At 64.0% G+C, this 45,242-nt stretch carries 42 protein-coding genes (1 of these 42 running past the window's edge); 26 read left to right on the top strand and 16 right to left on the bottom strand.

Going from position 1 to position 45,242, the window contains the following annotated elements; all coding sequences use genetic code 11:
- The first annotated feature begins 229 nt into the window (after positions 1 to 229).
- Positions 230 to 496, top strand: coding sequence for a PAAR domain-containing protein (locus ACTJK4_RS21070; RefSeq protein ID WP_322018239.1), 267 nt, complete (start codon positions 230 to 232; stop codon positions 494 to 496).
- A 403-nt stretch (positions 497 to 899) separates the two neighbouring features.
- On the opposite strand, the gene ACTJK4_RS21065 is transcribed toward ACTJK4_RS21070, so the two are convergent.
- Entirely contained in the window at positions 900 to 1,805 is a 906-nt protein-coding gene (locus ACTJK4_RS21065; RefSeq protein ID WP_414563269.1) for a LysR substrate-binding domain-containing protein, read from the bottom strand.
- A 165-nt stretch (positions 1,806 to 1,970) separates the two neighbouring features.
- On the opposite strand from ACTJK4_RS21065, the gene mdcA reads away from it, so the two are divergent.
- The 9 genes from mdcA (at position 1,971) to mdcH (ending at position 9,680) form a co-directional block, all read left to right on the top strand.
- A complete protein-coding gene (mdcA, locus tag ACTJK4_RS21060) occupies positions 1,971 to 3,659 on the top strand; it encodes a malonate decarboxylase subunit alpha (protein WP_232038840.1) in 1,689 nt (562 codons plus the stop codon).
- On the top strand, positions 3,659 to 4,588 hold the full coding sequence (locus ACTJK4_RS21055) for a triphosphoribosyl-dephospho-CoA synthase (protein ID WP_440818842.1): 930 nt from the start codon (positions 3,659 to 3,661) through the stop codon (positions 4,586 to 4,588). Before mdcA ends, ACTJK4_RS21055 begins: the two co-directional genes overlap by 1 nt.
- Complete coding sequence (locus tag ACTJK4_RS21050) at positions 4,575 to 4,880, top strand: malonate decarboxylase subunit delta (RefSeq protein WP_012430898.1); 306 nt, start codon at positions 4,575 to 4,577, stop codon at positions 4,878 to 4,880. Before ACTJK4_RS21055 ends, ACTJK4_RS21050 begins: the two co-directional genes overlap by 14 nt.
- 9 nt (positions 4,881 to 4,889) lie before the next feature.
- Positions 4,890 to 5,735 carry a biotin-independent malonate decarboxylase subunit beta gene (locus ACTJK4_RS21045; protein WP_440818841.1) on the top strand — a complete coding sequence of 282 codons (846 nt, stop codon included), beginning with the start codon at positions 4,890 to 4,892 and terminating at the stop codon, positions 5,733 to 5,735.
- Complete coding sequence (gene mdcE / locus ACTJK4_RS21040) at positions 5,732 to 6,562, top strand: biotin-independent malonate decarboxylase subunit gamma (RefSeq protein WP_414563274.1); 831 nt, start codon at positions 5,732 to 5,734, stop codon at positions 6,560 to 6,562. Before ACTJK4_RS21045 ends, mdcE begins: the two co-directional genes overlap by 4 nt.
- A 370-nt stretch (positions 6,563 to 6,932) precedes the next feature.
- Complete coding sequence (gene madL / locus ACTJK4_RS21035; RefSeq protein WP_232038836.1) at positions 6,933 to 7,340, top strand: malonate transporter subunit MadL; 408 nt, start codon at positions 6,933 to 6,935, stop codon at positions 7,338 to 7,340.
- Between the two features lie 11 nt (positions 7,341 to 7,351).
- Positions 7,352 to 8,116 carry a malonate transporter subunit MadM gene (gene madM / locus ACTJK4_RS21030; RefSeq protein WP_232038835.1) on the top strand — a complete coding sequence of 255 codons (765 nt, stop codon included), beginning with the start codon at positions 7,352 to 7,354 and terminating at the stop codon, positions 8,114 to 8,116.
- Entirely contained in the window at positions 8,113 to 8,748 is a 636-nt protein-coding gene (locus ACTJK4_RS21025) for a malonate decarboxylase holo-ACP synthase (protein WP_440818840.1), read from the top strand. Before madM ends, ACTJK4_RS21025 begins: the two co-directional genes overlap by 4 nt.
- Positions 8,745 to 9,680: a malonate decarboxylase subunit epsilon gene (mdcH, locus tag ACTJK4_RS21020; protein WP_440818839.1), complete on the top strand. Its 936-nt coding sequence runs from the start codon at positions 8,745 to 8,747 to the stop codon at positions 9,678 to 9,680. The genes ACTJK4_RS21025 and mdcH overlap by 4 nt, the downstream gene beginning before the upstream one ends.
- A gap of 51 nt (positions 9,681 to 9,731) precedes the next feature.
- Here the strand turns inward: mdcH and ACTJK4_RS21015 are convergent, their stop codons facing one another.
- Positions 9,732 to 11,327, bottom strand: a complete 1,596-nt coding sequence (locus ACTJK4_RS21015) for a peptide chain release factor 3 (protein ID WP_004632461.1) — start codon at positions 11,325 to 11,327, stop codon at positions 9,732 to 9,734.
- A gap of 361 nt (positions 11,328 to 11,688) precedes the next feature.
- On the opposite strand from ACTJK4_RS21015, the gene ACTJK4_RS21010 reads away from it, so the two are divergent.
- Positions 11,689 to 11,916, top strand: coding sequence for a hypothetical protein (locus tag ACTJK4_RS21010; RefSeq protein ID WP_232038831.1), 228 nt, complete (start codon positions 11,689 to 11,691; stop codon positions 11,914 to 11,916).
- Positions 11,917 to 12,053: 137 nt separating this feature from the next.
- Entirely contained in the window at positions 12,054 to 12,380 is a 327-nt protein-coding gene (locus ACTJK4_RS21005) for a hypothetical protein (protein ID WP_232038830.1), read from the top strand.
- Positions 12,381 to 12,396: 16 nt separating this feature from the next.
- Here ACTJK4_RS21005 and ACTJK4_RS21000 read toward each other — a convergent pair whose 3' ends face one another.
- From ACTJK4_RS21000 to ACTJK4_RS20985, 4 genes are all read right to left on the bottom strand, one after another.
- Positions 12,397 to 13,404, bottom strand: a complete 1,008-nt coding sequence (locus ACTJK4_RS21000) for a YihY/virulence factor BrkB family protein (RefSeq protein ID WP_440077700.1) — start codon at positions 13,402 to 13,404, stop codon at positions 12,397 to 12,399.
- Positions 13,405 to 13,524: 120 nt separating this feature from the next.
- Complete coding sequence (locus ACTJK4_RS20995) at positions 13,525 to 13,830, bottom strand: hypothetical protein (RefSeq protein WP_045205628.1); 306 nt, start codon at positions 13,828 to 13,830, stop codon at positions 13,525 to 13,527.
- A gap of 69 nt (positions 13,831 to 13,899) precedes the next feature.
- Positions 13,900 to 14,067, bottom strand: a complete 168-nt coding sequence (locus tag ACTJK4_RS20990; RefSeq protein ID WP_004632450.1) for a DUF1328 domain-containing protein — start codon at positions 14,065 to 14,067, stop codon at positions 13,900 to 13,902.
- Positions 14,068 to 14,157: 90 nt separating this feature from the next.
- Positions 14,158 to 15,564 carry a sigma-54-dependent transcriptional regulator gene (locus tag ACTJK4_RS20985; RefSeq protein ID WP_045205627.1) on the bottom strand — a complete coding sequence of 469 codons (1,407 nt, stop codon included), beginning with the start codon at positions 15,562 to 15,564 and terminating at the stop codon, positions 14,158 to 14,160.
- Between the two features lie 539 nt (positions 15,565 to 16,103).
- Here ACTJK4_RS20985 and ACTJK4_RS20980 point away from each other — a divergent pair.
- Positions 16,104 to 17,207 carry a sigma-54 interaction domain-containing protein gene (locus ACTJK4_RS20980; protein ID WP_260801100.1) on the top strand — a complete coding sequence of 368 codons (1,104 nt, stop codon included), beginning with the start codon at positions 16,104 to 16,106 and terminating at the stop codon, positions 17,205 to 17,207.
- Positions 17,208 to 17,437: 230 nt separating this feature from the next.
- Here ACTJK4_RS20980 and ACTJK4_RS20975 read toward each other — a convergent pair whose 3' ends face one another.
- Complete coding sequence (locus ACTJK4_RS20975) at positions 17,438 to 17,845, bottom strand: hypothetical protein (RefSeq protein ID WP_316879714.1); 408 nt, start codon at positions 17,843 to 17,845, stop codon at positions 17,438 to 17,440.
- A gap of 323 nt (positions 17,846 to 18,168) precedes the next feature.
- Here ACTJK4_RS20975 and ACTJK4_RS20970 point away from each other — a divergent pair, with 323 nt between their 5' ends.
- Genes ACTJK4_RS20970 through ACTJK4_RS20960 form a run of 3 tightly spaced genes read left to right on the top strand, consistent with a single transcriptional unit; the run spans position 18,169 to position 21,730 of the window.
- A complete protein-coding gene (locus ACTJK4_RS20970; RefSeq protein ID WP_260801102.1) occupies positions 18,169 to 19,671 on the top strand; it encodes an RNA polymerase factor sigma-54 in 1,503 nt (500 codons plus the stop codon).
- A gap of 25 nt (positions 19,672 to 19,696) precedes the next feature.
- On the top strand, positions 19,697 to 20,914 hold the full coding sequence (locus ACTJK4_RS20965) for a glycosyltransferase (protein ID WP_440818838.1): 1,218 nt from the start codon (positions 19,697 to 19,699) through the stop codon (positions 20,912 to 20,914).
- A gap of 21 nt (positions 20,915 to 20,935) precedes the next feature.
- Positions 20,936 to 21,730 carry a DUF2334 domain-containing protein gene (locus tag ACTJK4_RS20960; RefSeq protein WP_316879711.1) on the top strand — a complete coding sequence of 265 codons (795 nt, stop codon included), beginning with the start codon at positions 20,936 to 20,938 and terminating at the stop codon, positions 21,728 to 21,730.
- A gap of 9 nt (positions 21,731 to 21,739) precedes the next feature.
- Here ACTJK4_RS20960 and ACTJK4_RS20955 read toward each other — a convergent pair whose 3' ends face one another.
- From ACTJK4_RS20955 to ACTJK4_RS20930, 6 genes are all read right to left on the bottom strand, one after another.
- Positions 21,740 to 22,276 (bottom strand): phosphatase PAP2 family protein, encoded by a 537-nt coding sequence (locus ACTJK4_RS20955; RefSeq protein WP_260801105.1) that lies wholly within the window; start codon positions 22,274 to 22,276, stop codon positions 21,740 to 21,742.
- Positions 22,254 to 23,426 carry a glycosyltransferase family 4 protein gene (locus tag ACTJK4_RS20950; protein ID WP_440078082.1) on the bottom strand — a complete coding sequence of 391 codons (1,173 nt, stop codon included), beginning with the start codon at positions 23,424 to 23,426 and terminating at the stop codon, positions 22,254 to 22,256. The genes ACTJK4_RS20955 and ACTJK4_RS20950 overlap by 23 nt, the downstream gene beginning before the upstream one ends.
- 7 nt (positions 23,427 to 23,433) lie before the next feature.
- Positions 23,434 to 23,865, bottom strand: coding sequence for a hypothetical protein (locus ACTJK4_RS20945; protein WP_440077698.1), 432 nt, complete (start codon positions 23,863 to 23,865; stop codon positions 23,434 to 23,436).
- A gap of 225 nt (positions 23,866 to 24,090) precedes the next feature.
- Complete coding sequence (locus ACTJK4_RS20940; RefSeq protein WP_232038821.1) at positions 24,091 to 25,317, bottom strand: AI-2E family transporter; 1,227 nt, start codon at positions 25,315 to 25,317, stop codon at positions 24,091 to 24,093.
- Positions 25,318 to 25,411: 94 nt separating this feature from the next.
- Positions 25,412 to 27,829 (bottom strand): PAS domain-containing protein, encoded by a 2,418-nt coding sequence (locus ACTJK4_RS20935; RefSeq protein ID WP_440818837.1) that lies wholly within the window; start codon positions 27,827 to 27,829, stop codon positions 25,412 to 25,414.
- Positions 27,830 to 27,919: 90 nt separating this feature from the next.
- The gene (locus ACTJK4_RS20930; RefSeq protein ID WP_260801110.1) at positions 27,920 to 28,702 is read right to left on the bottom strand and encodes a DUF4397 domain-containing protein; all 783 of its coding nucleotides are present in this window, start codon (positions 28,700 to 28,702) and stop codon (positions 27,920 to 27,922) included.
- Between the two features lie 298 nt (positions 28,703 to 29,000).
- Here ACTJK4_RS20930 and ACTJK4_RS20925 point away from each other — a divergent pair, with 298 nt between their 5' ends.
- Positions 29,001 to 30,263: an integrase gene (locus ACTJK4_RS20925; RefSeq protein ID WP_260801111.1), complete on the top strand. Its 1,263-nt coding sequence runs from the start codon at positions 29,001 to 29,003 to the stop codon at positions 30,261 to 30,263.
- A 288-nt stretch (positions 30,264 to 30,551) separates the two neighbouring features.
- Here ACTJK4_RS20925 and ACTJK4_RS20920 read toward each other — a convergent pair whose 3' ends face one another.
- Positions 30,552 to 31,856, bottom strand: a complete 1,305-nt coding sequence (locus ACTJK4_RS20920; protein ID WP_316869273.1) for an NCS2 family permease — start codon at positions 31,854 to 31,856, stop codon at positions 30,552 to 30,554.
- Positions 31,857 to 33,293: 1,437 nt separating this feature from the next.
- Here ACTJK4_RS20920 and ACTJK4_RS20915 point away from each other — a divergent pair.
- The gene (locus tag ACTJK4_RS20915; RefSeq protein WP_045205615.1) at positions 33,294 to 34,370 is read left to right on the top strand and encodes a replication protein RepA; all 1,077 of its coding nucleotides are present in this window, start codon (positions 33,294 to 33,296) and stop codon (positions 34,368 to 34,370) included.
- A gap of 76 nt (positions 34,371 to 34,446) precedes the next feature.
- Here the strand turns inward: ACTJK4_RS20915 and ACTJK4_RS20910 are convergent, their stop codons facing one another.
- The gene (locus tag ACTJK4_RS20910; RefSeq protein ID WP_004632415.1) at positions 34,447 to 34,650 is read right to left on the bottom strand and encodes a cold-shock protein; all 204 of its coding nucleotides are present in this window, start codon (positions 34,648 to 34,650) and stop codon (positions 34,447 to 34,449) included.
- A gap of 416 nt (positions 34,651 to 35,066) precedes the next feature.
- Between ACTJK4_RS20910 and ACTJK4_RS20905 the strand changes: the two genes are divergently transcribed.
- The 7 genes from ACTJK4_RS20905 to ACTJK4_RS20875 all read left to right on the top strand — a co-directional run bounded on the left by ACTJK4_RS20905 (position 35,067) and on the right by ACTJK4_RS20875 (position 43,995).
- Entirely contained in the window at positions 35,067 to 35,735 is a 669-nt protein-coding gene (locus ACTJK4_RS20905) for a ParA family protein (protein ID WP_316668838.1), read from the top strand.
- A complete protein-coding gene (locus ACTJK4_RS20900; RefSeq protein ID WP_433867613.1) occupies positions 35,732 to 36,742 on the top strand; it encodes a ParB/RepB/Spo0J family partition protein in 1,011 nt (336 codons plus the stop codon). Before ACTJK4_RS20905 ends, ACTJK4_RS20900 begins: the two co-directional genes overlap by 4 nt.
- 318 nt (positions 36,743 to 37,060) lie before the next feature.
- Positions 37,061 to 37,879 (top strand): DNA-binding protein, encoded by an 819-nt coding sequence (locus ACTJK4_RS20895; protein ID WP_440077695.1) that lies wholly within the window; start codon positions 37,061 to 37,063, stop codon positions 37,877 to 37,879.
- A 266-nt stretch (positions 37,880 to 38,145) separates the two neighbouring features.
- The gene (gene galU / locus ACTJK4_RS20890) at positions 38,146 to 39,096 is read left to right on the top strand and encodes a UTP--glucose-1-phosphate uridylyltransferase GalU (protein ID WP_260801114.1); all 951 of its coding nucleotides are present in this window, start codon (positions 38,146 to 38,148) and stop codon (positions 39,094 to 39,096) included.
- Positions 39,097 to 39,378: 282 nt separating this feature from the next.
- A complete protein-coding gene (locus ACTJK4_RS20885; protein WP_232038813.1) occupies positions 39,379 to 40,719 on the top strand; it encodes an MFS transporter in 1,341 nt (446 codons plus the stop codon).
- Positions 40,720 to 40,723: 4 nt separating this feature from the next.
- Positions 40,724 to 42,640: a sensor histidine kinase gene (locus ACTJK4_RS20880; protein ID WP_316869277.1), complete on the top strand. Its 1,917-nt coding sequence runs from the start codon at positions 40,724 to 40,726 to the stop codon at positions 42,638 to 42,640.
- Positions 42,637 to 43,995 carry a sigma-54-dependent transcriptional regulator gene (locus ACTJK4_RS20875; protein ID WP_232038811.1) on the top strand — a complete coding sequence of 453 codons (1,359 nt, stop codon included), beginning with the start codon at positions 42,637 to 42,639 and terminating at the stop codon, positions 43,993 to 43,995. Before ACTJK4_RS20880 ends, ACTJK4_RS20875 begins: the two co-directional genes overlap by 4 nt.
- Here ACTJK4_RS20875 and ACTJK4_RS20870 read toward each other — a convergent pair.
- Positions 43,992 to 44,792 (bottom strand): YhfC family intramembrane metalloprotease, encoded by an 801-nt coding sequence (locus ACTJK4_RS20870; protein ID WP_260801117.1) that lies wholly within the window; start codon positions 44,790 to 44,792, stop codon positions 43,992 to 43,994. The two genes, ACTJK4_RS20875 and ACTJK4_RS20870, sit on opposite strands and share 4 nt — an antisense overlap.
- Before the next feature lie 125 nt (positions 44,793 to 44,917).
- Between ACTJK4_RS20870 and ACTJK4_RS20865 the strand changes: the two genes are divergently transcribed.
- Positions 44,918 to 45,242: the 5' portion of a surface-adhesin E family protein gene (locus ACTJK4_RS20865; protein ID WP_232038809.1), read on the top strand. The gene runs 116 nt beyond the window's last position; only the first 325 of its 441 coding nucleotides appear in the window; its start codon is at positions 44,918 to 44,920; its stop codon lies beyond the right edge, outside the window.

Here is a 45,242-nt window from a genome sequence, read left to right as displayed (position 1 = left end):
ATGAAGCATGAGGCCAACTGTTGCGTGAACTTTGAGTGCAGCGGAGAAAGTGATTGAAAATAAAAAATAAATTCAGAAAGGCAAATATCTATATTTTTTTGACCTTCGTTGGAATGATTCCGTATTGGACTCTCAAAGAATCGCTTGGGACGGTTGCGTTCATTTCTGTCTATCTCGTGTATGCATTAATAATAAAGGTTGTTGCGGAGAAATTCGGAAGGGGGGTGATGTGAGCGCTGAAATTATCCGCGTAGGCGATTCCACGGACCATGGCGGCATCGTACTTAATGGCATTCCTAGCACTGACTTGGATGGCCGCCCGATGGCCGGGGTTGGCAACATGGTCTCGTGCCCAAAGTGCAGTGGTTCGTTCGCGATCGTGGAGGGGGCCGCGCACTATACCGTCAACGGCGTGCAGATCGCCTTGAGCGGCATGAAAACCGCCTGTGGTGCGGTACTGCTCGCCGGTAACCATCGTGCACAGGTTAATGGCTAACCCATGACCGCAACGCCCCAACTCGTTCTCTGATTATCAGCAGATGCCATTCACATCGAAGGCGGCTGGCCCACAGACGAAACAGCCAGCGTCCAATCCCGAGACGCAGAGGCGGTCTACCACGAGCGCCTCTCGCTGCCAGCATCTACATCACAACGAGCGCGCCACGGGCCAACAAGGAGCTCGGCCGCCTTCACGCTCTACACCTGGAACGGCGAGACGCTTACCTGGGAGGTCGTGATTCCAAGCCGCAATGCACTAGCAGACGCGCCAGCGCCCGCATGATTGCAATGCCGTCGGCACGCAACCGTTCACACCAAGGAATGCGGAGTCTGGTGAGATTTCGCGCCACTTCGTCGCGCCATCCGCCGAGGGACGCTTTCATGGGATACACCACACATGATCACCGTGCCCCCAACAACCGACACTCTGCCGACAATGCCAGCAGGTTCGGATCGCGCTCGCGATTGCGCTGCATCACCAGCACGATGTGCTGGCTGATCGCATAACGCGCGGCCAGCGGAATCAGTTGCACCTTGGGGCTGAAATCAGCCACGCGGCGCGGCAGCAACGCGTAGCCGATGCCGCCGCTCACGAGGTTCATGAGCGAGAAGATGTCGCCCACGCGCAGGGCAATCTGCGGCGCAAAGCCAGCCTTGTCGAAGGCTGCCATGAAATCGTGATACGTCGCAAAGTCGTCGCCGAGCGCGACGAACTTTTCGCTGCGCACGGATTGCAGGTCGATCTCCGCTGACGACGCATACGGCGAGCCGAGCGGCGCGGCAAACAGGATCTCGTCGTCGAACATCGGCACGGTCAGCAGGTCTGGATTGCGCAGCGGCTCTCCCAGTGCGATGACGATGGCGTCGAGCTGGCCGTCTTCCAGCTTGGCGAGCAGGCTGCGGTTCGAGCCCAGCGTGAGTTCGATGTCGAGTGCGGAGCGGCGCGTCTTCAGGCCCGCAAAGATGCGCGGCAACGTGCCGACCGTCATCGAATAGAGCCCGCCGATCTTCAGCGTCGTTGACGAGAACCCCGCCGCTTCGCGCGTGCGGCGCACACCGGCTTCGCACTCGGCAAGGATGCGCTCCACGTGTTCTGCGAACACATAGGCGGTCGACAGCGGAATCAGCTTGCGGCCATCGCGCTTGAACAGCGGGCAGCGCAAACCTTCCTCCAGCGAATGCAGCGCGCGATGCACGCTCACCGTGCTCTGCCCGAGCGCTTCCGACACGCGTGCCATGTTGCCCAGCGTCATGAACGACTGGAACACCTCGAGCTTCTTCAGGGTGATGTCTTCATCGATTGCCATGGCAGGGTCTCCTCCGGGCGCGTTCTGTCTGCGCGCTGCTATCAGAATCGGCCATTGTTTCATTAACTTCAAGTTAATGAAACCGCGCCTAGGTTGATTGAAGTGCACCTTTTTACAGCCTACGGTATAGGGCATCAAATCCATCAAGGCTGGAGACGCCACCCAATGCAACCGATGCCCAACCAATCGGCAAACGGGATCAACGCACCCATCCCGCCGCAATGGCGCCGGCGGCGCGACGAGAAGGAACGCCGCCTGACTGCAGCGCGCCGCATTGCCAACGGCAAGGTCATTCCCACTGGCGACATCGTCGCCGCGCTCGAAGCGCTGCTCGCCCCGCGCGACCGCGTCGTGCTGGAAGGCAACAACCAGAAGCAGGCGGATTTCCTCTCTCGCTCGCTGGCCAAGGTGAACCCCGAGCGCCTGCACGATCTGCACATGATCATGCCCAGCGTGAGCCGCGCAGAGCATCTCGACATTTTTGAAGCCGGCATCGCGCACAAGCTCGACTTCTCGTTTGCCGGGCCGCAAAGCCTGCGCATCAGCCAGTTGCTGGCCGACGGGCTGCTGGAAGTCGGCGCCATCCACACCTACATCGAGCTGTATGCACGGCTGGTGGTGGACCTGATCCCCAACGTGTCGCTGGTGGCCGGTTTCAAGGCCGACCGCGACGGCAACATCTACACCGGCCCGAGCACCGAAGACACGCCCGCGCTGGTCGAGCCCACTGCGTTTTCCGACGGCATCGTCATCGTGCAGGTCAACGAGATCGTCGATGACCCGGCCGACCTGCCGCGCGTCGACATTCCCGGCTCGTGGGTCGACTTCATCGTGCAGGCCGACAAGCCGTTCTACATCGAGCCGCTGTTCACGCGCGACCCGCGCCTCATCAAACCCGTGCACGTGCTGATGGCGATGATGGCCATTCGCGGCATCTACCAGCGGCACAACGTGCAGTCGCTCAACCACGGCATCGGCTTCAACACCGCTGCCATCGAGCTGATCCTGCCAACGTACGGCGAACGCCTGGGCCTCAAGGGCAAGATCTGCCGCAACTGGACGCTGAACCCGCATCCGACGTTGATTCCCGCCATTGAATCCGGCTGGGTGGAAAGCGTGCACTGCTTCGGCACCGAGCTGGGCATGGAGCGCTACGTGGCCGCGCGCCCCGATGTGTTCTTCACCGGCCGCGACGGCTCGCTGCGCTCGAACCGCATGCTGTGCCAGCTCGCCGGCCAATATGCGGTGGACCTCTTCATTGGCGCGACGCTGCAGGTGGATGGCGACGGGCATTCGTCCACCGTCACGCGCGGTCGGCTGGCCGGTTTTGGCGGCGCGCCCAACATGGGCCACGACCCGCGCGGCCGCCGCCACGCGACGCCTGCGTGGCTCGACATGACCGAACCCGTGACGATGCTCGAGCGCGGCAGGAAGCTCGTCGTGCAGATGGTCGAGACGTTCCAGGAAGGCGGCAAGCCGACCTTCGTCGACACGCTGGATGCAGTGGCCGTCGCCAAGCAAAGCGGCATGCCGCTGGCGCCCATCATGATCTACGGCGACGACGTCACCCACCTGCTGACCGAAGACGGTATCGCCTATCTCTACAAGGCACGTTCGCTGGAAGAGCGGCGCGCGATGATTGCAGCGGTGGCGGGCGTCACATCCATCGGCCTGCGGCATGACCCATCCAAGACCGAACAGATGCGCCGTGACGGCCTGATCGCCCTGCCGGAAGACCTTGACGTGCGCCGCAGCGATGCCAGCCGCGAGCTGCTCGCCGCCAAGAGCATCGCCGACTTGGTCGAATGGTCCGGCGGCCTGTACGACCCGCCTGCACGCTTCCGGAGCTGGTAATGGAGAAGACATTGCAACGGCCCCTGCCGGCCAGCCCGAGAGCACGCGCGAAGCGATTGGCCGCGCTGGTCGAGTCTGCCCTCATCGACGAGGTAACGCTGTCGCCCAAACCCGGTCTGGTGGATGTGCGTGGCAACGGCGCACATCACGATCTGGACTGGACGCTGATGGTGCATTCCGCCCAGACCCTGCGCCCCGCGTTTGAAGCCATGGCATTGGCTGGCGCGCAGATCGAAATGCAGGCCGGTACACAACTCGCGCTACGCGAGCGCATCGGCCGCCTCGGCCGCGAAGGCGAAGCGGCCATGCTTGATGCCACCGGCGGCATCAACACACACCGTGGTGCCATCTGGGCGCTCGGCCTGCTGGTCACGGCTGCAAGCCAAGCGCCGCATGCATTGGGCGCGGCCGCTGTTGCAAGCCGCGCGGCACGCCTGGCCAACATCCCGGATCGCTTTGCGCCTGTCTCCACTGGCCACAAGGGCGAGCGCGCCTGCAATGACTACGGCGTGGGCGGTGCGAAGGGCCAGGCCTGTGCCGGCTTTCCGCACGTGATCAAGGTCGCCCTGCCGGCGTTGCACCATGCGCGCGCTGCAGGCATTCGCGAAGACCATGCGCGCGTGGATGCATTGCTTGCCGTCATGGCTGCGCTGGACGACACCTGCGTGCTCGCACGCGGCGGCGCCAAGGCACTGCACATCGTGCAGACCGGCGCAACCACCGTACGCGCAGAAGGCGGCTTGGCCACAGCGCAAGGCCGCCTCGCTTTCCGTACGCTTGAACAAGACATGCTGGCGCTGCACGTGTCGCCCGGCGGCGCGGCCGACCTGCTGGCTGCAGCCCTCTTCCTCGACCGCCTGCCGACAGACGCGCGCGTAGCGTCCGACATCGAATCCGCTCATCAGGAAAACGAACATGGAGCAGCTTGATTTTCAGTTCACCGGCGGCGCACCCGCCGCGCGCCGTGCATATGCCGGCGTGGTCGGCTCGGGCGACCTTGAAGTGTTGCTGACGCCGGGCAACGCCGGCCAGATCGACGTGGCCATCACCACGTCCGTCAATGGCATGAGCGCGACGTGGCAGGCGCAACTTGCGCGTGTGTTCGGCTCGCACGCGTGGCCGGCGGCCAAGATCATCATCAACGACTTCGGCGCGACACCGGCCGTGGTGCGGTTGCGGCTTGAGCAGGCGCTTGAATCGCTTAACACGCTCGGGTCATAAGGAGAAGCCATGTCACGCAACCCGATTGAACGCGACAGCTTTATCGAACGCGACGCGCGCCGACGCGCCATTGCCCTGCTCGACCCCGACACCTTCCGTGAGCTGCTGGACCCGTTCGAGCAATTGACCTCGCCGTGGCTGCCGCGGCAGGGCATCGTCACGCAGGCCGACGATGGCGTGGTGGTGGCCCGCGGGACGCTGGGCGGGCAACCTGCGGTGGTGCTCGCCATTGAAGGCGCCTTCCAGGGCGGCAGCATGGGCGAGGTGTCCGGCGCCAAGATTGCCGGCGCGCTGGAGCTGGCGGCAGAAGACAACCGCAATGGCATTCCCACACGCGCCGTCATCGTCTTCGAAACCGGCGGCGTGCGACTGCAGGAAGCCAACCTGGGCCTTGCCGCCATTGCCGAGATCCACTCAGGCATCCGTGCGCTGCGCGAGTACGGACCGGTGATCGGCATCACCGCAGGCGTGGTCGGCTGCTTTGGCGGCATGAGCATCGCCGCGGGCCTGTGCAGCTACCTGCTGATGACGCGTGAGGCACGCCTCGGTCTCAACGGCCCGCAGGTCATCGAGCAGGAAGCCGGCATTGAAGAATACGACTCGCGCGATCGCCCCTTCATCTGGAGCCTGACCGGCGGCGAGCAACGCGCCGCCACCGGGCTGGCCGATGTCTGCATCGAAGACGATTCCGTCACGATCCGCGCGCAGGTGATCGAGTGGCTGCGCGCCGGCGCGCCAAAGCACCAGCGCAGCGAGCAGATCGATCACTACCTCGAACGCCTCAACGCCGTCGACACATCGCGCCAAGCCACGGCAGAAGATGTGCGCGCGCACTATGCAAAGGACGTCGCATGAGCCAGAACGATCTTTCCACGCGCGGCGCGACCTGGATGCGCGCGCTCGCCAACGGTACGCCGGTGCCGGGTTACGGCAGCACGCTGCAAGTCGTCGATGCCGCACTCGCGGGTCAGCCGGCGCGCTACATCGCTGTCGTGCCCGATGCCGAAAACCGCTTTCCTCGCGCACGCAACGGTGAAGTGGGCCTCATCGAAGGCTGGCAGCTTGCGCGTGCCGTGCGCGATGTGATGACAGCAGATGCCGCGCAGGAAAAGAAGCGCGCCATCGTCGCCGTCATTGATGTGGCAAGCCAAGCCTACGGGCGCCGCGAGGAGGCCTACGGCATCCACCTCGCCCTGGCTGCAGCGGCGGATGCCTACGCTGCCGCCCGCCTGGCCGGTCACCCCGTCATCGGCCTCATCGTCGGTCGCGCCATGTCGGGCGCCTTGCTGGCGCACGGCTACCAAGCCAATCGCCTGCTCGCCCTGGACGATGCCGACGTGATGGTGCACGCGATGGGCAAGGCCGCAGCGGCGCGCGTGACGCTGCGCTCGGTCGCCGACCTGGAACGCCTCGCGCAAGAGATTCCGCCCATGGCATACGACATCGCCAGCTTCGCGTCGCTCGGCTTGCTGTGGAAACTGCTGAAGGTCAAATCCGCCGACGCACCCGACGCCGGAGACGTCGACACCGTGCAGACCGCACTCGCCGCAGCACTGGCCAACATCGCGGCTGATCCATCGCGCGGCCTGGAAAGCCGCCTGGGCGCACCGCTGCGCAGCGCATCGTCAGAAGTCCGCAAACGCCTGCGCGAGCAATGGAACGCGCAGCCGGAAAGCGCATAACGAATAGGAAGCACATCACGGCGCGAACCTAAAGCACCAGATGGTGTGGCCGTGCCCTGCCCTACGCGGCGCCTTGAATTTCTGTAAGCGGGCGGAAAAAAGAAGGGGAACTGTTTGAGCGAAGCGAGTTTTCCCCTTCTCCGCCCGGTTATGGAAATTCAAGGAGGGGTTCGCCGCATCGGGCGCGCCTTTCTTTGCTTACTTTCTTTGGCAAGACAAAGAAAGTGAGTCAGCCCCGGCAGGGGATGAAACAAGGGATGCACCACCAACGCAATCAACGCAGGCAACGCAAAAAACCAGTCCTCACCCCTCGATCACCAAAACACCACACAACAGGCGACCCATCGCCGTTCCTTCAGGAGACAAAGACGTGATCATTTACGGTACAACCCTGCTGGCGCTATGTCATCTCGCCGGCCTCTTCCTGGGCGATCTGCTCGGCCAGGCCATCGGCGTGAAGGCCAATGTCGGCGGCGTGGGCATTGCCATGCTGCTGCTCATCTTCGCGCGGCTCTACCTGCACAGGCACGGGCTCATGCCCGCCGCCACCGAAGCGGGCGTCTCGTTCTGGGGCGCCATGTACATCCCGGTGGTAGTGGCCATGGCGGCCACGCAGAACGTGGTGACGGCACTGCGCGGCGGCCCCGTTGCGTTGCTCGGTGCCATCGGCGCGGTGATCGTGTGCGGTGTGTGCATCGCGGTCATCAACCGCACAGGCAACGCGGAAGACCGGCGCCCCCTGCCTCCGCTGCCTGAAACCGAACAAGCCCGCGCTTAAGGAGCCGCACCATGCTGTCAATGCTAGAGAAAGTTCTGCAGCACAACGGGCTGGTCGCGGCGTTCGCGCTGGTCGGCATCGTCATGGGCCTGTCGATGTGGGTGTCCAAGAAGCTGACGTTTGGGCGCGTGCACGGCTCAGCCATCGCCATCATGATCGGGCTCGTGCTCGCCTACTGGGGCGGCATGCAGACCGGTGGCGAACGCGGCCTGGCTGACCTGAAGCTGTTCGGCGGGATCGGCCTGATGGGCGGGGCCATGCTGCGCGACTTCGCCATCGTGGCCACGGCCTTTGAAGTGCAGGTGACTGAGGCACGCAAGGCGGGCATGATCGGCGCTATCTCGCTGCTGCTGGGCACGGTGCTGCCGTTCATCGTCGGCGCGTGTGTTGCCTACGCCTTCGGTTACACCGATCCGGTGAGCGTCACCACCATCGGCGCAGGTGCCGTCACGTACATCGTCGGGCCGGTGACCGGTGCAGCGCTGGGTGCCACCTCCGATGTGATGGCGCTGTCGATTGCCACGGGGCTCGTCAAGGCGATCCTGGTGATGGTCGGCACGCCATTCGCTGCCAAGGCGCTGGGCTTGAACAACCCGCGCGCGGCCATGGTGTTCGGCGGATTGGCGGGTACGGTCAGCGGGGTGTCGGCGGGTCTGGCGGCCACGGATCGGCGCCTGGTGCCTTACGGCTCGCTGGTGGCGACGTTCCATACGGGTATCGGCTGCCTGCTCGGGCCGTCGATCCTGTTCCTGGCTACGCAGGCATTGCTGCGATGACACCCACGCCGCTGCGCGCGCACGATCTGCTGTGGGTGTCGGAGATGCCAACAGCGACGGATGGCACTCCCCTGCCGGACTGGGCCATCACGGCATGCCGGCAAGGCGCGCCAGTCGTTGTGCGCCGGGCCCCGCGCGGCAGCGATGGTGCAGTGCCCGTCGGCCTGCGCGGCGGTGCGCGGCATGAACGCTGCGCAGCGACGGTGTTTGCCAGCAGCATCACGCGTGTGGTCTCGCCCGAGGCGCTGGCCGCCACAACGGCCTCCATCGCACCCGACGCGCCGTTTGCGGCGCTGCGCACCTTGCGTGCGCTTGCAACAAAATTCGACGCGCTGGGCTGGGCGTGGGGCCCGACCGGCGGTGCGGGCTTCGCGCTCGCCAGTGGCTTGCCGGTGCTGCATGCGGATAGCGATCTCGATCTCGTGCTGCGCATGCCGCATGCACCGTCGGCCGCGCAGCGCGATCAGCTCGTGCACGTGCTGACCGAAACCGAATGCCGCGTCGACCTGCAGATCGACACCGGGCGCGGTGGATTCGCGTGGCGCGACTGGTTGAACTCGCCCCGCCAGGCCTTGCTCAAGACCGATCACGGCCCACACTTGGTTGCGGACCCGTGGAGCGATCTCGTATGAGCGTGCTCTTCATGTTTCCTGGCCAGGGGAGCCAACGCGTGGGCATGCTGCATACGCTACCTGACGACCCGGCCGTGGCACAAACATTGAGCGAGGCGGGCGACGTGCTGAGCGTCGATCCGCTCACGCTCGACACCGCAGAGGCATTGCGGTCGACGGTGGCCGTGCAGCTCTGCCTGTTGATTGCCGGTGTGGCTGTGGCACGCACGTTGGCTCGGCAGGATGCGGGGCCGGACATGGTGGCGGGCCTATCGATTGGCGCGTGGCCTGCAGCCGTCATTGCAGGCGTGCTGGAATTCAGCGATGCGCTGTGTCTTGTACGCCTGCGCGGGCAACTCATGGAAGACGCGTACCCCAGCGGCTACGGCATGGCCGTCACGGCCGGACTGACTGAACCCGAGGTCGCCGCCATCGTGGCGCAGGTCAACTCGGCCGCAACGCCAGCCTATGTCGCCAACCTGAATGCGGAACGGCAGATTGTCGTGGCGGGCAGCGATGCGGCGCTCACGCAAGTCATGACGCGCGCGCATGCGGCGGGCGCATCGACGGCAACGCGGCTGTGCATGGCAGTGCCGTCGCACTGTCCTCTACTTGACGCACAGGCTGCCGAGCTGGCTACCGCCGCCGCAAAGGTCACGGCCCACACGCCGCAACTCACCTACGTCAGCAGCAGCCGCGCGCGAGCGCTATTCCGCGCAAACCTCATCGTTGAAGACCTGGCTTGGAACATGGCCCGGCCAGTGCTGTGGCATGACACGCTGCGGCATGCGCTTGAGCGTGGCGCACGGATGGCCGTGGAGATTGCGGGCAACGGTGCGCTGATGCGCCTCGCGCAGCCCGTCTTTGCGGGTGACGCGGTGCTGGATGCGAGCAATGGGCTCGATGCGGTGCGGGTGCGGATACAACGCCAGCGGCGTTTGGACAGCCGATAGCGGATAAAAGAAACGGAGCTTCGCGCCCCGTTTCCTTTTGCCCCTCGCCGCTTAAACGATTTCCCGCGTTTCCATGAACTGGATGTCCGGAAACCGCTCCTGCGTCAGCCGCAGGTTCACTTGGCTCGGCGCCAGGTACACGTAGTCGCCCGCACCGTCCAGCGCCACGTTGTGGCCGGCCTTGTCGATCAGCTTGTCGATATCTTCCTGCTTGCCGCGCAGCCAGCGGGCCGTGGAACACTCATGCGGTTCGAAGATGGCATCGACGCCGTACTCGTGCTCCAGGCGGTGCGCAACCACATCGAACTGCAGGATACCGACGGCGCCCAACACGAGGTCGTTCGAGGCCAGCGGGCGGAACATCTGCGTGGCGCCTTCTTCGGCCAGTTGCTGCAAACCCTTCTGCAACTGTTTGAGGCGCAGCGGGTTGTTCAGACGCGCGCGACGGAAGAACTCCGGCGCAAACGACGGGATGCCCGTGAACTTGAGCGCCTCGCCTTCCGTGAATGCATCGCCCAGCCGGATCGTGCCGTGGTTGGGCACGCCGATGATGTCGCCGGCGAACGCCTCTTCCGTGGTGTTGCGGTCCTGCGCCATGAACGTGATGGCGTTGTTGATGGCGACCGTCTTGCCCGTCGACACCTGCAGCAGCTTCATGCCGCGCTCGAAGCGGCCCGAGCACACACGCACAAAGGCGATGCGGTCACGGTGCTTCGGGTCCATGTTGGCCTGGATCTTGAAGACGAAGCCGGTGAACTTCTCTTCCATCGGCTTGACTTCGCGCGTCTCGGTGGGGCGCGCCAGTGGCTCGGGCGACTGGTCGACCAGCGCATCCAGCAACGACTGCACACCGAAGTTGTTCACCGCCGAGCCGAAGTACACCGGGCACTGCTTGCCGGCCAGGAACGCCTCTTTGTCGAACGTATGCGATGCGCCGCGCACGAGTTCGATATCGATGCGCAGTTCTTCGGCCTGCGAGCCCAGCACGCGATCCAGCTCCGGGTTGTCCAGGCCTTGAATCAGGCCGGCGGTGGCGCCCTTCTCGCTGTCGGCATTCGGATCGAACAGCTGGACCGTATCGTTCACGAGGTGATACACGCCCTTGAACGACTTGCCCATGCCGATCGGCCACGTCATCGGCGCGCACTGGATCTGCAGCACGCTTTCGATTTCATCGAGCAATTCGATGGGCGCGCGGCCTTCGCGGTCGAGCTTGTTGATGAACGTGAGGATGGGCGTGCTGCGCAGGCGGCAGACGTTGAGCAGCTTGATGGTCTGCGCTTCCACACCGTTGACGGAGTCGATCACCATCACGGCGGAGTCGACGGCCGTGAGCGTGCGGTACGTGTCTTCCGAGAAGTCTTCGTGGCCCGGGGTGTCGAGCAGGTTGACGATGTAGTCGCCGCCCTCGTTCCGGTACGGGAACTGCATCACCGACGACGTCACCGAGATACCGCGCTGCTTTTCCATCTCCATCCAGTCGGAGGTGGCGTGGCGGTTGGCCTTGCGCGCGCGCACGGCGCCGGCCATCTGGATGGCGCCGCCGAACCACAGCAGTTTCTCGGTCAGCGTGGTTTTACCCGCATCCGGGTGGGCAATGATGGCGAACGTCCGGCGGCGCCGGATCTCCTGCTGCAGCGTACTCACGGGCAAAAACCGAAAGGGAGAAGTGATGAATGCGCCCATGGCGTGGGCGCTGGCTGGCGGGGTCATCCCGGCGGCCGATGGACTGCCCGAACGGAGTTGTCAATCCGGGGCAGCCGAGATTGTACGCGATCGGCGCCCTTGCTTAAGATCGACTGATCCGAGCGGCAAACAGGGGAAACCCCCTAGGAACCGTCCCCCGGACGGAGGAGACCAACCCGTTGTGGGAATGCGCTGACAACCCTTTCGGAGTCGATGTTATCGAAGTTGTCATGAAGCTCCCGTATTGTGGAGGCCGTCGCGAAACCCGCCTTTGGGTACGCCGCGACGTCGAAAGAAGCAAAGAAGCAAGGAGTCCAACATCGTGCGTAGTCGAACCCCTGTCGATCCGGCAGTGCAACGCATCATCGAGACCACCCGCAAGGCGTGGCAACTCGACGAACAAAGCGTGCGCGCGGCGCGTCAGCAGCGTGCCGCCAATCGCCGCAAACGGATCAAAGCCCTGCCGCAGGACAGCCTGCAGGCACTCGCCGCACTGGCCCTGCAAGCTGAAATCTGGGCCGTGCGCAAGACCGTGGTGACGGTCGGCTAGCCGCGCAGTTCCTCACCGTGTCGAGGGCCACAGTCGTGGCCCTTTTCTTTTGGGCGTCATACGGCCGCGGGGTCGCATGAGAGGGGGCATGGCGGTTGCTTGTGATTGGCTGACATGACTCAGCTCAGGAGGCCGACATGACCGAACTGACCCCCAAGCCGCCCACCAGCAGCAATGGCACCAACGGCACACATGGCGCCAACGGTGCGACCATCACCACGCTGCATCCGCAGATCGATCACACCGCGCAGCGCGTCAAAGATGCCACGGCAGAAGGCATCGACCGGCTGGCGAGCGTTCTTTCCACGGCGCTCACGCAATTCGACAAACGCACCGAACAGTTGAAGAACCTGCACGCGAATGTCTCGGAACAGGCGAGCGGCTCCGTGCGCCAGCATCCGGTCATTACGATCGGCTTGGCGTTCGTGGCCGGAATGCTGCTGGAGCAGTTGACGCGGGATTGAGTTGGCGTCTCAGGGCTTAGCCGCTGTTGCGCGCGGGGGTTCGGGTTGCCCCCGTCCCGCCACTGGACAGATTTGCCGCCAGCGTTGGGTTGAGCAAGGCCGCCTGCGCGGCCGCGCCGGTCTGGCCTGACGCTTCGTACTGGCGGCTGCCGAATCGCAGCGCGTATTGCCGCGTGACCAGCGCCCCAAAGAAGAAGATCTGGGCGGAGTAATAGATCCACAGCATCAGCGCCACCACCGAACCCGCTGCCCCGTAAGACCACGCCACAGCGCTGTTGCCGAGATACAGGCCGATGAGGTGTTTGCCCAGGGTGAAGAGCAGCGCCGTGACGACGGCGCCCAGGGCTACGTCGCGCCAAGCCACGCGCGTTTCGGGCAGCATTTTGAAAATGGTGCCGAACAGCAGCGCAACGACGGCAAACGAGAACGCCGACGACAGCACCTGCGCCACCAGCAACGCAATGCCCGAAGTGGAACCCGCCCACAACGCGCCCCAAAAGCGCTCCACCACGGCCAGGGCCGCATTGATGGTGAGCGACACCAGCAGCAGAAACGCCAGCACGAGGATCAGGCTGAACGACAGCAGGCGCGAACGCAACAAGCCCCAGAGCCCTGCCTGTTGGCGCGGCGGCACCTCCCAGAGTTCATCCAGGCTGTCCTTGAGTTCGGAGAAGGCCGTCGTGGCGCCCACCAGCAATAGCGCGACGGCCGTGACCGCCGCGAAGAGGCCACTGCCCGAGCGCCGCGTGGCTGCGAGCACGGCCTCCACCGCAGAGGCACCCTGCGCGCCCACCAGCCCCTGGATCTGCCCGAAGATTTCGCCACGCGCCGCCTGTTCGCCAAAAAACAAGCCGGCAATGGAAATGACCAGCACCAGCACCGGTGCCATCGAGAACAACGTGTAGAACGACAACGCCGCGCCCTTGCTCGCAGCGCGGTGCGCAGACCACTGCCGCAGCGCCCCCATCAGCACTTGGGCAGAGCGCTTGAGCAGGTCGCGGTCGAAGAAGGCAGCCAGGCGCATGGGGGATCCTTGCAAAGCGACGCGGCCAGCGCTGTGCCGGCCTCGACCTTGAGCCTAGTCAGCGCACGGCACGCGCGCAAGCGCGACCGTGGCTGCGAGGAGTCTTGAGGGCTGACGCCCTCAGTCGTTACCGCTGCCCAGCAACCGGCTGATCAGAAAGCCTGCGCCGAACGCCAGGCCGATCGTCGCAAGCGGATGCGAACGCATGCAGTCCGCCGCGTCGCTCATCAAGCGCTGCTGCGAGGCGCGCCACTGATCGCGCTTGGCCGCGGCCTCGTCAAGTGCGGTGGCCGCAGCGTCGGCAGTGCGGTCGATGGCCTGTGCGGTGGTCGCCTTCACACGCTCGGCGGCTTGCGCCACGTCGCCGCGGATGAGGTTGCCATTGGCATCGGATTTGGGAAAAGGATTGGTTTGAGACGGTTCCATCAGTCGGTGCTCCTGGAGTTGCATGGCATCGTGAGAGCCGGGTTGAAAGCTGTACGCTTCATCCCGGCGTCATCCTCTGCCCGCGACCAGACCCCAGATGAGGCTGACCACAAACAGCACCACGAAAATCATGAAGAGAATCTTGGCAATGCTCGCTGCGCCGGCAGCGATGCCGCCAAACCCGAGCACGGCCGCAATCAGGGCGATGATGAAAAAGACGACTGCATAACGCAGCATGGTGACCTCCTGTGCAGTTGAGTGAGCTTGCCGCCATGGGGCGGATACCCCACTGGTTCAGCAAGCCGCGTACCGCGCCAGGATGTCGGGTTATGCCTCGGTGGCATGCGCGCGGCCGGAGCCCGCGCTGTTGCCGTCGCCGCCGTCGTCGGCGTTGCTGTTGCCGTATTCCTCCAGCCGGTTGTAGAGCGTCTTGAGGCTGATACCGAGCAGTTCAGCCGCGCGCTTTTTCACGCCGCCGCACTGTTCCAGCGTGGCGAGGATGATCTTCTTGTCGGCGCTCGCCAGTGAGGTGCCGACCGAAATCGTCAGCGTGGAACCGGACGAAACCTGCGTGCTCGACACCTGCAGCGGCACGTTGGCCGTATCGATGCCGGCGTCGTCCGACAGGATGTACGCGCGTTGCACGTAATTGCGCAGTTCGCGCACGTTGCCCGGCCAGTGATAACCGCGCAGCGTGTCCATGGCCGGCGGCAGGAATGCCTTCTTGGTATTGCTCTGCGCGTTGAGCTGATCCAGGAAATGCTGGGCCAGCAGCTCGACATCCTTGCCGCGCTCGCGCAGCGGCGGCAATTGCAACGGAAACACGTTCAGGCGGTGATACAAGTCGGCGCGCAGCTTGCCATCGGCCACGGCCTCTTCGGGGTCGCGGTTGGTGGCGGCAATCACGCGCACGTCGGAGTCGATTTCGCGATTGGTGCCCACGCGCATGAACACGCCGGTTTCCAGCACACGCAGCAGTTTCACCTGCAGCTCGATCGGCATCTCGGTAATTTCATCGAGGAACAGCGTGCCGCCGTTCGCGCGCTCGAAATAGCCTTTGTGCTGACGGTCTGCGCCGGTAAAGCTGCCGCGCTCGTGGCCGAACATTTCCGACTCGATCAGGTTGGGCGAAATGGCGCCGCAGTTGACCGGCAGGAACGGCTGCTTGCGACGCAGGCTGAGGTCGTGGATGGTCTGCGCGGCCAGTTCCTTGCCGGTGCCCGACTCGCCAATCAACAGCACGGTCGCCTCGGTGGGCGCCACGCGGCTGACCTGGTCATACAGCGTCTGCATCACCGTGGAATTGCCGAGCATCTGGCCGAAGAGGCCCAGGCGGCGCAGCTCGCCGCGCAGGTTGCCGATTTCGGCTTTCAGATCGCCGGGGCGCGGGATGCGCGCCAGTACGGATTTCAAGCGCTGGAAATTGACGGGCTTGACCAGGTAGTCGGCCGCGCCCATGCGCAGCGCCTCGACGGCGGTTTCCACACTGGCGTGGCCCGTCATGACGATGATCTCGGTGCCGGAGTGCGGCGCGATGTCTTCCATCAGGTCCATGCCATTGCCGTCGGGCAGGACAAGATCGATCAGCACGGCATCGGGGCTGTGACGCGACATCTGAATGCGCGCATCGCGCAGCGACCCGGCCAGCGCGGTGGTGAAGCCTTCGGCGCCCACCAGCTCACCTAGAGCGGCACGTGCGTTGGCATCGTCTTCGACAATCAGGATATGTGGCATCTCGATTTGGTTGGATGAACCGGTATGTGCCGGCAATCATGCATGGCGCAACGGTGCGCTGGGCGGCAGAACCGGCGGCATGTGCAAAAAGTATTCCATCCAATACAACCTCGGCGATGGCGTGCGAAAACCCGCGTTGGCAATGTTGGCGTCGGTAATTTTTACACGCACGCATGCAAGAAATGGAACGAATGCATCACACCACGGCGAGCCGTTGGTATCACGCACGAGTCAGCATAGTTGAGATGGTCGGCGCTTCGCCACCTGCGGGCTGAAATGGATACCTTACGCCGCTTTGAAATGTGAAACCCGCGCGGCATCTGCGTCTCAGGCCCGTTTCTTGTCAGCGTTTGGCCGACAGGATGGAAGAAACGTCAGCGCATGCCCGACATACAACGCGCTTGGGCGGACCTGATAATGGCTCAACTTTTCAACACAATGTGACGGGATGACGACGTACCCTGCCTTCCGAAGACTGCATCGCTGACGATGCAGCCGCTCGCCAGGACGTCCCCGTCGCAACCAACCACGAGGGAGCCATGTCCTTGAGCGAAGCCTTCGCCGACGAACGTGCAGTGACCGTTGGGCGCCTGAGCTATCCCCCTGCCCTGGCCGACTTTGACGACACCGAGCGCGTGCCGTCGGACGCCGAAGCATCCCCCGCCCAACCGATTGCCGAGCCGGATTTCGGCCACCTGTACGGCCGCTCGTCGGTGATGCGCGCGCTGTACGACCAGATTGGGAAGGTGTCAGGTACGCTGGCCACGGTGCTCATCATGGGCGAATCGGGTACGGGCAAGGAATTGATCGCGCGCACGGTGCACGACATGAGCCCGCGCGCAGACCAGGCCTTTATTGCGGTGAACTGCGGCGCCATCTCGCCCAACCTGATCGAGTCGGAATTGTTCGGCCACGAGAAGGGCAGCTTTACTGGCGCGGCCCAACGTCATATCGGCTATTTCGAACATGCCTGCGGCGGCACGATCTTCCTCGATGAAATTACCGAGATGCCGGTCGAGATGCAGGTCAAGCTGCTGCGCGTGCTGGAGACCGGCGTGTTCATGCGGGTGGGCGGCACCGAGCCGATCCAGACGCGTGCGCGCATCATCGCGGCCACCAACCGCAACCTGCTGGAAGCGGTGAGTGAAGGTGCCTTTCGCGAAGATCTGATGTATCGCTTGGCCGTGGTGCCGCTGCAGGTACCGCCGCTGCGCGATCGCGAAGACGATATCGAAGAGCTGGCCTTGCACTTCCTTGCCCAGTTCAACGCTGCGCACCAGACCGACAAGGTGTTTTCCCGCCAAGCTCTGGCGTCGCTGCGTGGCCAGCCTTGGCCTGGCAATGTGCGTGAGTTGCGCAACGCTGTGCAACGCGGCTACATCCTCGGCGAGAAAACCGTCGAACTGGCTGCGCCACTGGCGCCCGCACGCGGCCCCGCGCGTCCGACCGTCAAGGAAGGTGTGCTCAGCCTGTCCGTAGGCGTGACGCTGGCCGATGCGCAGCGCGCAATGATCCTGGCCACGCTGGAGCATTTTCATGGCGACAAGCGCCAAGCCGCCAAGACGCTCGGTGTCAGCCTGAAGACGCTGTACAACCGCCTCGACCTCTACCAAAGCACCGCGGCCGCCGCCATGGCGGCTTGACCGCGCGCTTTCAAGCTCAAACGCCCCCGCTCTGACGCACCCGCCGCATCCGCGCTGACGTTCTAGCGCGGATGCGCGTGCGCGCGTTCGCCTGGATGCTCGTGGCGACGGCGCTCCTGCGGTTCCGGCGTCGGCCGGCGCGGAGTGGGTTCGGTCTCCGCGCGGGCGCGCGGGCCCGTGCGGACGGCGGTGGTGAGTGTTATCGGCATGGCGAGCCTTCCCTTTCAACGTTACTGACCTTGCTTCGAGCTACCGGGGTAGGAATTCCCTGTGGTCGTTGCGGCCTCATTGCCTCCGGCCTGCACGCCCGAGTGCGACATGTCGCCCGCGCTGTTGGTACCGCCCGGCACGGTCGAATTCGATTTCGATTTCTTGTGATGGCGATGCTTCTTGTGCATCGGCTTGCTGGTGTCACTGCCACTACCCGCGGCGGGGGCCGCGTCGTTGCCGGGCATCGCTGTATTGGCCGTGCGATCGGCAGTCGAAGACGGCGGATCGGTGCGCTTGCCCGTCGCCTTGGTGGGGTTGCTGGATTCCTGGTTGTCGACCGGTGCGGTCGTCGTCTGGGCGACGGCCGTGCCGATGCCAAGCCCGAAGATGGCGCTGGCGAGGGCAGCGGTCAGGAAACGTGTTCGCATGTGGTTTCTCCTGGGATGTGATGTGCGGTAAGAAGGCAGATGGAAGCGCACTGCGGCGCGTCTCCCGCCCTCCAGCGCAGCAACGCATGTACCTGCGTTGCCACGGCTCTGCGTCTGCCGGCCCACTCTGCAACCACCTCCAGTGCTGTCATGTGCCGGCAACAATGCGCATATAAAAACGACATGACCATGTAGAAACGGCGTGCCAGCCGTCCGTAAAGCCTTGTGGCGACTGGCTTTGTTGACATGGCATACCCTTTGCATCGATGCGGTGACCGGTCGACGGAAATGTCGACGCCCACTCACCAAAGGAGGCAAGGCGAATGGTCAAGGCCGCTCTGGAAATGCGTGCGAAGCAGCATCTCGCGCTCACGCCGCGACTGCAGCAATCCGTCAAGCTGCTGCAGTTGTCTGCAACCGAATTTGCGCAGGAAATGCAAGAAGCGCTCGCAAGCAATCCGTTCCTGGAAGAGGTCGAGCAAGAAGCGGGGGCGCAGCCCGATGCGGCACGCACCGGCGACATTGCCATTGCGCCCGATCTCGACGGCGCCGCGGCCGACCACACGCCTGCAGACGATGCCCCGCTGGAGACCACCACCAGCGCCATTGAAACCGACGCGACGCTGGCCGCATCGGAAGATTTCCCGACCGACTTCAGCACCTACTACAGCCACGGCGGCGCCCACCATGGCGACGGTGAAGACAGCGACATCGGCGAATGGGTCCACTCCACGCCGAGCTTGCGCGAACATCTGCATCAGGAGTTGCGCAGCTATCGCCTGTCTGAGCGCGACTGCCTCCTCGCACAGACGCTGATTGAAGCGCTGGACGACGACGGTTACCTGCGCCAGTTGCTCTCCGAGCTGATTCCGCTCGCGCCGGTGGAGCCGCCGCCCACCGAAAAGGAGATGCAGATTGCGCTGGCGCTCGTGCAGAGCCTGGACCCGCCGGGCGTGGCTGCGCGTGATCTGGCGGAGTGTCTGCGCCTGCAGATCGAAGCCCGCCCCGCCGACACCGAAGCCGAAGAACGCATCCAGGAGATCGCGCAAGACATCGTGCGCAGCCACCTGCCCCGATTGGCCAAGCGCGAATTCACGCAGATGCGTCGCGCGCTCGCCTGTACCGAAGAGGAGTTGCGCGACGCCTGCGCACTGATCCGCATGCTGGACCCGCGCCCGGGGCTGCGCTTTTCGCAGGCCCATGCGGGCTACATCGTGCCGGACGTGATCGTCACCAAGATCAAGGGCAAGTGGGTTGCCCTGACGAACCCGGCGGTGGCGCCGTGCGCGCGCGTCAACAAGGTCTACGCAGAGCTGTTTGCTCAGACACGGGGCCACAATCGCACGCCGCTGGCGCACCAACTGCAGGAAGCACGCTGGCTGATCCGCAATGCGCAACAACGCTTTGCCACGATCCAGCGCGTGGCCGAGGCGATCGTCGCGCACCAGAAGCACTTCCTGGAATACGGGGAGGTGGCCATGAAGCCGCTGGTGCTGCGTGACGTGGCTGAAGAGCTGGGACTGCACGAATCGACCATCTCGCGCGCCACGGGCAACAAGTACATGGCCACGCCGCGCGGCATCTTCGAGTTCAAGTACTTCTTCTCGCGCCAACTGGCCACCGACACCGGCGGCGCATGCTCGGCCGCGTCGGTGCGGGCGTTGCTCAAGGAGATGATCGAAGCCGAAGATTCGGACGCGCCGCTCTCCGATGTGTCGCTCGCCAAGATGCTGGCCGAGCAGGGCGTGATCGTTGCGCGCCGCACCGTGGCCAAGTATCGCGGGCTGATGCGCATTGCGCCGGCCGAAATGCGGCGCCAGGTCTGACGCGCCCGCCACCGACAGGAGCCCCGTGCGCAAGCTTCCCACCGATCACGACTCGCCGCACCGCGTCGACGATGCGATGACCGCGTCATTGCATCTGGCCGACGTGACGATGTTCTGGGCGGCGGAAAGCGGTGGCGTCAAACGCTACCTGCGCGCCAAGCACGACTTCCTGCGCTCCACGCACTGGCGGCACACGCTGGTCGTGCCCGGCACAGCTGACGACGCAAGCAACGAGATCGCCGTGGTACCAGGCGTGCCGCTGCCCCTGTCGCATGGTTATCGCATTCCGTTGCGGACCGGGCCGGCCATGCGGGCGCTGTGTGCGCTGTCGCCGGACCTGATTGAAGCCGGCGATCCTTATCGGCTGTCGTGGGCGGCGGTGCAGGCCGGCGCGCAACTGCAGGTGCCGGTAGCGGCCTTCTATCACTCCGATCTGCCTGCGTTCTTCCGCCGACTGGGCGGACCGCCCGCAGAGCTGGCCGCAGCGGCGTACGCCCGCAAGCTGTATCCGCACTTCGATACGGTGTTCGTGCCCAGCCGCTACATCGCGCAAAAGGTGGCTGACCTGGGCGTCCAACGCATTGAACTGCAACCGTTGGGCGTGGACACGCGCCTGTTCCACCCAGCGCGGCGCTCGCTGCGTTGGCGCGAACAGCTTGACCTGCCGCGCGATGCACGCGTACTGCTGTACGTCGGCCGCTATGCACCCGAGAAAAATCTGCACGTGCTGTGTGATGCAGTGGACAAGCTCGACGACGGCAGCGTGCTCGTCACCATCGGTTCGGGTCCGACACCGCCACGTGGCAAATACGTGCGCGCGCTCGCTTATGAAGGCGATCCGCAGCACCTGGCCGCGGCCATGGCGAGTGCCGATGCGTTTGTGCACGCGGGCGATCAGGAAACCTTTGGCCTCGTCGCGCTGGAAGCGATGGCCAGCGGCGTCCCGGTCGTCACCTGCGCGGCCGGCGGCTTGAGCGAGCTGGTGAACGAGCGCGTGGGCTATGCCGTGCCGCGTTGCCGCGCCGACGATTTCGCCCAGGCGCTTCAGGCGCTGCGCCAACGCGATCCGGTGGAACTGGCGCACGCGGCGCGACGCCACGCCATGCGATACGACTGGCGGGCCGTGCTGCCGCAACTGATGCAACGCTATCTGATGCTGCTGGGCCGACAAACCGGCACCACTGCGGAAACCACCACCCCACAACCGGCTCGCGAGCGCGTGCGTGCATCGCGCGGCCGGTAGCCCCGACCGATCCTGTTCATCATGTCGCGCCATCTCATTCTTGCCATGCACGATGTCACGCCGGCCACCTGGCCTGCGTGCAAGGTGTTGCTCTCTGCGTTGGATGAGGTGGCGCGCGTACCAAAGTCTCTGCTGGTCATTCCGAACTTTTATCGCGGCCCCACCGCACGCAGCAGCGAGCGCTTCTGCCGCGTCATGAGCGAATGCCTGGCCGAGGGCGATGAGCTTGTCCTGCACGGCTATGCGCACCTGGACGACCAGCCCCCCGGCGGCGTGATCGACCAATTGATCCGCACGCGCTATACCGCCGGCGAAGGCGAATTCTCTGCGATCCCGCTGGCAGCGGCGCGTGCGCGCATTGAAGCCGGCGCCGCATGGTTTGCCGCCAACGGTTGGCCGCTACATGGCTTCGTCGCCCCGGCGTGGCTGATGAACCCCGCCACCTGGGAGGCGCTCGACGGACTGCCGCTGCGCTATACGACCACGCTGCAGCGTTTCTTTTTGCTGCACCCCCGGCGCCCGCTGAAGGCGCCGTGTCTGACATACAGCGTGCGTTCGCCGGCGCGCCGGCTGGTGTCGCGGTATTACCTGCGCTGGCTGGCGCAGCAACACGCAGAGGCACCACTGGTGCGTCTTGGCCTGCATCCGGCAGACGCGGCGCATCCGGACGTCATTCGCCATTGGCAAGAGCTGCTCGCCGCGTGCCTGGAGACGCGCACGCCCGTCACGAAGAACGGCTTTGCGCAGGTGCTGGCCCAGGCGTGGATGGGCGGCCCGGAAACCGCCGTCGCCGGGCACGCACAAACATCGTATTGAGCGCGGGCGCTAGAACAACCACACCGACAATCCGCCGATCAACATTCCAAGGCCTGCACCCGCCAGCACGTCGCTCGGATAGTGCAGACCAAGCACGACGCGAGAGACGGCGACCGTGAGCGTGAACGGCACGAGCGCCAGTGCCATGCGCGGGTAATACGCCGCCATCACGATGCTGAACGACACCGCATGCAGCGTGTGGCCCGATGGAAAGCTGAACTGGTCGAGCACGCGCCCGCACAGGTGGATCTCTTCGCATGAGAGGTAGGGCCGAGGCCGGCACACGCCGCGCTTGAGCAGGATGTAGATGACCAGCGAGAGCAGCCCCGTCAGGCCCATCTGCTTGGCGCATTCCCAGCCGGTGTCACCGCCCACCACGGGCAACGCCGCCATCAACGCATACCAAAGCATGCCGTCGCCAAGGCGACTGACTCCACGATAGAAGCGCATGGCCGACGCATCGCCCGCCACGTGGTTGAGCGCCACGGCGAGCTGCCGATCGCGCTCGCGCCAGCGCTTCCAGTCAGGCCAGGCGTGGGTCGCCATGGTAGGCCTCCCCGCTGGTGGCAGCGTCGTGCACGGCGATGAGCGCGGCTTCAAAGCGCTCGAGCACGCGCGGCCAATCCAGCGCCTGCGCAGTCAACCGCGCCGCTTGGCCCAGGCGCTGCCGCAAACCGGCATTGGTGGCGAGTGCGACGGCCGCCTGCGTGAACAACGCGGCATCGCCGACAGGCGCAAGCCAGCCGTTCTCGTGGCTGCGCACGTGCATGCCGGCCGCGGCAGTATCGAACGCCACCACGGGCAAGCCGCTGGCCATGGCCTCGACCACCACGTTGCCGAAGGTCTCGGTCACGCTTGGGAAGAGAAACACGTCCGCCGATGCATAGTGCGCGGCCAATGCCTCGCCGTGCTGCGTGCCTGCAAAGATGGCATCGGGGCAACGACGGCGCAGTGCGTTGCGTTGTGGACCGTCGCCCACCATGACGAGGCGGGCCTCGGGCACGCGCTCACGCACGGCATCAAATGCATCCAGCGCGACACCCAGGTTCTTTTCCAACGCAAGACGCCCCACCGTGAGCACGACCGGTGTGTCGGCACTGGCGCCCCATTGCGCACGCAATGCGTGACTGCGGTCTTGCGGCGTGAACCTGTGTGCGTCCACGCCCCGCGTACTGACGGTCAGGCGCTCAAAATCGAGGTCGCTTAACTGCCGCTGCAGTTCGCGCGTGGGAACAAAGGTGCGATCGGTGCGATTGTGAAACGTGCGCAGATAGGCGCGCACCAGCGTTACGGCACCATCCCACGCGTAGTGGCGGCCGTACTCGTCAAAGCGCGTTCTGAAATCCGAAGTCACGGGCGCGCCAAGTTGCCGCGCAGCCCGAATGGCCGACCAGCCCAGCGGCCCTTCCGTGGCGACATGCACCAGGTCGGGTCGATAGACGCCCCACGCGCGAAGCAGGCGCCGCCGTGCGGGCAAGCCCATGCGCAAATCCGGATACAGGGGAATCGGCACGCCAGGAACACGCAACGTGTCGTCCGCCAACGCAGGCTGGCCGGCGTCGATGGCGCCCTGGCGCGGGCGCACGACCATCACGTCATGCCCGCGCGCCTGCAAAAATCCCACGGTGCGCGCGGCAGTGAGCGACACGCCGTTGAGTTCCGGCGGCCAGGTTTCGGTCACATAGGCAATGCGCATAGGCCGATCAACCATTGTGCTCGTCGCGGCTGCGCGAAGGGCCGCCTGCCTGGCCCCGCTTGTCAGCAAGGTCGTCTGCGCTGCGGTTGGCGACTTGGCGATCGCTGTCGTTGCGGTTGGCCGCATGGCGTTCTCGCACGACGCGTTCTACGCCCGGGGTGTTGTGCAGATCGGTGTCGAGCTGGCCGCTTTCGATGTCGCGCGCGGCCTGCTCGACATCGCTGCGCGGGGCGGAACGTTGCTCTTCAAGTTGCTGGTCGCGCTCGTGCGGGAGCCGCTCTTCCGAGCCCGACTGCGGCTTGCCTTGCTCGGGCTTGCCGAGCATCTTGTCGATGTTTTCAGCGTTTCGGCCCGCCCCTGGCGCACGCGGCGGTGTCGTACCTGCCGGCCGTTCGCTGCGCTGATGCGGGCCACGTAAGGTGGGGCGTAGTCGGTTCATGGCGCCCTCCTGCGGACGTGATCTGATTGCCTTGCGCACCGCAACCGACGTGCCCACAGCGCACGCATACCACGTGCAATCGACAAGACCCGCACCACTACTGCACAACAACGCGACGTCAACGATACAACCTGCCGATGCATGCGCTGGCGTCGAGACGTGATCGTTGCGTAAGCGTTACATGCACGCTTGTAACGCTTGCTGCGCAAGGTGACGCTTGTGCAATCAGCGGAGAAGCCGCACGCGCTCCGAGCGACGTGTCGGGCGGCCGCGCAGTCGGTCCAGCAACCGCTGCGACACGCCGGCGGGCGCATCGGTGGTGCCGAGCAGCGTACCAAGCGGGCGCAGCCGATCGACGTGATCACATACCACCTTGATCATCGCCGTGATCGACGTCCCCAGCAGCAAGCCCCATAGGCCCCACAGCCAGCCCCACAGCAGCAGGCCGATGTAGACCACGCACGGATCGAGCTTGGACGCCCGGCTCTGCAGCCACGTCACGAGCAGCGTGCCGACCAGCGTGGCCAGCAGCAGCGTGACGCCTGCCACGACAAGCGCATCTGACCACGCGCCCATCTGCAGGTATGCGCCAATGCCGCTGGCCACGGCAATCACCACCGAACCCAGATACGGCACGAAATGGAGCACGGCGGTCGCGAGCCCCCAGACCGCCGCGTCTTCCATCCCGAGCAGCACAAAGGCAACGGTGGTCAGTACCCCCAGCACAATGTTGGTGGCAAACAGCACCAGTAGCGAATACTGGATCTGCGTGCCGATGACCGCCATCATGCGCACCGCGCGCTTTTTCTCGCTCAGCGTGTTGCCCACCGCGCGCACCCATTTGCGCTTGAGCGCCTGGCCAGACGCAAGCAGGAAGTAGACGAGAAACGAGACCACGACGAGTTGGCCCGCCAGCGCGAAGAGGTTGGCTGAGCCCGTCCACAGGAACTCGCGCAAAGGCAGGACGGGCTGTGCGGCCGCCTGATCAGCAGGTGCAGCAGCTGCAGGCGAGCGCTTGGCAGGCACCGGTGCAGGCTTGCCCTGCACGCCTTCGGCGGCGTGCTCGAGCGCGACGGTCACCTCGCGCATCTTGTCGAATGCGCCGCCCATGTGCCCGCGCATACCATCGACGGCTTCTGCCATGCGCTCCGCGGCCAACGGCAGCCGGGCCGCCATGGCAGAGACGCCGTCTTGCATTCCGAAAACCAGCACTGCACCGGCAATCCACAGACCGAGCACCACGATGGCCGCTGCAATAGGGCGCGGCACATAGCAACGCCGCAGCCACACGACCACCGGGTTCAGCGCAAACGCGAGCACCACGCCAAGGGTGAACGGCACCAGAAACGCCCGTGCCCATTGCAGAAATACCAGGGTGCCACCAATGGCCACCAGCACCATCGCCACGCGCCAAGCCGGCTGCCGCAGCCCGTCGAGAAGGCTGCCGTGCAAGGGTTCCGGCTGCGGGGGAGGCGGTGTGAGTTCAGCTGGCATGGCAGAGAAAGTGGTTCACCGTTCTCTGCGCAAAAGTTGTGCCTTGGTGCGCCTATGAAGGCGTGGAAGCAGGCATGGCAAGCATGCGCAACGTGCGCACCAAATCGTACGGCGACACGGGCTTGATCAGGTGTTCCTGAAAACCCGTGGCCAACGCCTGCGCACGATCGTGCGGCTGTGCAAATGCAGTCAGCGCAATGGCGGCCATCGGCGCAGTACCTGCCGGCAGATGCTCGTGTTCCCACGCTCGAATTCTCTGCAGGATCGCGTAGCCGTCTTCATCGGGCAGCGCGATGTCGCACACCACCGCCTGCGGGCGGCCTGCTTCGCCCCGCGCGCTCCAGGCGTCGAGCAGCGCCATCGTTTCGTGGCCGGAGCCCACGCTGCCGACTTCCGCACCGACTTGCGTGAGCAGTGTGGCCAGCGCGTCGCGGGCATCGTGCTGATCGTCGACCAGCAGCACGCGCAGGCCCGCCAGTGAGGGCAATGGCCCGGTGCGATCGGGGTCGTCAGCCAGCGGCGTGATCAGATCGGCGCCAGCATGCAGCGGCAGATATACGGTGAAGGTGGTGCCTTGCTGTTCACCCTCACTGCGCGCATAAACGCGTCCGCCATGCAGTTCGGTCAGGCGCTTGACCAACGCCAGACCCAGTCCGAGGCCGCCCGTGCGCCGCGTGTGCGCGCCGTCAGCCTGGCGAAATGGATCAAACAGGTACGGCAGGAACGCCGGCGCAATCCCGCGGCCGTTATCGCGCACGACAATGCGCGCCACCTCGCCCAGCAGATCGGCTGACAGCCAGACCTCGCCACCTTCCTGCGTGAACTTGATGGCGTTGGTCAGCAGGTTCCACACAATCTGCTCGACCCGATCGGCATCGCCGTCAATCTCGTGATCGTTCAGTTCGATGGTGGTGTGCAGGGTGATGTGGCGTTCGGCTGCCAGCGTGTGCACGCTGTTGAGCGCGCTCTCCAGCGCCGCGCGCAGCACGAATGGCTCGCGTGTCAGGCGCAGCTTGCCGCTCATCACGCGCGTGGCGTCCAGCAGGTCTTCGATCAAGCGCACCTGCTGCTCGACGCCGGTCTTGATACCGGCGAGCGCGCGCTGCATGAGCGGCGCACCGCCTGCGATCTGGCTCTCCAGCACATACGCCCAGTTCTGGATGCCATTGAGCGGCGAGCGCAGTTCGTGCGACACCACCGCCAGGAACTGATCCCGCGCCAGCGCTGCGGCCTCCGCTTGTGCACGCGCGGCTTGTTCACGCAACAACAAGGCATCCCGCTCGCGCTCGGCCTCAGTACGTTCGGTCACGTCGTAAATGATGAGCAGCGCCGATTCCATCGCACCATTCCGGTCGGCTTCCGGAATGACACGCGCGTTGTAGTGCGCAATGCGCGGGCGTCCGTCCCGCGCGTCCAGATGCAATGCAAGCGTCTGTTCAGCGCCCAAGGCGAAGGCGCGGCGCGCGGCGTCCTCCAGCGGGCACGTGACCTCGGCGGAAAGGGGCGATGCAGCCAACGTCTTTCCGATCAGCCCGGCAGGCGTCACACCAAAGGCTTCGGTGACGGCGCGGTTGACATACACGCAGCGCAGTTCGCGATCGAGCCGCGCAATCACGTCGGGCGCGTTCTCGACCAGCGTGACGAACTCGCGCTGATGGCGAAAGCGCTCGTGCTCGGCCTCCTTGCGCTCGGTGATGTCTTCCACCACGCAAACGAGCGCCTGCACGCTGCCGTCCGGACCATGCTGCGGCGAATACGCGGCATGCACGAAGCGGCGGCCAACATCGGCCGGGTACGACAGCTCCATTTCAAATTCGACGCGCTGCCCAGCGAATGCATCGCTCAGGTATGGCAGGACGCGCGCATACGCAGCCTCGCCCATCAGTTCGCGCAGATGGCGCCCCAGCACGTCTTCGTGCCGAGCGCCAAAGCGCTCTGCATAGGCGCGGTTTGCAAAGCGCACGCGGTGCTCGGGGTCGATCTGCACGAGCGGAAACGGCACGCTTTCGGTCAGCCATTGCAGCTGGAATTCCGACTCGGCGAGCACCGCCAGGGTCTGCTGGCCCTGCGTCACGTCTTCGACCACGCCGACGGCATGGGCGGATGCACCGTCGAGGCTTGGCATGAGGTAGCCGCGTTCCCGAACGCGGTATTCGCGCGTTTGCCCGTCGTCGGGGCCGAGCCAGCGGTATTCGAGGACGAACTCCTGCCCCCGCGCCAAACCCTCCCAGGCGGCACGCAGGGCCATATGGTCATCCGGATGCACATGGACGAGCCAGCGGTCGCGGATACCGCACAACGAATCGGGCTGCACGCCCCACGTCTGCGCCCCGGCGCTCACGTGCAGACGCGTACCCGTCAACGGATCGTCTACCCAGAACACATCAACCTGCTTCCTGGCGGCCAGTGCAGCACGCGTCTCGCGCGCTGCGCGCACGGGTGCCGACCAGCCCGTTACGGATTCACTCATTGCGCCCTTCGTTAGCAGTTTTCATTCCCGGCAGGCGCCGCCCAAAAAAATGCGGTGCCGCAGCACCGCATCATAGGGCGTGGAACGACGTTACTGCGAGGGCAATTCAGAGGCCGTCTGCGAAGCGCCGTTAGCCTGTGCCACCAGCACACGAATCGCGTTCGGTGTCACTGCGCCAACACCCCCTGCCGGCAGCGTGGTGATCAGCCAGTCGGCGTTGTTGGCCAGGCTGAACGGTTGCGAGGTGAAGATGATGTTTTTCGTTCCCGCCGTCGCCACGCGCACCTGGTACGTGCCGCCATCGACGTAGATCGAATCCTGCGTGCTGGCCGGCGCAGCGCCGCCATACGCAGCACCGCTCATCGTCGGCGCAATGGCGGAAAGATCCACATTCGGCGCGGTCACGTACACGTCGACGTTGGGGGCGTTGTACGAAGCGTTGAAGGTGCGCACGCGCGCCTTGTCCGACAGGATCGACTTGTTGTACGGATCATCGATCAGTGCCAGGCTCGTCGCCGAACCGTTGGCGGCCACGATGGCCAGCGCCGTATAGCGGTGGCCGTTTGCGGGCGTGAAGCCGGTCGAGGCCAGCGGCGTGCTGCTGCCCGTGTTCGACACCGTGCCCGTGCTGGCCGTCGCGTCGATGCCGAAATAGTTGCTGACGTTCTTGAAGCCGACATTGGTGATCTTCGTGGTGCCGTTCACCCCAAAGTCAACGTTGCCGATAAACGGGTTGGCGTGCACCGTGCGGTATTGCGGCGAACTGGTGCCGATGATCTGCCCGATGTCGTCGTCACCGCCGCCGCATCCGGCAAGCACGCCCAACGAACCCAGCGCCAGCACGGCGACGATCTTCCTGATCTGTATCTTCATCTTGCACCTCGGAGGGAGAGTCTTTTCATGAATCGGGCCGCAACCATCGCACGCCCATGTCCGTTGTTGTCAACTTGTGGAGCCGAAGATAAACGCGCACATTCCGCGCACCTATCGAACCGGTTCCGATCGTTTTGTCGGATGCGTCCGACATACGAAGCGACGTTCCCGCATTGAGCACGGCGCGTGCCCATCGCAGTTGAATGACCACTCCAATCAGGTCTCGCGGCCTGGGCGTGAATGCGGATCGCTATACTTGCGCGATCTGTTTTGTCTTCGTGCCCCACACACGCTTCGCATGCTCGAACCGCGCCCGGCTGATGCCGTGCCCCTTCCCGATAACGCCGCTTCCCAGGCCGATCTGCAGGCTTTCGCGCAAGAGCGCGAACGCGTGCAGGCGTGGCTCGCTGCGCGCGCTTCTGGCGCCCGTGCGGTGAGTGCTTCCACGCTCTCGCAGTACCGCGTAGAAGCGGAGCGCGTGTGCTGGTACGCGCGCACATTCGGTAAGCCGATCGCAAGCTGGCAGCGCGACGACGCGTCGGCCTATTTGCGCTTTTTGCAAGAACCGCCTGCATGGGCGATCAGTTCGCGCGGCATCGAACGCGACGATGCCAACTGGACGCCGCTGCGCGGCCCGCTCTCGGCACGTTCCACTCGGCAGAGCAGCGTCATCGCGGCGAATCTCTGCGGCTGGCTGCAGCGCACGGGTTATCTGCGCGCGAATCCATTTCTCGATGACGATGCGATCGTCATTACCGTGCCGGCGCCAAGCGCGCCTGCACCCAAATCCGTCGGGGCATCCGAATCGGACTCGGCACTGAGCGCATCCGACATGGCATTGATGATCGATGCCGTGCGTGCGCGTGTCGCCTTGGGCCGTGAAGCGCGCTTGCGCCAAGCGCGCGATCACTTCCTCGCCGTGCTGCTCGCACAGGCGGGGATACGTGTATCGGAGCTGGTGTCCGCCCGCATGGGCGACGTGGCGCTGCACGCCGTGCCGACCGGCCACGCGACATCCGACGCACTCTTGCCCGCGTCGGTCTGGCTGCTGGCGATCGGCACAGGCCGCTCGCAGCGCTGGCTGCCATGCGATGCGTTGATGTCTGCGCTGCGCGAGTACCGCACAGCCTTTGGCCTGTCGCCGCTGCCGTTGCCGAATGAAGCTACGCCGCTGCTGCTGTCGGTGCGCAAGCGATCGCCACGACGCGCAGACGGCACCATCATCGACTCCCCCGCCCTGCGCCGCGACTTCGGCGAGCGCAAGGGCATCGCCTCGCGTTCGCAACTGCTGCTCATCGTCAAGGCCATGCTCGGTGAAGCGGCTGAGTACGCTCGTGGCCTGGGCCACGCCGACGCGGCAGTACGCCTGGCGAATGCCTCGTTGCGCGGCGTGCGCGGGGCTCACTTGCGCGAGCGGCTTGCCGCTGGCGAAGCCGCCGCCGACATCGCCCATGCGCTCGGTCTTACCGCCCTGCCGAGTGCTTCCGTGCGTGCGCGCGAAGCCGATCTGGCCGCCAGCATTGCTGACGCTGCGCGCAAACTGGCCCTGCCGTCCGCCTGACAGTCCTCCACACATCGCGCAGAAACGGGTACGCGCCGTCTGCGCAGATGCCGTATTCACGCATTGTCGAAATCAATTGTCGGTGCGATTTGCGCGACAGTTGTCGCTTACCTCGTCCGCAGAATTGGGTACGCTTCGCCGCCAAATTGTCGACGGCGGCACGCAGAAACGGGTACGCTCGGCCCCGAAATTGCACGCAGAAACGGGTACGCTTTGACTCAAATGCTCCAATAAAAACGCGGACCCGAGAGTCCGCGCTCATTGTGTGTTGCTTGAAGACCCTGGCGCTCAATGCCCGCCCGACAGATAGAAGAAGCGGAACAGGAACACCGCCGCGATGATCCACACGATGATCGGCACTTCGCGCATGCGGCCCGTGAACAGCTTCAGCCCCGAGTACGTGATGAAGCCGAACGCGACGCCGTTGGCGATGGAATACGTGAACGGCATCATCAGCGCTGTCAGCACGGCCGGCACGGCTTCGGTGGTGTCTTCCCAGTTCAGATCCACCAGTTCGCGCAACATCAGGCACGACACATACAGCAGCGCGGGCGCCGTCGCGTAAGCCGGCACCACGCCAGCCAGCGGCGAGAAGAACAGGCATAGCAGGAACAGCACCGCCACCGTCAGCGCGGTCAGCCCTGTCCGGCCACCGGCCTGCACACCCGAAGCGCTTTCGATATAGGCGGTGGTCGACGACGTGCCCAGCAGGGAGCCCGCCATGATGGCCGTGCTGTCGGCCAGGAGCGCCTTGTTCAGGCGGTCCATCTTGCCCTGCTTGAGCAGGCCCGCGCGGTTGGCCACGCCCATCAGCGTGCCGGTCGCGTCAAACAGCTCCACCAGGAAGAACACCAGCACCACGTTCAGGATGCCGACCGATAGCGCACCCATGATGTCGAGTTGCATCAGCGTGGGCGCGAGCGACGGCGGCATCGACACCACACCGTGGAAGGTATTGCCGGCAAAGAAGAAGCTCGCTGCTGTCACGGCCAGAATGCCGATCAGGATGGCGCCCTTCACGCGCAGGTGGTCCAGCGCCACGATCACGAAGAAGCCGATCACTGCCAGGATGACGGAAGGCTGGTGCACATCGCCCAGCGTCACGAGCGTCGCCGGATTCCCGACGATCAGCCCCGCGCCCCGCAGCGACACGATGCCCAGGAACAGCCCGATACCCGCCGTGATCGCCACGCGAATCGAATGCGGAATCCCGTTGACGATCATCTCGCGGATGCGGAACACGCTCACGAGCAGGAACAGGCAGCCGGAAATGAACACCGCGCCCAGTGCCGCCTGCCACGTAAAGCCCATGCCCTTGACCACCGCGTACGCAAAGTAGGCGTTCAGGCCCATGCCCGGCGCCATCGCGATCGGGTAGTTCGCGTACATCCCCATGATGACGGTGCCGATTGCCGCGGCAATGCAGGTGGCAACAAACACCGCGTCGTGCGGCATGCCTGCGTCAGCCAGGATGTTCGGGTTGACGAAGATGATGTACGCCATGGTGAGGAACGTCGTCAGCCCGGCAAGCACTTCCGTGCGGACGTCGGTCTGGTGTTCCTCGAGCTTGAAGGTGCGCGCGAGCCAGGTCATTCAGGTTGTCTCCTCTTGTTGTGAAGTGTCATGGCTGGCCGACGCCGTCCTGCGCCTGGCTCCCCCGATGCACGCCCACCATGGGGCGAGGCTACTCTTAGCAAGATTCCGGCGCCCCAAGGCGGCGCGTACGAAATGCCGTTCATGCGAATCGAATGATGGAAAACGCGCCGGCCAAGTGCCAGCCCGGTGCGCGGGATGCGCATGATGCCCGAAACGCCGGGCGTGTGCACATCGCCTGGCGAGCCCTATCGTCCAGGCAGCGCAGGACACGACTTCACCGACAAACCGTACCCGTTTCTGCGAAAGCCCGATGCTACGCGGCCTGCGTGGCGACGGGCGTACCCGTTTCTGCGCAGACAAGCGCAGAAACGGGTACGAATTTCCACGAATACAGAGGGCGTACTGACAGGTAAAGGCGTACCTGTTTCTGCGAGCCGTTGAAGTGCGACGCCGTACCCGTTTCTGCGCATGGTCGCGCCCAAGGTTCCCTCTAAAGCGAACCCGTTTCTGCGCAAGAAGCCCGGGGTGGGTTGTACCCATTTCTGCGCGGCCCTCCGCAGAAACGGGTACGCCCTATCTGCACCCCGCCTCGCCAAGCCCTTGTCCAATAAGGCTTTTTACCCGCAGAAACAGGTACGGCCGCTGGAACGTCATGCCGCGAGACATTGCCAAACGGTCTCCCCTCGTCCAGGTTTCAGCGATGAAAGTTCAGGATTCATCCGTCTTAGGCAGCAGGCTTGATGATCTGCAGCTATATGCTGTTTTCTAGCCGCCACGCAGAAACGGGTACGCGTGGGTCCTAGGCAGGCGGTGCGAAGCGTGCGCTCGCTTTCAGCGAACAACCAACGATAACAAGCACCACGAAATCGCCGGAATCGGCAAGCGCGCAGATTTGGGTACGCCAACATGTGCCGAAATCCCCTTGATCCACGCAGAAACAGGTACGCTTCGACGGCAAACAGGGTGAGTCGGTCTAAAAAATCGTCAAATCGGCCGCAGAAACGGGTACGCGCATGCGAAAACGCACCGAACGGCCTCGCCCAACCCCGGTTTTCTGTGGATAACACTGTGGACAACATGATGTTGTCCCCGCAGATTCCGGTACGCCCAATGCGCAGAAGCGGGTACGGTTTCGCGCAGAAGCGGGTACGCCATCGCGCAGAATCTGGTTCGCGCGTTCGCAGAATCTGGTTCGGTTTACCCCTCTAAACCCAGCTGTGACAAGGCTTTGCGGGGCGCGTATACGGTTTACCTGTAGTAAACGTAGAAGGTATATATAGCTTGTAGTGAGGAAAGGTCTTCCGTGGACAACCTTAACGGTTGCCCACCGATGCCCTTACCGCGACAACGAGCGAAAATAAGAAAACGTACCCAATTCTGCGTGACAAGGCGAAGGCGTTTTAGTACAAAGGCTCTGAACAATTCTTGCCCACCATGGTCACCAAACGCCTTACACCCAATGGGAAACCGGCCGACGAGTCGCCCGGCCGCATCATCGTCCCCTCGGGAGGGCAAGTCATTGCCGCGCCGGAGAAGTTTCAGCGCCTGTTCGACGAAGCACAGGCGATGGAACGGGAAGACGCCTGGCAAAGCGGCGAGGTTGGCTTTCTCAGCCGCGCCAGCGTGCAGGTCACCCTCCCCTATCGCGCTCCAAAGGGGGCACCGCCAGTCTGGACGCGTTCCAGCGGCAACATTTCGCTGATGATCCAGCCGGGCTACTTCACGCAGCAGCGTTCTGAGCGGGCCAGCAATGGGCGGCAGCGCATCGTCTCCGAGACGGTCTCTTTCGGCTATCCCTATGGCTCATATCCTCGGCTGATGCTGGCCTGGATCGGCAAGGAGATCATGGCCAAGAAGAAGCGCGGCGAATTCCAGGGCACGGTGGAAGACCGGCGCATTTCGCTGGGCAACTCGCTGTCCGAGTTCATGTACAACTTGGGCATCCCAATGGCCACCGGCGGCAAGCGGGGCACCATGACGCTGGTGCGCCAGCAGATGATCCGCCTGTTCTCTGCCACGATTGCCATCGTGCAGAACAAGTCGGCGCCCAGCAGCCAGAATCAGAACCAGGAACCACTGTCGATCGATCGCATCGGTTACCTGCTGGCCGATCAATTGTCGACGTGGTGGGATCCAATGCAGCCGGGCCAGGGCTCGATGTTTGAGAGCTTCGTGGTGCTGTCCGAACCGTTCTTCAACGAGCTCGTAAATCGTCCTGTGCCGGTGGATATGCGTGCGTTGAAGGCGCTCAAGCAATCGCCGTTTGCACTGGATGTGTATTCGTGGCTCACATACCGCTTCTTTACGATCCAGAAGCGTACGGAGATCCCTTGGGAAGCGCTGCAGATGCAATTCGGTACCGAGACCGAAAGCGAGCGGAAATTCCGTGCGTTGTTCCGCAAGGCGCTGAAGGACGTGCTGGTTGTCTATCCAGACGCGAAAGTCGATGCTGACTCATCCAAGGCGCTGATTCTGCAGCCATCGCGTACCAGCGTGCGGAAGCTGGCCTGAAGCACGCAAAAGCGTTGGACAAAAAGAAAGGGGAGCAGATGCTCCCCTTTTTCATCTCAGGCGATCAGCCTGAAATTTATTCCGGCTTGATCGCCGAGGCTTGCAGACCCTTCGGGCCTTGCTTCACCTCGAAGGTGACCTTCTGGCCGTCCTTCAGGGTCTTGAAGCCCGAACCCTGAATTTCGGAGAAGTGCGCGAACAGATCTGCGCCGCCGCCGTCCGGAGTGATGAAGCCGAAGCCTTTGGTTTCGTTAAACCATTTGACAGTACCCGTGGCCATGCAAAAATTCCTTTAAAAAACAAAAAACACGTCGTCCAGCCGATCCGGACATCGCACGAAGAACCGGCTGATTCCGAATCTTGCGTAGACAAAGTCTTCAGACGACTGTCCGAGCATCATAACCAGTTTGAGGCAGAGTGTCGATGGGCGGTATTTTTGCGAAATGTCGCTTTTATGCATCCCACTGGTAAACACCTACAAAGCCCGTAAATGTTGGGTTGAACGCAGAAAGTTATGCGCTAAAGGCCGCATTTACATCTCAATTTAGGTGAATTGAAAACCACCTAGACGGCCTCTTTTTCGGGTGCGCCTATCCGTTGAAATTTGTATGAATTGAAATTTATCGAACTTGTGTTTTTATGCTGTCTTCCCTAAGATGAGCGCTGCTGACTTTCAGCGCTGAAAGTGGAGGACCAGTGAGCGCCAAGATCGTAACGGTATTCAATCAGAAAGGCGGATGCGGCAAGACCACGGTCAGCATGCACATCGCCGGAACCCTTGGTTTGCGGGGGAGTAAAACGCTGCTGGTCGATATGGACGAGCAAGGAACGGCCACACGGTGGGCCGCTCAAGCGCCCGAAGACAAGCCCTTTCCAGCTTCGGTGATCGGTTTAGCGCCGTCTGGCGGCGCCATGCACAGAGAGGTGCGCAAGTTTGTGGCGGACTACGATTACATCGTCGTCGATTGCCCTCCAGCGGTCCACTCGCCGTCTTCGTCAAGCGCGCTGCTGATCTCCGACATTGCGTTGATTCCCGTAGTGCCGTCGCCTCCGGATCTCTGGGCTGCCGTGGCCGCCAAAGCCCTCGCGCAGCAGGCCCAGGTAACCAATGAAACGCTGCGCATTCGCGTACTGGCGAACATGGTCCAGCGGCGGGTTTCGCTCGCGAAGCAAGCAATTGAAATTCTTGGTGATGATGGTGATATTCCTTTGATGGATTCCATGATCGGTTCGCGCTCTGCATTTCGGGAGTGTCAGGCGATCGGTGCGACGGTGCATGGTGTGTCGGGCGCCCGGGAAGCCATCAGTGAAGTCGACATCTTGATCGACGAGGTGTTGCAGTTGTTGCAGGAGGAACGTGTATGAGCGCGAAGTTGAAATCGCTCAAAGACGGCATGCTGGCCGGCATTGCCGCAGAGAAGACCAAGGCGACACCCGTTGATCGTTTTGCGCTAGCAGAAAAGGCGATCACATCGCACCCTCGGGGCCTGCTTGGCCAAGCTACCCCCGCCGCTGCTTTCAGCGCTGAAAGTCCCGTGCCCGCGAATACGTCTGAGCGCCGGGTGATCAAGGTTTCGCTTGAGCGGTTGCAGGAAAATCCGCTTAACGCCCGCCGCATCTACGATCCGCAGATCGTCCAGGAGCGGGCGGCGTCCATTGCTACGCATGGTCAGCAGACGCCAGGCTTGGCGGCGCCAGACCCGGCGCGCCCAGGTTGGTATGTCCTGATCGACGGCCATTACCGGAAGCGTGCCTTGGCCGCCGCTGGGAAGGCCGAGATGGACTGCTTCATCGAGGACGGCCTGTCGGATATCGATTTCTATCGGCTGTCCTTCGTCTTGAACGAGCAGCGTTCCGGCCAATCCGTGTTGGACAACGCCATCGCTTGGCGGCAGCTGCTAGATGAAGGAAAAGTTAAAAAAGAAGAAGATATTTGCGAGATTACCGGCGTATCCGCAGGAACGGTCAACAAGACCTTGGCGCTGCTGAAACTGCCGGAGTCAGTGCTCGAAGTCATGAAGGAGCGACCGGCTGGTATCGGCATCGCGACCGGATACGAGCTGACGCTGTACTTCAAGAGCGCGGGCGAAGACCGTACGCGTGAGCTGGTACATCGCGTACTGGAAGAGGGGCTCTCAAGCCGCGACGTGGAGCAGATCCGCAAGGTGGCTCAAGAAGGGCGTACTCGCAAGGTGAAGGAAGTCAGCCGCCAATACAAGATTCGAAGCGCGGAAGGTGATCTTCTCGGCACAATCAAGGAGTGGGATTCCGGGAGAGTGATGCTTGATGTGAAGCTCGGAGATCGTGCCGCCCGGGAATCGCTGGTGGAAGCGCTGAAAAGCCGATTTGGCCTGGACGTCGCCCTACTGTAGTTCCGCCGCAGATTTGTCCACAAGAAGCGCCCCATGGGGCGCTTTTTTTTGCCCTGATTTCGGCCACGAGGGGCATATCGGCGCGTGGAGCGTACCCATTTCTGCGCAGGCTCAGCGGTGTCCGGTGCACCCCATGGAAGGCTCGTTCCCCCGCCCGCCCGGCGCCGAAATGAGGGGGCTTGCCATTCAAAGGGGATGTTTATGCTTCACGATTGGACTGCAAGTACAACTGCGCAAAATGTAAATAATGATATTTAACGTACATCGCTTGAGGTTTTTAACCCTTTATGTACACTATATGGACACTCGATAGCCCCTATGGCACGCCCCGGTCTCTATTTCTCGGCTGAGCAGCAGCAACGAATCGTTGAAGCGATTCGACGGTTGGATATCGCCTTCCCGCACGACAACGCTGTGTTCCTCGATGAGGTGATCGAAGCCGTTCAGGCGGTGACGCGCCGTGTTTACGGCGTTCGGCGTTACGTGCAGTGGTTGGCGGAAGCCGGAGTACGCCGGCGTCCGAGCAATGCGACGTTACAGAAGGCGATCGACCGGGCGCAGGGGCGTGGGCCGATTCCAAGTGGTATCGCTACGGATGCGGTTGAGCCTTGGCCGATCCCGTTGGCACACGCAGAAACGGGTACGCTTTCTGCGCGCGACGAACGCAACCGCATCGCCTCGCGCGCCATTGGCGCGCCCGGTGCGGGCGCCGAATGGATGGAAGCGCGCATCCGAGCCGAGGTGGCGGAGCGCGCGCTGGAACACGAAGCCGCGCGCAATCGGCAATTGCAGGCCGCCATGGCCGACTTGGAGCGGCGTCTCGGCGAAGCGCTTGCCACGGCGCCGGCCGTGCCGCCCAAGTTGACCGACGCGACCCTCGAGCGCCTGGAGCAGACCATGGAAACCGTGACCCGCCTGGAGGGCGCGGCCAGCGCGCTGGCGGGTACGGAGCGCTTTCTACGCTTGCAGAACGATGCGGTGCGCCAGCAGACGCAAAACGAAGCCGATCAACTGCGTCAGCGCATCCGCACCCTGGAAGCCGAGGTCGCGCAACTGAACGCCCAGATCGATGCCTATCGGCGCACGCCCGAGCGCACCGCGCCGGTCTCGCGCGGCTGGGTCAAGCCATCTTCCTGATTTTCGACACACTGTTAGCGGGTGCTTACTGGTCTGGCCGAGCGCGAGTTGGCTCAGAACGGCACGCAGAATTGGGTACGCTTTTCGACTTTCGGCGCTGAAAGTTGGTGCGACGGAGTTTCAACCCGTTGTAGGAAAGGTGCCGATGCAACGCCCGCAACGTTGCGCGGGGGGCGCCAGATGGTGCTCCGTCAAAGGGTCGACCCCTTTTATTTACGCTGGCATATGACTTGCTCATGACGCTACGTCTCACCAATGGAGTTGTCATGAACGAGAAGATCACCAAGGCCGTGTTTCCCGTGGCGGGACTCGGTACACGTTTTCTACCCGCCACCAAGGCCAGCCCGAAAGAGATGCTGCCGATCGTCGATAAGCCGCTGATCCAATATGCGGTGGAAGAGGCTGCCGCCGCGGGTATCACGGAAATGATCTTCATCACGGGCCGCGCCAAGCGCGCTATCGAAGACCATTTCGACAAGGCTTACGAGCTTGAAACCGAGCTGGCCGCCAAGAACAAGCAGGCGCTGCTGGAGATGGTGCAATCCATCAAGCCGTCGGGCGTCGAGTGCTTTTATGTGCGTCAGCCGGAGACCCTGGGCCTCGGCCACGCCGTGCTCTGTGCGCAGAAACTGGTACGCGACGAACCCTTCGCTGTGATCCTGGCCGATGACTTGCTGGACAACCAGCCGCCCGTCATGCAGCAGATGACGGAGCTTTACGACCATTACCGCTGCTCCATCGTCGGCGTCGAAACGATTGCGCCGGAAGCCTCGCGGTCGTATGGCGTGGTTGCCGGCCGTGAATGGGATGATCGGCTGGTCAAGCTCGATGGCATCGTCGAAAAGCCGGCGCCGAAGGATGCGCCGTCGAACCTGGGCGTGGTCGGGCGCTACATTCTGACGCCGCGCATCTTCGATCATCTGCGCAATCTGAAGCCTGGCGCAGGCGGCGAATTGCAGTTGACGGACGCCATCCAGAGCCTGCTGGCCGAAGAGCAGATCCTGGCGTATCGCTACCGTGGTCAGCGGTTCGATTGCGGAAGCAAGTTCGGTTACCTGCAGGCGACGGTCGAGTTTGCGCTGCGCCATCCGGAAGTGCGTGCTGACTTTGAGGCGTATCTGCATGAGCGTCTGGGCCTGCCCCAAACGCATGAAGATGTGTCTGCCGAGATGGAGTCGTTGGTTCGCGACACCATTCCGCTGAGCGTGGCCGCCTGAGCTTCGTCCCTTTCAGAATCGGTCGTGCGGGTTTCCGCACAGGCCGCCCGGCCGATTCTGATAAACCGCACACCTCTCCGATCTCCCGTTGTTCGGTCAATTCCCCGCAAAGCCTGGTGCCATGGGCGTTTGTGGCGGGTCGACACGCCTGTTTTCTGCATGGAATGCTTCTTGAGTAAGAGCGACCACCCATAAACCGGCGGACCGCTTGGACGTCGCACACGCAGCTCCGTGTGCGAACTGTCACCAGCAAAGGCCGCCGCAACGCTCCAAGGAGACACCATGACGCAGCCTCAGGCTGGTGCGGTCACGGGCGACTTTTCGCCCGCGCAGGCCCCCACCAAAGACACTCCCGCAGACGTACGCCGTCGTCTGCGTTCCATCTTCTCCGGTTCGATTGGCAACCTTGTCGAGTGGTACGACTGGTATGTCTACTCGGCGTTTGCCCTGTACTTTGCCAAGTCGTTCTTCCCGAAGGGCGACCAGACCGCGCAGCTGCTCAATACGGCGGCGGTGTTTGCGGTCGGCTTTCTGGCGCGTCCGGTGGGCGGGTGGTTGATGGGTATCTACGCCGATCGCTACGGCCGCAAGCGCGCGCTGTTCTTCTCGGTGGTGCTCATGTGCGCGGGCTCGCTCATCATTGCGCTCACGCCGAGCTACGCGACCATCGGCGTGGCGGCACCCGTGCTGCTGGTGCTGGCGCGTCTGCTGCAAGGCTTGTCGGTCGGCGGAGAATACGGCACCTCGGCCACGTACCTGAGCGAAGTCGCCAACAAGGAAAACCGCGGCTTCTACTCGAGCTTCCAGTACGTCACGCTCATCGCCGGGCAACTGACGGCGCTGGCCCTGCTGATCGTGCTGCAGCAGTTCGTGCTGTCGCCGGCGCAGCTTGAGGCGTGGGGGTGGCGCATCCCGTTCTTCATCGGCGCGCTGTGTGCGCTGCTGGCAATGGTCATGCGCTCGCACATGGAGGAGACGCAATCCTTTACCGCCGCGAAGACAAACAAGAAGCGCGGCACGCTGTCGGAACTGGCCAAGCATCCGCGCGCCGTTGCAACGGTCGTGGGCCTGACGACGGGCGGTACGGTGGCGTTCTACACGTACTCGATCTACATGCAGAAGTTCCTGGCCAACACGGTGGGGCTGTCGAAGGACACGGCCACGCTGGTGTCTGGTGCCACGCTGCTGCTGTTCGCAATGCTGCAGCCGATCGTGGGCGGGTTGTCCGACCGCATTGGCCGCCGTCCGATCCTGATCGCGTTTGGCGTGCTGGGTACGCTGTTCACCGTGCCGATCATGACCGGCATCAGCCAGACCACCAACGTGTGGACGGCCTTTTTCCTCATCATGGCTGCGCTGGTGATTGTCTCCGGCTACACGTCGATCAACGCGGTGGTCAAGGCGGAGCTGTTCCCCGCGGAAGTGCGTGCGCTGGGCGTGGGCCTGCCGTATGCACTCACGGTGTCGATCTTCGGCGGCACGGCCGAGTACATCGCGCTGTGGCTTAAGCAGGCGGGTCACGAGTCGCTGTTCTACTGGTATGTGACGGGCACGATCTTCCTGTCGCTGTTGGTGTACGTGTTCATGCGCGATACTCGCGAGCATTCCCGCATCGAACATTGACCCCATGTCGCCAACTGACGGCCACGCCGACCTTGCCCACCCCGCACACGGGCGCGGCTGGCGCATGGCCGTCGCGCTGGCCATGGCGGCGTGCTGTGCGGCAGCGGGGTGGGGCGCTTACGCCATCGCACTGCAACGCTACGTTGCCACGCGCGCCGAAGAGGCGGGCCAGCGCACCACCTTCTACGCACAGAACCTGCGCAGCACGCTGGCCCGCTATGAATCATTGCCGAGGCTGGCGGCGCTGGAGCATGTGCTGCACGTCGCGCTGCAAGAGAATCCCCAGGCTGGCGACGCTGTCATGCGCCGCGCAGCCAATGCCTATCTGAAGGAAGTGCAGGCGGCCACCGATCTGGCCGCTGCGCACTTGATCAATACGACCGGCCTCACGATTGCGGCCAGCAACTGGGATCTGCCGACCTCGTTCGTCGGCCAGAACTACGCATTCCGCCCGTACTTTGTCGAGGCCATGCGCGAAGGGCTGGGTCGCTTCTACGGCGTGGGCAATACCACCGGCGAGACGGGCTATTTCGTGGCCGCCCCCGTGCGCGAAGACAACAAGCCGATCGGCGTGGTCGTCGTGAAGGTCAACCTCGATGCATTCGAGGCCACGTTGTCGCGCAGCGGCGATACGGTGCTGCTCGTGGATCGGTACGGCGTGATCTTCCTGTCGTCCGTACCCGAGTGGAAATACCGCACACTCGGCACGTTGAGCGCGGACCAGCGCGCAGCACTCGACGCGACGCGCCAGTACGCCCCCCACAACCTCACGCCGCTCGGAATGCGCGACGGGCAAGCCGCAAGCGTACCCTTTTCTGCGGACCACCCGCCGCAGACCGTGCGCGTGGCGTTGCCCGGAAAATCGGCGTCGACGCTGCGTGTGCAGTACCGCCCGGTGGGCCTGCTCGGCTGGCAGGTCGCCGTGTTGATCGACCCTCGCGACGAGCAGCGTACCGCGCTGGTGGCCGGTGCAAGTGCAGCGTTTGCGATGGCGTTGATCTTCGCCGTACTCGTGGCTTTGCGCCTGCGTACGCGCCGGCGCGAAGAGCAACACCGCGCGCGCGCCGCACTGCGCGAAATCCAGCGTGATCTGGAAGCACGGATCGCGCAGCGCACCGCCGAGTTGACGTCCGCCAACACCGCACTGGCCGGCAAGGTCGAAGCGCTCGATGCCGCGCAACGCATCCTGCGCGAAACGCGCGATGCTGCCGTGCAGGCCGGCAAGCTCGCCGTGCTCGGCCAGATGGCCGCCGGCATCACGCACGAACTGAACCAGCCGCTTACCGCGCTGACCACGCTCTCGGACAACGCCAACCAGCTTGCCGAGCGCGGCCGCATCGGCGAAGTGCGCGGCAACCTCACGCACATCAGCCAGCTTGCCGAACGCATGGGCCGCATCGTTTCGCACATCAAGGCGTTCTCGCGCAAGGGCGATGCGGCACGCGCGGCTGTGTCGGTGGACGAAGCCATCCGCCAGGCGCTGATGCTGGTGGAGACGCGTCGCCGCCAGGCCGGGGTGACGGTGGTGACCGAACCCGTCCCAGCTGATCTTGCGGTCTGGGCCAACGCCGTGCGGCTTGAGCAAGTGCTCGTCAACCTCATCCGCAATGCCATTGATGCCACCGCCGAGGGACCGGTCGCCGAATCGGCTACCGTGCGCGTAAGCGTCGAGCCCATCGAGAAATGGGTGCGCATCACCGTGCGCGACTTCGGTCCGGGCATTTCCACTGATGTGCTGCCGCGCCTGTTCGAGCCGTTCTTCACCACCAAGGACGATGGTCAAGGCCTGGGGCTGGGCTTGGCGATCTCGCTGGCGATCATCGAAGACTTTGGCGGCCGGCTCGAAGGCCGCAATGCGGGTGACGATGCAGGTGGCGCAGAATTCATCATCGAGCTTGAACGCGTTGTGAAACCCACATGACTGAACACGGCACGCCAGACCCTTCCCCCATCGACCACGCGCCCGTCTTCCTGATCGAAGACGATGACGTCGTGCGCCTGGGCTGCGAGCAGGCACTCTCGCTGGCCGACGTGCCGGTGCAGTCCTTTGCCGACGCGGAAAGCGCGCTGGCCGCACTCGCTGCGCAAACGCCGGCCGTGGTCGTCACCGACGTGCGCCTGCCCGGCCGCGACGGCCTGGCTGTGCTGCGCGAGATGCTGCGGCACGACCGCCAGTTGCCCGTCATCCTCATCACCGGTCATGGCGATGTGACGATGGCCGTGGCCGCCATGCGCGCGGGCGCATACGACTTCATGGAGAAGCCGTTCCACTCAGAGCGCCTCGTCGACGTGGTGCGGCGTGCGTTGGAGAAGCGCCGGCTCACGTTCGAAAACCTGCGTTTGCGTGAAGCGCTGCAGGGCCGGCAGGCGTACCCATTGATCGGCCAGAGCGCCGTCATGCAGAACGTACGCCGGCTCGTCACCGCGCTGGCACCGACCGATGCCGACATCCTCGTCACGGGCGAGACCGGCTCGGGCAAGGAAGTGCTCGCGCGCGCCATTCACGAAGGCAGCCGACGTCGCGGGCCGTTCGTCGCGCTCAATTGCGCGGCGCTGCCGGAGTCCGTGTTCGAGAGCGAGATGTTCGGCCACGAGGCGGGCGCTTTCACAGGTGCCAACCGCCGCCGCATCGGCAAGATGGAATATGCAGATGGCGGCACGCTGTTCCTGGATGAGATCGAATCGATGCCGCTGGCGTTGCAGGCCAAGCTGCTGCGTGCGCTGCAGGAACGCAGCATCGAACGGCTGGGCAGTAACGCCAGCGTTCCGGTCAATTGCCGTGTGGTGGCTGCCGCCAAGGTCGACCTGAAGGAGGCATCCGATCACGGGCAGTTCCGCGCGGACTTGTATTACCGCCTGAACGTCGTGTCGATTGCGCTGCCGGCGCTGCGCCAGCGTGCCGAAGACATTCCGCTGCTGATGGCCCACTTTCTGCAGCAGGCCGCGGTGCGCTACGAGCGTGCGGCGCCCGATTGGTCTGCGCAAGACATGATGCGCTGGCAGCACCACGACTGGCCCGGCAACGTGCGCGAACTGAAGAACGTGGCGGAGCGCTTTTGCCTCGGATTGGACGACGGCCTGGTGGTTTCAGAGGCGAGCCAGCATTCCCTGGCCGGCCGGATGATGGCGGTCGAACGCACCACCATCGAAGAAGCACTGCGCGCCACGGAGGGCAACGTTGCCCGTGCGGCCGATTTGCTCGCCGTGCCGCGCAAGACGCTATACGACAAGCTCAATCGGCACGGCATCGAGCCGGACAAGTTCCGCAGCAGTTAGCGCAGCGAGGATTCGCCGATCTTGCGGCCGCCTTGCGGAGGCCAGCACGTTGCTGCCAGCAGCACGGCGGCCACGGCGTAGATCGCTTCGGTCACCGCCAGGGGCAGCACATGTACCTGGTACAGCGCAGCGGGCAAGTCAGCCAGCGCATGCAGCAACACCGCCAGCACGACGATCACAAACCGCCGCTGCCGCACCGCGTGCCACACCACCAGCGTGAGCGTGAACTGGATCAGCATCGCCGCAAGGCGCTCGCTCACCGCACCGAGCGCCAGCCACGGCGACAGCTGCGCCAGCATGGCATGGATGGTCCCGACCATGGCATCGGCACCGCTGGCCGCGAGGCGCGATTCCAGCTCGCCGCGGTTGCTGGCAATGCCGAACATCACCATCTGGGCCTGCGATGCCGCACCGACCAGCCAGGCTTCGATGCCCGCGTGACCGAGCGCATACGCCACCGGTGTGGCGGCACCCCCCGGCTTGCGCACGAGAAAACGCAGGCCGAGCCAGCGGCCGCTTTCCTCGAACAAGCCGGCCATCAGCGCGCCGTAGATGACGAACAGCACGGGCATGCGCAGCCAGTGCGCCGTGGTCGGGTTGAGCTGCAGCAGGTACAAATGCAGCGTGCGTTCCAGCACCAACGCAAACACCACAAACACCGCCGCGCCCACGCCGATGTCGCGCCATGCCAGGTCGAAGCGCCGCCGCAGCCAGAACCACGCTACGACGGGCACGCTTGCGATGAGCAAGGCCGCGATGGCGTGGGCAACAAGGGCAGGGATGGCGACGGTGAACATGGCGGATGGAGACAGTCGGGCAATCGAGTTGGCCGCATGCTACCTGAGCGTGCTGGCGCGAGTCTTGCGGGCCGATTGTTACAATACGTACCTGCGGCAGCAATGCCGCTTCTTGGCTTCTTGATATGGCAGGACGGACGGTCGTGAAACGCATGATGTGGCGGTGGATCTGGATATGCAGTGTCGGCGTGGGCGCCTTCGGCATGGCGGTGCCTGCCCAGGCTGCACGCTGGCACCAATACCTGACGACGACGTCCGTCGTGGCTTCCATCGATCGCACGTCGCTGCGCTCCAACCGTACCGGTCACAAAATTTTTCTGGCGCGCACGGTGCTCAAGCGCAGTGAACGCCGCGCCCATGGCGCCCATTACCGGCCCGGCACGATGATCCTCTCGCGCCAGGAGATCGACTGCCATCGCCAGCGCATCCGCCTGGTCGACTACGTGGTGC

Source organism: Ralstonia sp. 22111 (assembly GCF_052045895.1).
In the GTDB taxonomy this organism is placed as follows: Bacteria; Pseudomonadota; Gammaproteobacteria; order Burkholderiales; family Burkholderiaceae; genus Ralstonia; species Ralstonia wenshanensis.
This window is presented reverse-complemented; position numbering and strand designations above follow the sequence as displayed.

Coding starts and splice junctions, on each gene's coding strand:
- ACTJK4_RS20950 (WP_440078082.1), bottom strand. CDS start 23,426: ATGCGCATTGCCTATGTGACCGAAACCTGGCCGCCGGAACTCAACGGC.
- ACTJK4_RS21000 (WP_440077700.1), bottom strand. CDS start 13,404: ATGCGCCTGGCTGCCTTCTTCGACCGCGACCTGCTCAAGCGCTCTGCC.
- ACTJK4_RS20995 (WP_045205628.1), bottom strand. CDS start 13,830: ATGGAACCGTCTCAAACCAATCCTTTTCCCAAATCCGATGCCAATGGC.
- ACTJK4_RS21045 (WP_440818841.1), top strand. CDS start 4,890: ATGTCACGCAACCCGATTGAACGCGACAGCTTTATCGAACGCGACGCG.
- ACTJK4_RS20875 (WP_232038811.1), top strand. CDS start 42,637: ATGACTGAACACGGCACGCCAGACCCTTCCCCCATCGACCACGCGCCC.
- ACTJK4_RS20915 (WP_045205615.1), top strand. CDS start 33,294: ATGGTCACCAAACGCCTTACACCCAATGGGAAACCGGCCGACGAGTCG.
- madM (WP_232038835.1), top strand. CDS start 7,352: ATGCTGTCAATGCTAGAGAAAGTTCTGCAGCACAACGGGCTGGTCGCG.
- ACTJK4_RS20975 (WP_316879714.1), bottom strand. CDS start 17,845: ATGCGAACACGTTTCCTGACCGCTGCCCTCGCCAGCGCCATCTTCGGG.
- ACTJK4_RS21050 (WP_012430898.1), top strand. CDS start 4,575: ATGGAGCAGCTTGATTTTCAGTTCACCGGCGGCGCACCCGCCGCGCGC.
- ACTJK4_RS20955 (WP_260801105.1), bottom strand. CDS start 22,276: ATGGCGACCCACGCCTGGCCTGACTGGAAGCGCTGGCGCGAGCGCGAT.
- ACTJK4_RS20960 (WP_316879711.1), top strand. CDS start 20,936: ATGTCGCGCCATCTCATTCTTGCCATGCACGATGTCACGCCGGCCACC.
- ACTJK4_RS20880 (WP_316869277.1), top strand. CDS start 40,724: ATGTCGCCAACTGACGGCCACGCCGACCTTGCCCACCCCGCACACGGG.
- ACTJK4_RS20870 (WP_260801117.1), bottom strand. CDS start 44,792: ATGTTCACCGTCGCCATCCCTGCCCTTGTTGCCCACGCCATCGCGGCC.
- ACTJK4_RS20900 (WP_433867613.1), top strand. CDS start 35,732: ATGAGCGCGAAGTTGAAATCGCTCAAAGACGGCATGCTGGCCGGCATT.
- ACTJK4_RS20885 (WP_232038813.1), top strand. CDS start 39,379: ATGACGCAGCCTCAGGCTGGTGCGGTCACGGGCGACTTTTCGCCCGCG.
- ACTJK4_RS21025 (WP_440818840.1), top strand. CDS start 8,113: ATGACACCCACGCCGCTGCGCGCGCACGATCTGCTGTGGGTGTCGGAG.
- mdcA (WP_232038840.1), top strand. CDS start 1,971: ATGCAACCGATGCCCAACCAATCGGCAAACGGGATCAACGCACCCATC.
- ACTJK4_RS20945 (WP_440077698.1), bottom strand. CDS start 23,865: ATGAACCGACTACGCCCCACCTTACGTGGCCCGCATCAGCGCAGCGAA.
- mdcH (WP_440818839.1), top strand. CDS start 8,745: ATGAGCGTGCTCTTCATGTTTCCTGGCCAGGGGAGCCAACGCGTGGGC.
- ACTJK4_RS20925 (WP_260801111.1), top strand. CDS start 29,001: ATGCTCGAACCGCGCCCGGCTGATGCCGTGCCCCTTCCCGATAACGCC.
- ACTJK4_RS20895 (WP_440077695.1), top strand. CDS start 37,061: ATGGCACGCCCCGGTCTCTATTTCTCGGCTGAGCAGCAGCAACGAATC.
- ACTJK4_RS20970 (WP_260801102.1), top strand. CDS start 18,169: ATGGTCAAGGCCGCTCTGGAAATGCGTGCGAAGCAGCATCTCGCGCTC.
- ACTJK4_RS20980 (WP_260801100.1), top strand. CDS start 16,104: ATGTCCTTGAGCGAAGCCTTCGCCGACGAACGTGCAGTGACCGTTGGG.
- ACTJK4_RS21055 (WP_440818842.1), top strand. CDS start 3,659: ATGGAGAAGACATTGCAACGGCCCCTGCCGGCCAGCCCGAGAGCACGC.
- ACTJK4_RS21005 (WP_232038830.1), top strand. CDS start 12,054: ATGACCGAACTGACCCCCAAGCCGCCCACCAGCAGCAATGGCACCAAC.
- ACTJK4_RS20990 (WP_004632450.1), bottom strand. CDS start 14,067: ATGCTGCGTTATGCAGTCGTCTTTTTCATCATCGCCCTGATTGCGGCC.
- ACTJK4_RS20920 (WP_316869273.1), bottom strand. CDS start 31,856: ATGACCTGGCTCGCGCGCACCTTCAAGCTCGAGGAACACCAGACCGAC.
- ACTJK4_RS20985 (WP_045205627.1), bottom strand. CDS start 15,564: ATGCCACATATCCTGATTGTCGAAGACGATGCCAACGCACGTGCCGCT.
- ACTJK4_RS21065 (WP_414563269.1), bottom strand. CDS start 1,805: ATGGCAATCGATGAAGACATCACCCTGAAGAAGCTCGAGGTGTTCCAG.
- ACTJK4_RS20930 (WP_260801110.1), bottom strand. CDS start 28,702: ATGAAGATACAGATCAGGAAGATCGTCGCCGTGCTGGCGCTGGGTTCG.
- ACTJK4_RS20935 (WP_440818837.1), bottom strand. CDS start 27,829: ATGAGTGAATCCGTAACGGGCTGGTCGGCACCCGTGCGCGCAGCGCGC.
- mdcE (WP_414563274.1), top strand. CDS start 5,732: ATGAGCCAGAACGATCTTTCCACGCGCGGCGCGACCTGGATGCGCGCG.
- galU (WP_260801114.1), top strand. CDS start 38,146: ATGAACGAGAAGATCACCAAGGCCGTGTTTCCCGTGGCGGGACTCGGT.
- ACTJK4_RS20910 (WP_004632415.1), bottom strand. CDS start 34,650: ATGGCCACGGGTACTGTCAAATGGTTTAACGAAACCAAAGGCTTCGGC.